Origin of the sequence: Saccharopolyspora sp. 7B, from assembly GCF_020177435.1 — a bacterium.
Lineage (GTDB): Bacteria > Actinomycetota > Actinomycetes > Mycobacteriales > Pseudonocardiaceae > Saccharopolyspora_C > Saccharopolyspora_C gregorii.
Genome location: NZ_JAIUKC010000097.1, coordinates 1 through 44,758 on the forward strand (window position 1 = coordinate 1; position 44,758 = coordinate 44,758).

The window sequence follows — 44,758 nt, forward strand, 5'->3', positions numbered from 1 at the left end:
CGCCCCGGCGCCCGCGCGGGGGGGGGGGGGCGCGGCCCCCCCTGGTCTGTGGGTTGGGGGGCCCCCCCCCCCCCCCCCGCCCGCCGCGCGCGCGGCCCCCCCCCCCCCCCCCCCCTTCTCGGGGTCGTGTCGGGTCAGGCGACGCCGAGGCGCTGCTTGAGGGCGTCGAACTCGTCCTGCACCGAGCTCGGCAGGTCCGCACCGATCGTGGCGAACCACTCCTCGATCAGCGGGATCTCCGCCTTCCACTCCTCCACGTCCACGTGCAGCGCGGTCTCCACGTCCTCGCGCGGCGTGTCCAGGCCGGACAGGTCGATCTGGTCGGCCGACGGCACCCGGCCGATCGCGGTGTCCTCGGCGGCCGCGTTGCCCTCGATGCGGTCCACGACCCACTTGAGCACGCGGGAGTTCTCGCCGAAGCCCGGCCACACGATCTTCTTGCCGGACTCGTCGCGGCGGAACCAGTTCACGTAGAAGATCCGGGGCAGCTTCGTCGCGTCCGCCGACTTGCCCATGTTCACCCAGTGCTGGAAGTAGTCGCCGACGTTGTAGCCGATGAACGGCAGCATCGCCATCGGGTCGCGGCGCACCACGCCGACCTGGCCCGCGGCGGCGGCGGTGGTCTCCGAGGACATGGTGGCGCCCATGAACACGCCGTGCTGCCAGTCGAACGCCTCGTTCACCAGCGGCACCGTCGTCTTGCGGCGGCCGCCGAACAGGATCGCCGAGATCGGCACGCCGTTCGGGTCGTCCCACTCGTCGGCGAGGATCGGGCATTGCGACATCGGCGTGCAGTAGCGGGAGTTCGGGTGCGCGGCCTTCTCGTCCGAGTCCGGCGTCCAGTCCCGCTGCTTCCAGTCGGTGAGGTGCGCGGGCGCCTCGCCCATGCCCTCCCACCAGATGTCCTTGTCATCGGTGAGGGCCACGTTGGTGAACAGCGTGTTGCCCTGCTCGATGGTGCGCATCGCGTTCGGGTTGGTGTTCTCGTCGGTGCCCGGGGCGACGCCGAAGAAACCGGCCTCCGGGTTCACCGCGTACAGCCTGCCGTCCTCGCCGAAGCGCATCCAGGCGATGTCGTCGCCGAGCGTCTCCGCCTTCCAACCGGGGATGGTCGGCTGCAGCATCGCCAGGTTCGTCTTGCCGCACGACGACGGGAACGCGGCGGCCACGTAGTGGACCTTGCCCTCCGGCGAGGTGAGCTTGAGGATCAGCATGTGCTCGGCGAGCCAGCCCTCGTCGCGGCCCATCGCGGAGGCGATCCGCAGCGAGTAGCACTTCTTGCCGAGCAGCGCGTTGCCGCCGTAGCCGGAGCCGAAGCTCCAGATCATCCGCTCCTCGGGGAAGTGGGTGATGTACTTCGTGTCGTTGCAGGGCCAGGCGACGTCCTGCTCGCCGGGCTCCAGGGGGGCGCCCACCGAGTGCAGCGCGGGTACGAACGCGCCGTCGCTGCCCAGCTTCTCCAGGACCTTCGCGCCCATCCGGGTCATGATGTGCATGGAGGTCACCACGTAGGCGCTGTCGGTGATCTCGACGCCCAGCTTCGGCTCGTCGGCCTCCAGCGGACCCATGCAGAACGGGATGACGTACATGGTGCGACCGCGCATCGAGCCCCGGTAGAGCTCGGTCATGATCGCCTTCATCTCGTCGGGCTGCATCCAGTTGTTGGTGACGCCCGCGTCCTTGCGCTCCCGGGAGCAGATGTAGGTCCGCTCCTCGACGCGCGCCACGTCCGTCGGGTCCGAGGCGGCCCAGAACGAGTTGGGCTTCTTCTCCAGCCGGGTGAAGGTGCCCGCCTCGACCAGCTCGTCGGTCAGCCGCGTCCATTCCTCCTGGGAGCCGTCGCACCACACCACCCGCTCGGGCGTGGTCAGCTCGGCGACCTCGCGCACCCACGACAGCAGGCGTGCGTGGTCGGTGGGTGCCTGGTCGAGACCTGGGATGGTCAAGGCGGTCATCGCTTCGTGTCTCCTGACTGGGCGCCACAGCCCGGAATGCTCGTCCGGCGGCGGCGGTGCCACCGGCGTGTTCAGAGAATGCTTCGCCCCACCCGCAGAACGGGAGGAGCTTGGAAAGGGATGCACCGAGGCTAACGGTGCCGGGCGCTCGCAATGGAGATCAGCTGTGTAGGTTCTCTCACAGGAACGATAAGGGGATCGATTCAGTACCCCGGCGAAGCACAGGTCTAGACGAAAATTCAGTCGCCCCCGCGCGTGGATGACCAAGGATTTCCGGCGAAGCGGACAGCCCCGCGAACGGGAGATGACGGCCGGGCGGACATCTCGTGCCGTTCCCGCGCCGAACCGGGATGCGAACAGCGCCCGAACTCCACCGGATAGGAGGAATTCGAGCGCTCGGGACCGTCAGCTCCAGGCGGCGTCCGAATCGGAGCAGGTCGTGGGCCGCTCCTGGGCGACCTGCTGCGCCTCCGGCGGCTCCGGGTCGCCGAACGTCCAGGTCGCGTCGTCGGTCGCACCGGCCGCCGGGTGCGGGGCGGGCACGTACTGGCCGTGCTGGTCGAGGGTGCCCTGCTCGACGACCGTCCACTCCCCGGCGCCGGTGTGGTGGGTGATGGTGACCTCGCCGGAGTTCCCGATCTCCACCAGCTGGTCCGCGGAACCGTCGCCGTCCACGTCGGTCACCAGCATCGTCCCGTGCTCCGTGGTGACCACCGCGGTGTCGGGGCGGCCGTCGTTGTCGGTGTCCTCGGTGGCGGGCCCGATCTGCTGCTCGCCGCCCGGGGTGTCGATGACCAAGGGTGCCCCGCCGCGCTGCCGCGGGTCGGCCGCGCCGGGGTGCTGCTCCGGCTGCTCGGCGACCCAGTCGCCGGTGGCGGCGTCGTAGCGGGCCTGGCCGACGACGGTGCCGTCCGCGTCCACCGTCTGCATCACCTCGGCGGCGCCGTCGGCGTCCTCGTCGAGGTAGGCCACGTGGCCGTCCTCGGTCAGGATCGTGACCGCGTCGTCCACGCCGTCGCCGTCGAGGTCGTAGTTCGCCTCGGCGGTGTACTCCACGCCCTCGACGGTGACCTTGATGTCGCCGTCCCCGGCACCCGTCTCCTCGATGTACATCTCGACCCCCACTTCGGCCTCGGCTCAGCGCTACGACGCAGCGTAGAGCCGTCCGGTTCCCCCGCGTCACCGGATGCGGCGCGGCGGTGGGGAATCCGGGCGGTGCGGGCGGTGTTGCGGCGGACATGGGTGTTCGCATCGTCGCCACCGCCTTCGGTGGCCCGGAAGTCCTGTCCGTCGTCGACGCCGAGGTCGCCCCGCCCGGTCCCGGCCGGGTCCTGGTCGAGGCCCGCGCGATCGGGGTGAACCCGATCGACCACAAGCTCTACAGCGGAGCGTTCGGCTCCGACCCGGCGAGGTTGCCGCTGCCCGTGGGCAACGAGCTCGCCGGCGTGGTCACCGCCGTCGGCGAGGGGGCCACCGGGAAGGCCGGTCCGATCTCGGTCGGCGACGAGGTGGTCGTGCACCCCGCGCCCGGCGCCTCGGCGAGCGAGGTGGACGTGCCCGCGAGCTCCGTCGTCCCGAAACCCGCCGGGCTGTCCTGGGAGGTCGCGTCCGGCCTGCTGCTCGCGGGCGGCACCGCGGTGCACCAGCTGTCGCTGCTCGGCGACGTCGCGGGCCGGACCGTGCTGGTGCACGGCGCATCCGGTGCGGTGGGCGTGCTCGCCGCCCAGCTCGCGATCGCCGCGGGAGCGCGGGTCGTGGGCACCGCGGGCGAATCCCGGCACGAGCGGCTGCGTGGCCTCGGCATCGTGCCGGTGTCCTACGGGGACGGTCTGCTGGAGCGGGTGCGCGCGGCCGCGCCGGACGGCGTCGCCGGCGTGATCGACACCGTCGGCACCGACGAGGCGATCGACGTCTCGCTGGCGCTCGTCGCCCCGGACCGGGTCGTCAGCGCCGCCGCGTTCCACCGCGCCTCGGACGGGATCCGGCTCGTCGGCGGCGGTCCCGACGCGGACCCGGGCACCGAGGTCCGCGCGGCGGCGTGGGAGCGGCTGCTGCCCGCGGCCGCCGCCGGGCGGCTGGAGCTGCCGATCGCGCGGACCTTCCCGCTGGCCGAGGCCGCCGCGGCGCACCGGCTCCTCAGCGAGGGCCACCCGGGCGGGAAGCTGGTGCTGCTGCCCTGATCCGTCATTCGGCGCGGTCGCGGAGCCCGCGGATCGCGCCGAGCAGGTGCTCGGCGCGATCTCGGCCGCTGCGGGCCTCGGCGAGCCGCTGCTCGGCGGTGTGCAACCGGCGGCTGCGCTCGGCGGCGTCCATCTTCAGCGCCTTGTCGACCTCCCGCAGCTCCGCCTCGATCGATTCGATGCGCCTGCCCAGCGCGTCGTCCAGCGCCAGCGACAGCTGCTGCTCCGCCTCGATGAGCTGCTCGGACACCAGCTGGTCCAGGGCGGAGCGCGCGTCCGCGATGGCCTCGGTGAGCCACTGCTTGAGGTGCTGCTTGTCCGCGGCGTGCTTGCGGGTGCGGGCCATCCACCACCCGGCGCCGAGCCCCAGCACGATCGTCACCGGCAGCACCACCGGGTTCAGCACGCCCACGCCGATCCCGGCCAGCGGCATCGCCGCCGCCCGGCCCACCCCGAGGCCGCCGGAGATCCCCATGAACACCAGCAGCTTGTCCTCGGCGGTCGGCGCCCGCTTGTCCGGTGGCCGCAGCGCGATGGGCGACTGCGCGCCGCGGGCGAACTGGGAGCGGATCACGTCCAGCTCCTCCGCGGAGAACAGCTCCGCCAGCGACACCTCGGCGACCTTCGCCAGCCGCGCCGACAGCAGCGCCGACACCCGCGAGGACACCATCTGCAGCGCGGTGTCCACCTGGTGCGGCAGGGCGGTGAGCGCGCCGTGCTCGGCGGTGTCGATGGCGCGGCGGAACCAGCTCTGCACCTCCCGCATCTGCCGGGTCACCTCGTGGCTGACCTCGACGCGGGTGCGCTGGATCTCGCCGCGCAGCTTCAGCTGCCAGCCGCGGGTGGAGGAGCGGCGGGAGGCGCTGAGCTCGTCGCGGCGGGCGCGCAGCGATTCGGCCTCGTCCTCGCCGACGGTGAGCGCGCGCTGCTCGGCGGCCAGCCGCACCGCCAGCTCGCCGAGCACGGTGGACAGCGCGCGCATCGTGTTGGCCTCGCCGAGCATCGCGGCCCGGCCGCCGACGAGCTGCTCCAGCGCGGAGCGCAGCTCGGCCACCCCGGACCGCTCCCGCAGCATGGTGGCGGCCTGCTCGTTCGGCGCCTGCGCGGCGAGTTCCCACAGCCGCGCCGACACCGGGTGGATCGGCACGTCCGCGAACCGCGGCGCGTGCTCGGCCAGCAGCGCGCGGTTCTCCTCCAGCACCCGGCGCCAGCCGCGGTGCTGGTCCGTCTTGGCGAGCGCGAACACCACGGTCTCCACCCGATCCGCCGCGCCGTGCAGGAAATCCAGCTCGCCGCGGGTGAACGGGGCGGAGGCGTCGGCGACGAACAGCAGCGCGGTCGCGGCGGAGGCGGCTTCGGCGGCGAGCTCCCCGTGCACCGAGTCGAGGCCGCCGACTCCGGGGGTGTCCACGACGGTCAGCGCGGCCAGCACGTCCAGCGGTGCTTCGATCCGCAGGTGCCGCGGCGGGAGCGCGCCTTCGGGCGGCGTCGTCCGCGCGGACGCCCAGGCGGGCAGCTCGGCCACCGCGAACTCCACCGGTTCCGCGTCGGCCGGGTAGCAGGCGAGGCCGCGCCACCGCTCGCCGTGCCGGAACTCCAGGTACGTCGACGTCGCCACCGAAGCGTCCACAGGGGACAGTCCGGGGGCGTCGACGAGCGCGTTCACCAAGGAACTCTTGCCGCGGTTCGTCTCCCCGACCACGACGACGCTCGGCACCAGCGGCCGGGAGCGCCGCACCCGGTCCGCCCAGTCCGCGGCGTCCGGGTCGACCTCCCGCAGCAGGGCGAACAACCGGTCCCTGGTCTGCTTGACCTGCTGGGGCAAGGCGGTGGCCGCCACGGGCACCCCGGTCGTCGCCGGACCGGCCGAAGTCATGCGCACTCCCGTCGCTGCGTTCGGGCACCGCGTTGGGCGCGGGCCGGGCCGCCGGCCCGGATCGGCCGCGGCGCGGGCGTGAATGTACCGCCCACCGGCGCGCGCCCGGTCCGCTTCCCGCGCGGTCCACCCGACCCGACCAGCTCGCGGGGCCCGGCGCACCGCCGACGACCACCCGGATCGGGGCGGGCGGACCGTTCGCCCGCGCACCGGGTCCGGAGGCCTCGACCGAACGGCCGGGCGCCCCGGCTCGTCCTTGGCCGGAGGGCTTAGAGCGGCCGAGCCGCACGGCCGATCCGCCGGAGGGGGTGACCAGCGATTCTGGTGTCACCTCGAACTGCGGGGCGAAGTCACCGGCAAGGAGGAACACCATGTTCACCGCACTCACCACTCTCGGCACCGTCATCGGACTCGTCCTCGCGCTCGCCGTCCTGCTGCTGATGTCGGTGAGCTCGGTGCTGCCCGACCTCGCCGAGCGCGCCCCCGACCGCGAGCGGACCCGCAAGATCTCCCGGTCCGCGGAGTTCCGGTTCAGCTCGCCGCTGGTCCCGGGCGCCACTGGTACACGGTGACGACCGGGGTGCGCAGCACCTGATCGCGGTCGGCGAAGCCCGGGACCTCGGTCTCGGCGACGATCCCGTCCAACGCGGGATCGTCGGTGGGCACCGTGCCGCCCGCCTCGTGCCGGGAGGGGTCGAACGGCAGCCCCTCGGGGCGCAGCCGCACCACCCCGATCCCGTCCAGCCCTTCGGTCAGCCGTTCGGCTACGCCGCTGCTGCGAGCCCGGTCGAGCGCGTACAGGCACAGCCTGATCAGCTCGGTGCGTTCGGACAGCGCCTGGTCGAGCGGGTCGATGTGCACGGCGGTCATGTCAGCCCCCAACTCGGCGTCCGGTTCGGCGGGTTCCTCCGCACCCCGTTCCGACGCGGTGGTCGCCCGCTCGGTTCCACGATCAGGTGAAGATCGTCGTCGAAGCCAGTCCCGCACCGCCGCGTCCCCTCCGCTCGCCGCTCGCCGGTGTTCAGCCCGGCGCCGGCACCTGACCGGCCTGCAGCTGCTGCCAGATCAGGAAGTACGCCCGGTGCACCACGAACGCGACGCGGCTCTGCGCGGGCGTCGCGCCGAACGACGCGAACGACCGCCACCAGCTCGCCCGCTCCAGCGCGAACTGCACGAGCTCGTGCCGCGGCCGCCCGGCCATCCCCAGCTGGGAGCCGGGATCCGCGCTGCCACCGATCCGCAGCACCTCCGCCGCCAGATCCTCCGGCAACCGCACCGCGTCCGAGGTCACCAGCGTCAACGCCTCCAACACCCGCAGCTGGTGCGCCTCCCGCCTGCTCAGCAGCACCTCGATCGCGTCGTGCACCCGCTGCCGCTCGCCCGGGTCACCGGATGCCTGCGCCAACGCCGTCACCGAGGCCAGCGCGGCCGCCGCCTTGATCCCGTCGGCGCGCGCACGGAACACCTCGTCCAGTCGCGTCCGCACCCCGGCCAGCCCCGAGCAGTCCAGCAGCACCCGGCGCAGCTTCCCCGCCGTGATCTCCGGATCGTCCGCGAGCACCGCGAGCGCCCGCCGCACCCCGTACAGGTCCAGCCGCTCCAGCAGCCGCTCCCGGTCCCGCTCCGGGACCGCGCACTCCCAGCCGGTGAACAGGTCCGCCGACATGAGCATCGTCAGCCGGTCCGCCTCGTCCAGCTGCGCCAGCGCCCGCAGCGCCTCCGCGTCCGCGGAGCCGAACCCGCCGGTCTCCGCGGTCTCCGCGAGCAGGCCGATCACCGGCAGCACCTCCGCGACCCGCGGCCCGAGCAGCGCGGCCTGCTCCGCGGCCAGCGCCTCCGCCGCCCGCCACACCTCGCCGCCGGAACCCGGCACCGAGTCCGGTTCGACGGTGTCCGCCTTGTTCAGCACGGCGATCGCGTTCGCCGGGCCCGCGTCCCGGCTCGCGGTGGCCGCGGTGAACGCGTCCAGCGCCTGCTGGTCGTCGGCGCGCACCGCCTGCGTCACCACGTACAGCACGGCCTCGGCACCCGCGACGGCGCTGCGCGACACCGGGTCCAGGTCGTCCGCACCCGGCTCGCGGGCGCCCAGCAGCTGTTCGGTCCGCGCCACCGACGCGGCGTCCAGCGAACCCAGGCCCGGGGTGTCGATCACCGTCAGGTCGCGCAGCACCGCGTTCGTCAGGTACGCCTCCAGGTGCGAGACCCGGTCCAGCTCGACTCCCAGCTCCGCCGGGATGCCGCCGTCGGTGTCGAACGGCACCGCCTGCTTCGACCCGTCGTGGAACACCACCTCGACCCGGTCCACCGTGCCGTACTGGAAGCGGGTCACCAGCCGGGTGCACTCGCCGACGTCGGTCGGCGCCACCCGCCTGCCGATCATCGCGTTCACCAGCGTCGACTTGCCCGATTTGATCCGGCCGGCCACCGCCACCTGCAACGGGGCGGACATCCGGTGCAGCACCTCGTCGAAACCGGCCGCAGTGCGCTCGCACACCTGGCCGCGCAACCCCGCGCACATCCGCGCGACCGACGCCGACAGCGGACCCGCCCAGCGCTGCTGCTCGACCGGCGAAGTCACCCCTGCCTCCTTGGACGCGGCCCGTGATCGCGGCCATCCTGCCACGACCCGGCGCCGAGATCGGTTTGCCCGACGATCTGTCCGGGAACCCGGCGAGTGCACGGACATGCGCACAACGCACTCGACAGCGGAATTCGGTGATACCCGTGGGAACCGGCTACACCCTCGCATTCCTGGTCATCGGCACCGTGCTGGTGTTCGTCGACGGGTGGCTGCTGCGCCGCAGCGGCACCACGTACCTCGCCGCGGTCTACCCGGACGGCAAGGTCGCGGACTCGGCGAACCAGCTGATCACGGTGCTGTTCCACTTGGCGACGCTCGGCGTGCTGGCTCTGCTGTCCACCGTCCGGATGGGCGGCGGCGATCCGTTCCACGCCCTGATCACCCGGGTCGGCGTGCTGCTGCTGGTGCTGGCGGTGGCGCACGGCATCACGATCTGGCTGCTCGCCCGGCTGCGCACCAAGCAGCGGGAGAAGGCGCTGCAGGAGGAGATCAGCGCCCGGGCCAGCGGGCACTTCGACGCGGAACCCCGCGCCGGCACCGGCTGACCCGGCCGCGGACCCCGCTCCCGGTGGGGGCTCGACTACGACCCCGGTATGACGGGAACGCGCCGCGAGGATGACGATCCGGCGGTGCTCCGCGCCTACGCTGGGCCGGTGCGGAACTGGAGCGCGTGGGCGCGGGCGCATCCGACGGCCGTGGACGGGTGGACGGCGGCGCTGCTGTTCGTCGCCTTCCTGATCTCCGAACCCGACGCGTACGGCCTGTGGCCGCGCGAACTGCCCCCGTACCTCGAACTGCTCGCCTGCGCGCCGGTCGCGTTGCGCCGCCGCGCCCCGTTGCTCGCCGCGGCCGGAGTCCTCGCCGGGGCGGTCGGGACGCACGTGGTCCTGGCGCTGCGGCCGTTGGTCAACCCGGGGCAGGTAGCGGTGTTCCTGGTGCTGTACGGGCTGGTCGTGGCCGGGCGCCGGTGGGCCGGAGCCGTGCTGGCCGTGGCGTTCAACCTGGTCGTGCTGACCGGACTGGTGGCCGTCGGCCCGCTCCCGCCCGGGTGGCCGGAGCTCGCGGTGGTCAGCGCGACGCTGTTCCACCTGCTGCTCACCGCATTGCTCTGGGCGCTCGGCGAGTTCATCGCCGCCCGCCGCGCGCACCTGCGGGAGGTCGAGGACCGGCTGCGGCGCGCGGAATCCGAGCGGGACCGGCGCGCCCGCCTCGCCGTCGCCGAGGAGCGCAACCGCATCGCCCGCGAGATCCACGACGTGCTCGCGCACTCGCTCAGCGTGATGATCGCGCAGGCCGACGGGGCGAGCTACGCGCTGCGCACCGATCCCGAACTCGCCGAGCGGGCGGCCCGCACGATCGGCGACACGGGCCGGACGGCGCTCGCCGAGCTGCGCGGTCTGCTGGAGGTGCTGCGCGACCCGGCCGAGGGCGGGGCGTGGCCCCCGCCGCCGGGGTCGGTGAGCCTGCGCGAACTGGTCGACCGGGTGCGGCACCCGGACCTGCCGGTGCGGCTCGAACTCTCCGGGGACGTCGAGGACCTGCCGACGGGGCTCGGCCTCGCCGTGTACCGGATCGCGCAGGAGGCGCTGACGAACGTGCTCAAGCACGGCGGCGGAGCGGCGGTCGTGCGGGTGGACAACGACGGCCGCGCCGTCGGGCTGGAGATCAGCGACGACGGGTCGGCCTCGGCCGCCGCGCTCGCGGGAACCGGCTCGGGCGAGGGGAACGGACTGGACGGGATGCGCGAGCGGGCCGCGCTGTACGGCGGCGCGCTGACCGCGGGACCCCGGCCGGAGGGCGGTTGGCGGGTGCACGCGGTGCTGCCGCTGGTGAGCTCCGACGCGGTTGCGCCGAACTGATCGACGGTCCCGGCGCGAACGCCGCACGTCCCACCGGGCCGACCGTCGGCATGTCGCCGGGGATTCGGCCACTCGTCGACGAATCCCCCAGGCCGCCGGCCGGGCGCCCTGCGTCGCCGGGATGACCTGACGTCCTACCCCGGTGGGACGTGCGGCGGTGCCGGGTTCAACGCTCAGGCGGACGCGCGCGCAGCGGTCCGCGCCGGAGTCTGGGCCGGTCCGAGCCCCGAACCGGGAAGTGGTCATGCCGCCCGCACTCGACGAGCGTTCGCGCCTCGTTCCCCCGCCCGCACCGAGTACCGCCGCCGCGCCGTCCGCGCTGCCCGCGCTCGCCACCCGGCCGCTGCTGCTGATCGCCGCCGCCGTGACCGGGGTGCTGCTGCTCACCAGCGGCCGCTACGGGATCTACGCCGACGAGCTGTACTTCCTCGCCGCCGGGCACCACCTGGACTGGGGGTACGTTGACCAGCCCCCGCTGGTGCCGCTGATCGCGCTGCTCGCCGACACCGCGTTCCCCGGTTCGCTGCTCGCGCTGCGGCTGCTGCCTGCGCTCGCGGCCGGCGCCGGGGTCGTGCTGACGGCCCTGCTCGCGCGGGAGCTCGGCGGTGATCGCCGGGCGCAGCTGCTGGCGGGCGGGGCCTGGGCGGTCGCCGGGCAGACGCTGGGGGCGGGCACATGCTCGCCACCGTCTCCTTCGACCCGGTGCTGTGGACCGCGGTGCTGTGGCCGCTGGTCCGCTGGGTGCGGCTGCGCGAGCAGGGCGTGCGGCAGGATCGGCTGCTGCTCGCGGCCTGCGCCTGCACGGCCCTGGCGATGCAGGTCAAGCTGCTGATCCCGGTGCTGTGGCTGGTGCTGGGGCTGGTGCTGCTGTGCACCGGGCCGCGGTCGTTGCTGCGCCGCCCGCTGCTGTGGGCCGGTGCGGCGGGCGCGCTGCTCACCGCGGCGCCGACGCTGTGGTGGCAGGCCACCCACGGCTGGCCGCAGCTGAGCATGGGCGAGGCCGTCGCCGCGGAGAGCTCCTTCGGCGTGCTCCTGCTGCCCGCCGTGGTGCTGTGCGCGGGAATTCCCGGCGGAGTGCTGGTGTGCTTCGGCTGCTGGCGGTTGCTGCGCGCGCCGGAGCTGCGGCCGTACCGCTTCCTCGGCTGGACGGTCCTCGGGGTGGCCGTGCTGGTGGCGCTGACGGAATCGCGGCCGTACTACTTGGCGGGCGCGTACGGGCTGCTGTTCGCGGTCGGTGCCGTGCAGCTCCGGGCGCGGTGGTTCTCCGCGCGGTTGTACGCGGTCTCCGCGCTGGTCGCGGTCGTGGCGACGTTGCCGGTGCTGCCGGTCGCGCTGATCCCGCGGTTCGACCTGGTGGGCACCGGCAGCGTGGGCTGGCCGGAGCTCACCGCGATCGTCGAGCGCAACGCCCGCGAGCACGCGGCACCGGTGATCGCCGAGGACTACTGGGTGGCGAGCGCGGTGCACCACTACGGCCGCACCGAGGTCCACAGCGCGAGCCGGGGGTACTGGGCGTTCGGCAGGCCCGCCGAGCACGTCCGGAGCGCGATCTACGTGGGCGGACGGCGGGACTTCCTCCTGCGCCACTTCGGTTCCGTGCGGCGCGCGGACACGGTGCGCACCGGCCTGCCGTCGCTGTACGAGGGCACTCCCGTGTGGGTGGTGTCGGAGCCCCGGCGGCCGTGGGAGCTGCTCTGGCGCGACCTGTGGCACATCGGGCTCCGGCACGACGGGACGCCGTCCGGCGCGCCGCCCGCGGTCGCCGCGGACGGGTAGGGCCCGCGAGGGTTGTCACGGAGATCATCCGGGAACCGGGTCCCTGCGCCCTCCGGGCGCTTAGGGTTGGTGGCCATGATCCGGGTGCTGCTCGTCGACGACCAGGAACTGATGCGCATGGGGTTCCGCATGGTGCTCGACGCGCACCAGGACATCGAGGTCGTGGGCGATGCCGGGGACGGTGCGGAGGCCGTGCGGCTCGCCCGGCGGCTCGACCCGGACGTGGTGCTGATGGACGTGCGGATGCCGGTGCTGGACGGCATCGAGGCGACCCGGCTGATCACCGCCGACTGCGACGCGAAGGTCCTGGTGCTCACCACGTTCGACCTGGACGAGTACTCCCTGGCCGCGCTCCGCGGTGGCGCGAGCGGATTCCTGCTCAAGGACATCCAGCCGAGCGGCCTGGTCGCGGCGGTGCGGTCCGTCGCGGTCGGCGACGCGGTCGTCGCGCCCAGCGTCACCCGGCGGCTGCTGGAGCGGTTCCTGGACACCTCCACCGCCGGCGCCCGGGACCGCGCCGCGCTCGACGTGCTGACCGAGCGGGAGCGCGAAGTGCTGGCGCTGGTGGGCAAGGGGCTCAACAACCAGGAGCTGGCCGCGACCTTGCACGTCTCCGAAGCCACCGTGAAGACCCACGTCGGCCGGGTGCTGGCGAAGCTCGGCGTCCGGGACCGGGTGCAGGCGGTGATCGTCGCCTACGAGACCGGCCTGGTCCGCCTCGGCGAACGCTGAGGCCCCGCCCTGCGCGGCCCCGCCGCGCGAGATCCGGGCGAGGTGCGCGGCCGTCCGCCGGGTCGGTCCGTTCGCGCTGGTGGACGGCTAGCCTGGGCGGCGTGCCCGATCCCGCATGGAAGCCCAGGCTCGTCGCGCTCGACGTGGACGGAACGCTGCTCGACCCCGACTCGCAGACCATCTCGCCACCGGTGCGGGACGCGGTCCGCCGCGCCGCGGCCGCGGGCGCGCACGTCGTGATCGCCACCGGGCGCAGCATGCTCGGCACGGTGCCGGTGCTGCGCGAACTCGGCCTCACCGGTGGGGTCGCGCTGTGCTCCAACGGCGCGGTGCTGCTCGACGCCGCCACCGGCGACGCGCTGGCCGTGGAGACGTTCGATCCCGCTCCGGTGCACGCGCGCCTCGCGCCGCTGCTGCCCGGGGCGTCCTACGCCGTCGAGCAGGTCGGCACCGGCAGCCTCGTCACCAGCCCGTTCCGCGAGTACCAGCTGCACGGGCCGCAGCGGCTCGCCTCCCTCGACGAACTGGTCTCGGCACCCGTGCCGCGGCTCATCGCGAACTGGGAGGACCACGCGCCGCAGGAGGTCTTCGACGCGCTTGCCGACGCCGAGCTCCCCGGCTGCACCACCACCATCGACCACTACGAACCGTGGGTGACGGTGGTGCCCGCCGGCGTCACCAAGGGCGCCGCGCTGGAGAAGCTGCGCACCGAGCTCGGAGTGTCCACCGAGGACACCTTCGCGGCCGGTGACGGCACCAACGACGTGCAGATGCTGCGCTGGGCCGCGCACAGCGTCGCGATGGGCCAGGCCCCGGACGAGGTGCGCGCCGCCGCCACCGAGGTCACCGGACCCGTCACCGAGGACGGCGTGGTCGCCGCGCTCGCCCGCTGGTTCCCCTGAGCGCGACGGCTGGTCGAACGGCCCGCGGGTAGTACGCAAGAACTACGCGAGCACCTGCCGGAACGGGCCGAACGGCTCAGCCGCCGTGGCCGGACGACCGAGGTGCCGGACCCGCCGCACCGGGCAGAGTTCACCTCGGCGCCCGGACCACCGCCGAGGCGCGCCCAGCACTCGGAGGTCACCATGATCGAGGCGGAAGGCCTCACCAAGCGGTACGGATCGAAGGTCGCGGTCAACGACCTGTCGTTCACCGCGCGACCCGGCACCGTCACCGGCTTCCTCGGCCCCAACGGCGCGGGCAAGTCCACCACGATGCGCATGATCCTCGGCCTGGACCGGCCGACCTCGGGCACCGTGCGCGTCGACGGCAAGCAGTACCGCGAGCTGCGCGAACCGCTGCGCACCGTCGGCGCGCTCATCGACGCCAAGTGGGTGCACCCGAACCGTTCCGCGCACGCCCACCTGCGCTGGCTCGCCCGGTCCAACCGGATCCCGGTCAGCCGCGTCGACGAGGTCCTCGACATGGTCGGGCTCGGCGAGGTCGCGGGGAAGCGCGCCGGCGGGTTCTCCCTCGGCATGTCGCAGCGGCTCGGCATCGCCGCCGCCCTGCTCGGCGACCCGAAGATCCTGCTGTTCGACGAGCCGGTCAACGGGCTCGACCCCGAAGGCATCCACTGGATCCGCCGCTTCATGCGCAGGCTCGCCGACGAGGGCCGCACCGTGTTCGTCTCCAGCCACCTGCTCACCGAGATGTCGCTGACCGCCGAGCAGCTCGTCGTGGTCGGCAAGGGCGAGCTGATCGCCCAGTGCAGCACCGACGAGTTCGTCGCGGGCGCCGGGCTCACCTCGCTGACCGTCCGCTCCCCGCAGGCCGCGCGGCTGCGCGACCTGCTCACCGCCGACGGCGTCCTCGCGAAGCCCGCCGACCCGACGACGCCCGACACGATCGTCGTCACCGGCGCCGAGAGCGACCGGGTCGGCGAGATCGCCGCCAGGCACGGCGTCGTGCTGCACGAGCTGTCCCCGCAGCGCGGCTCGCTCGAAGAGGCGTTCATGCAGATCACCGGGGACGCCGTGGAATACCAGACCGATTTCGGCGACGCGCTCGCCACCGCTGGGAGGGACGCCCGATGACGCTGTTCGCCGTGGAACGCACCAAGCTGTTCTCCACCCGGTCGCCCTGGTGGTGCGCGGCGCTCGCCGTCGGGCTGCCCATCGCCTTCACCGGTGCCATGGCCGCCTCCGCCGACGAGGGACTCTCCGTCAGCGGGGCCATGTCCGGCCACCAGTTCGGGCTGATGGTCGTGCTCGTGATGGCCGTGCTGGCGATCACCACCGAATACCGCTTCGGCACCATCCGCGCCACGTTCCAGGCCGTGCCCGACCGGGCCTCGGTGCTGCTGTCGAAGGCCGCCGTCGTCGGCGTCACCGGCTTCGTGCTGGGCGAGCTGGCCGGTTTCGGTTCCTGGGGGCTCGCCCAGCTGCTCGCCCCCGGGCCCGAGCTGGCGCTGGACAGCGCCGACCGGATCCGCGAGGTCGCGGGCGCCGGCCCGGTGTTCGCGGTGACCGCCGTGCTCGCCCTCGGTGTCGGGACGCTGCTGCGGCAGACCGCGGGCGCGGTGACGCTGCTGATCGTGTGGGTGCTGCTCGGCGAATCGCTCATCGCGCTCATCCCCAACATCGGTTCCGACCTGGTGCAGTGGATGCCGTTCAACGTCGGCAGCCGCTTCCTGACGACCTTCGACGACCCGAGCTCGGTGCCGCTGGGGCCGTGGGCCTCGCTGGCGTACTTCGTGGCGTTCGCGGTGGTCTCGCTCGGCGCGGCGATCTTCGCGGTGCGGCGCCGGGACGCCTGAGCGGCGGATGCGGCGGACGCCACGGCGTTACCCGGCCCGCCCGAGAGGCTGATCACGCCGGAAGATAAGATCTCGGCAAGATCGAGCCGTGATCGCAGTTCCGACCGGAAACCGCTTCGGCCGCACCATCGGCCGTCCTCCGGGGCATCGGAACCCGACCGCGGCGGATCAGGGACCAAGGTGCCGGGCCCGGCTCGACACCTCCGGGGCGGTCCAGCGTTCGCGAGGCGCGAAGACCGTGCGGCACAACAGAATCGACCGACTGCACCAGCGCTCGGGGGCGCCGGCGGTCGGGACGGGGGAGGGCCCGGGCTGTCATTCGGGGGATGGCCCGGGCCCTGTGCTTTTCCCCGTTGATCTTGGTCCGTCCCGCCGCGCCTTCGCCGCGTCCGCCACCGCCTCCGCGCGGGAGGCGCCGTCCGCGCGCGGCAAGTGCCGGAGGACTTCGTCAGATGGCCGGCCGGACCACCAGGACCGGGCAGGCCGCGTGGCGGACGCACTGCTCGGCGACCGAGCCGAGGAGCAGGCCGGCGAAGCCGCCGCGACCGCGGTGGCCCACCACCAGCAGGTCCGCGCCGCGGGAAGCCGACAGCAGCGCCTGTGGTGACGGGGAGTGCGCGATGTGCCGCTGCACCGGGATCCGGGGCTCCGCGCCCAGCCGGTCCCGCACGATCCGCTCCGCCGACTCGTCCACCGATCGCTGGTAGGCGTCCATGCTCGGCACCGCCCCCGGTGGGCAGTCCGCGGGCCGCGGCGCCGTGCGCATGCTCCACGCCCGCACCACGTGCAGCACCGCCGAGCGCAGCTCCGCCTCGTGCGCGGCCACGTCCAGCGCGCGCAGCGAGGACGGCGACCCGTCGAGGCCGACGGCGACCCCGCCGTCCACCTCGACCTGTTGCACGGTGCGTTCCACGTCTCCACTGCACCGCCTTCCGGCCCCGCTGTCGACTCGACCACTCGAACGAGTCCGATATGTGATGGTTCACAACTCGTGGTGGAAACTTCACATGATCGTCTGCCTGTGGTAATGGATAAGGCAGGACGCGTGCCTCCACACCAACGTCGCTGAGGTGCATGCGCCACGTCGGACCGCCACAGCGGTCCGCGTGCTTCCCCCCAACAGCAGAGAGGTGGGCCATGGTGCATTCGACCGAGTGCTCGCCGGAGCGGCGCGACCCGCCGCGCTTCCGGCGCGACCAGACCGACGTGCTCCTCGAACCGGTTCCCCGGCTGGAGTGGTCGCTGGCCACGGAGGCGCACCCCGTGGTGGCCGAAGCCGCCGCTCCCGCCTCGCTGCGCCGGAGCTGGATCCACACCGCCGCGGAGCAGAAGGTCCTCGACCTCTACCGCAAGCTGCACGGCTCGGCGAGCAGGCTGCCCGCCCCGTGGTGGCTGCGGGCGCTGGACCGCGGCGAGCTGTCCTCCCGAGCCGAGGGGTTCGCCTTCGAGGACGACGTGCACCGGCTGCTGACCAGCCGCGACGGCTGGGTGTTCGTGCCGTGGGCGGGCACCGGCGAGACCGGGTACTGGGAGTACGCGCCCTCCGAACGCGGCACCAGGCACGCGCCGACGACCGTCGCGCTCACCGACGACCACCCCGGCTGGGTCGAGGTCGTCGCCGCCCACACCGACGGTCCGCCGCCGCCGCTGCCGCTCAGCGGCACCGGCGGGCTGCTCGCCGCGCTGCCGGTCGTCGAATCCTGGTAGCGGCCCTGCCCGGCGGGTTTGCGATACTCACCTCTCGATGAGCACTTCTGACCAGCAGGTCCAGCACCGGCGCACGATCGTCAGCTACGTCCAGCGCGGCGAGCGGATGACCGTCGGCCAGCAGCGGGCGTGGGACCGGCACTGGCCCTCGATGGGCGACTCGGTGGACGCGCTGCCCGCCGGGCCGCTGGACGCGGCGACCTGGTTCGGGCGCGAGGCCCCGCTGGTGCTGGAGATCGGTTCCGGCATGGGTGAGAGCACCGCGCAGCTCGCGGCCGCCGCGCCCGAGATCGACCACCTCGCCGTGGAGGTCTACAAGCCGGGCCTGGCGCAGCTGCTGCTGCGCGCCGAGCACCTGGAGCTGTCGAACCTGCGGCTGCTGCGCGGCGACGCGGTGGTGCTGCTGCGCGAGCACGTGCCGCCGGGGTCGCTGGCCGGGGTGCGGATCTTCTTCCCGGACCCGTGGCCGAAGAAGCGCCACCACAAGCGGCGGCTGGTGCAGCCGGAGACGATCGCGCTGATCGCCTCCCGGCTCGCGCCCGGCGGGTACGTGCACCTGGCGACGGACTGGGAGAACTACGCCGAGCAGATGATGGAGGTGTGCTCGGCGGAACCGGAGCTGCGCAACCGGTACGCGGCCGAGCCGGGCGGCTGGGCTCCGCGGCCCGAGTGGCGTCCGGTCACCAAGTTCGAGAGCCGCGCCCACGACGAGGGCCGGGAGATCCACGACCTGATCTTCGACCGGGTCTGACCGCGCGGGCCCGGTCGCTCCGCCGCCGACGGGCGGGGTGCGCGGGCGGTGCGGCGGTGGTCAGGCCGCGTCGTGCACCTTCGGGGTGAGCAGGGCGCGGCCGCGGTGCTCGACGACGTCGGGCAGCAGCGAGCTCACGGCCATCAGCAGCAGCACGGCGACCGCTCCGATGGTGCCGAGCGCGGTGGCGGTGATGGTCAGCATGGGTGGTACCTCCGGGTCGGCGATCCCCACCAGCTTCACCGCCCGGCCGGGTCGGCCGGATCGGCCGAACGGCCGGTCCACCTCCTACTTCCGGTCAAGCCGCGACCGCGAGCTCCGGCGCGCGCTCGCCGAGCCGCAGCACCTGCTCGGCGCGGGCGAGCAGCGCGGGGTCCGCGGTCGCCAGCACCACCGCGATGCCGTGGGCGCGGGCCGCGTCCAGCAGCTCGGCGGTGGTGGACGCGGTCAGCTCCGGGGAGTCCGCGAAGATCACGCTGGGCCGGTGGGCCATCGCCCGCGCCACGGTCAGCCGTTCCGCCTGGGCGGCGGAGAGCTGCCCGGGGAAGCGGTCCCGCACCCGCTCCAGGCCGAAGTCGCGCAGCATCCCCGCGGCGCGGTCCATCGCCGCGGCCCGGTCGGCCCCGGCCAGCATCTGCGGCAGCGCGCAGTTCTCCGCGGTGGTCAGCTCGGGGACCAGCATCCCGTCGGCGAACAGGAACCCGAAGCGGCGCTGCCGCACCTCCCGCAGCTCGTGATCGCCGAGCTCGTCGATGCGCACCCCGTCGAACAGCACCGCCCCCGCGTCCGGGCGGCGCAGTCCGGCGAGCACCTGCAGCAACCACGTCTTCGGCTCGCGGGACGGGCCGTCGAGCGCGGCGACCGTTCCGCGGGCCAGTGCGAAGTCCACGCCGAACAGCTGCGGGAACGTGGTCAGGTTCCGCGCCTCCAGCAGGGCCGTCGAGGGGTGTTCCGGTGCAGCCGCCACCGCGATCTCCTTCCGCCGGCCGGTCCGCACCGGCCGCCACTGCGCTTCCGGAGAACACGTTCTCGTGCGGTGGCGGTGCGGCGCGTCGGTCGGGCGGACACCGTTCGATGTCCGATCGGGCGAGGTTTCGGACCATTCGGCCGGGCCCTCCCGCGGGTACCGGGGATTAGGGTCGCGTCGTGAGTTCCAGCCCGACGCCCGAGATGTCGGCGCAGCGACTCGGTCGTCTCCTGCGGGCGCCGTGGTTCCTCGCCGCGCTGATGACGTTGTCGTGTTCCGCGGACGTGGTGCTGCTGATCCAGCACGGCGGCACCGCGCCGATCGCGTTGCCCGGTGCCGCGCTGCTCGCGCTGCTGGCGGTGCGGGGGCGCCGGCATCCGGTGGTGTGCTCGGCCGCCGCCGCGGCCGTGCTGGTGCTGTCCAGCGCGGTGATCCGGATCGCCGGCGCCGCACCGCCCTCGGTGGGGCTGGACGCGATCCTGGCCACCGAGAACCTGGCGTTGATGCTGCTGGTGCTGTTCGCGCACCGCCGGTTGCCGCCGATGAAGGCGCTGCCGGTCACCGCCGGGCTCGTGCTGGCGTGCATCGGTTCGGTGTACCTGCGCGGGAACATGCCCTCCGCGGGCGGGCAGTTCGTCGCCCTCGGGGTGCTGCAGCTGATGCTGGCGGTGGGCACCGGGACGTACGTGCGCGGCTGGCAGCTCAGCACGACCTCGACGCCGCTGCGGGAGCTGCTGCGCCGCCAGTGGCCGATGATCGCCGCGCTGTCGGTGCTGCTGTTCCTGGACACCGGGACCGCGTTCGAGGGGACGGCGGAAAGCCTGGTGCCGTTGCTGGGGTCGCTGGTGCTGGCCGCGCTGTCGGTGCTGACGCCGCTGCGACCGGTGGAGATCACGCTGCTGGGCGCGACCGGGGCGCTGTGCATGGGCGGCGCGGCCCGGGTGGTCGGGAACTGGCCGACGCACGCCGGGCTGATGGACGACGTTCCGGTGACGGCGGTCGCGGCCGGGATGCTGATGATGGCGTACCTGGTCCGCTACGCCCCCAGGCGGCGGGCGGTGCTCGGCGGTTCGGTGCTGGTCGGCGCGGTGCTGGTGGCGGCGGCGGTGGTCCCCGACAGCCCGTTCTTCTGGGGCCGCGGCTACGCGCTGGACCTGCTGATGCTGGGTGGCCTGCTGCTGGTGCTGGCCGTCGGTTCCGGGCTGTACTTCCGGGCCAGGGATGGGGAGAGGACTCGCACGGTGGAGAGCGCGGTGGAGCAGGCGCAGCAGGCGGAACGGCTGGCGCTGGCCAGGGAGCTGCACGACGTGGTCGCCCACCACGTCACCGGGATCGTGGTGCAGGCGCAGGCCGCGCAGATGGTGGCCGCGCAGAAACCGGAGGCGGCCGTGGAGGCGATGGAGCGCATCGCGGGCAGCGGCACCGAAGCGCTGGTGGCGATGCGCAGGCTGGTGGCGAGCATGCGCGGCGCGGAACCCGCGGGGACCAGCGGCGCCACCGAGCAGGCCACCACCGACCTCGCCGCCGACCTCACCGCGCTCGCCGAGGGCGCTGGCCCGAAGGTGTCGCTGCGGGTCGAACTGGACCAGGAGGTGCCGCAGGAGGTCGCCCGCTCCGCGCTGCGCCTGGTGCAGGAGTCGGTGACGAACGCGGGCAAGCACGCCCCGGACGCCACCGAGATCCAGGTGGTGGTGCGGTCTCCGCAGGAGCACGTGCACATCCGCGTCACCGACAACGGTTCCGGCAGCCGCGCCGCACCGGCGGGTGGCTCCGGAGGATACGGTCTCGTCGGCATGCGCGAGCGGATCGAACTGCTCGGCGGCCGCTTCAGCGCAGGACCGGTGCCGGACGCCGGCTGGCGGGTCGAGGCGTGGCTCCCGCTGGCCGAACGCGACGCCGGCTGAGCGCGCGGTGCACGACGAGGAGGGGAAACCGATGATCCGGGTGCTGATCGCGGACGACCAGGAGATGGTGCGGGCCGGTTTTCGGATGATCCTGGAGTCGCAGGACGGCATCGAGGTCGTCGCCGACGTCTCCAACGGGCTCGACGCGGTGAAGAAGGCGCGGGAGCTGCGCCCGGACGTGTGTCTGATGGACATCCGGATGCCCGGGCTGGACGGCCTGGAGGCCACCAAGCAGCTCGCGGGCCCGGACGCCACCGACCCGATCAAGGTGGTCGTGGTGACCACCTTCGACCTGGACGAGTACGTGGCCTCGGCGCTGGCGAACGGGGCGAGCGGCTTCCTGCTCAAGGACGCGGGTCCGGCGCTGCTGATCGAGGCGATCAACGCGGCCTCGCGCGGGGACGCGCTGGTGTCGCCGCAGATCACGGTGCGGCTGCTGCAGCACTTCTCGAAGCCGCCGGAGCGGCCGCGGCGCGGGGTGCAACCGCTGCGGGAGGAGCTGACCGAGCGGGAGCTGGACGTGGTGCGGGCCACCGCGCGCGGCCTGACGAACGTGGAGATCGGCGGCGAGCTGTTCATGTCGCTGTCCACGGTGAAGACCCACCTCGCGGCGGCGCAGACGAAGATCGGCGCGCGGAACCGGGTGGAGACGGCGTCGTGGGCGTGGCGCAGCGGTCTCATGGAGGACTGATCACCCGCGGGTGAGCGGGCCGGTCGCACCGCACCGGTATGTCCACAGTGGACTTCGTGCGACCGGCTTGCCCCGGCGGTGCGCCGCTGCGGCAGAATGCGCGCATGCCGACCGCCTTGCGCCTGCACGCCCCGATCGCCGTTCCCTGCGACGCCGACTGCTCGGTGATCCGCGACGCCGTCGTGGACGTCGACGAGCACGGCCGCATCGGCTACTGCGGCCCGCGCGAGGGCGCACCGCCGCGCGCGCAGGAGACCGCGGTGCGCGAATGCGGCGGGATCCTGCTGCCCGGCCTCATCAACGCGCACGCGCACAGCCCGATGACGCTGCTGCGCGGCATGGGCGGCGACCTGCCGCTGCTGCGCTGGCTGCGCGAGGTGATCTGGCCCGCGGAGGCGCGGCTGCGGCCCGCCGACGTCCGCGCCGGCATGGAGCTCGGTTCGGTGGAGATGCTGCGCGCCGGGGTGACCACCAGCGCCGAGATGTACTTCTCCGGCGAGTCCGTGGCCGAAGCGGTGCTGGCCGTCGGCTCCCGGGTGGTGCTCGGCCCGGCCGTGATCTCCGCGCCCGGCCTGGAGGGCATGGGTTCCTGGCAGGGCATGGTCGAGGCCGTCGACCGCTGGATCGACGCGGACGGCCTGCGGTTCGGGCCCGCCGACCGGATCGAGCTCGGCTACGGCGCGCACTCCGCCTACACGCTGCCGCCGGAAGCGCTGCGCCGCATCGGGGAATCCGCGCAGCAGCGCGGAGCCCTGGTGCAGACGCACGTCGCCGAAGCCGCCGACGAGGACCGGGAGCAGCGGGAGCGCTACGGCTCGGTGCCCGCGCTGCTGGACTCGCTGGGCGTGCTGGACGGCCGGGTGCTGGCCGCGCACTGCGTGCACCTGTCCGACGCGGACATCGAGCTGTTCGCCGACCGCGGGACGGGCATCGCGCACTGCCCCGGTTCGAACGCGAAGCTCGCCTCCGGCACCGCGCGGCTGGTCGACCTGCTCGCCGCGGGCATCCCGGTCGGCCTGGGCACCGACGGCCCGTCCAGCAACGACGACCTGGACCTGTGGGAAGAGGTCCAGCTGTCGGTGATGCTGGCCCGGCTGTCCACGGGGGACGCGATGGCGCTGACCGCACCGGGCGCGCTGCTCGCCGCGACCAGGGGCGGGGCGGCCGCGCTGCACCGCGACGACATCGGCGCGCTGGAACCGGGGCGCTGGGCCGACGTCGTGCACCTGGACGTGGACGACCCGGCGTTCGCGACCGGCATCGACACCCCTGACGAGCAGCTGCTGTCGAACCTGGTGTGGGCGGCCGGTTCCCGCTGCGTGCGCGACGTCTGGGTGGCGGGCGAGGAGGTGCTGCGCGACCGGGAACCGACGCGCGTGGACCGGCGGGCCGTGCAGGCCGCCGCCCGCACCGCCGCCCAGCACGTGCGCGGCTGAACCGGGTTCCCCGGGAACCTTCCGCACCGCCGGAGCGACTCCTCCAGCAGCGGCGCCGCGCGGCGGTCGGCGCGCGGGGCCGGAGCGGTCGCGGGCACGAGGTGAGGAGCACGGCATGGCGAAGCAGATCGGGATCCTGCTGTTCCCGGACGTGGAGGAGCTCGACGCGCTCGGGCCGTGGGAAGTCCTGTCGTTCTGGACGCGGACGTTCCCCGCGGACGGCTACGAGGTGCGCACGTTCTCCCGCGACGGCGGCGAGATCGCGTGCGCCAAGGGCTTGACCGTCCGATCAGGACACTCGTTCGCGGATGTGCCGGAGCTCGACGTGCTGCTGCACCCCGGCGGCCAGGGCACCCGGCCGATGCTGCGCGACGCGGAACACCTCGCGTGGGTGCGGGAGCAGCGCGCCGCGGTCCCGCTGCTGACCAGCGTGTGCACCGGTTCGCTGGTGTTCGCCGCGGCGGGGCTGCTGGCGGGGCGTCCCGCGACGACGCACTGGCGCTCGCTGGAGCTGCTGGCGGAACTGGAGCCGACCGCGCGGGTGCGCCCGGACGACCGCTTCGTCGACGACGGCGACCTGGTCACCGCGGCGGGGATCTCGGCGGGCATCGACATGGCGCTGCACCTGGTGTCCCGGCTCGCCGGGGTGGAGCGGGCCCGCGACGTGCGCCGCGGCATCCAGTACGACCCGCGGCCGCCGATCTGATCGGACCGGCGCGCGGGGCGGCGGCGTCGGCGATGATGGCGGCATGATCGACACGACGCGCACCTTGGCCCTGATCGGCTCGGCCGCGGGCGGGGTGGAGCACATCCGCGCCGAGCTGGTCGAACCCGCGCTGTCCCGCGGCTGGCGGGTCGCGGTGACGCTCACCCCGACCGCGGGCGCGTGGCTCGCGGCTTCCGGGGAACTCGACCGGATCGCGGAGCTCACCGGCCTGCCGTGCCGGGTGGCGTCGCGGATGCCGTCCGAACCCAGCCCGCACCCGCCGATCGACTGCTACCTGGTGTGCCCGGCGACGGCGAACACGGTCAGCAAGCTCGCGCTCGGCCTCGGCGACAGCCAAGCGCTGACCACCGCGGTCGAAGCGGTCGGCGCGGGCACGGCACCGGTGGTCGTGTTCCCCACGGTCAACGCCGCGCACCACCGCCACCCGGCGTGGAAGTGGCACACCTCGGCGCTGCAGGACGCGGGCGTGCACCTGTTGACCGGCGAGCGGTGGTGGGCCGCGCACGAACCGCGCAGCGGGCTCGGCCAGCAGATCCCGTGGCGCCGCGTCCTCGACGAGCTCGACCGCCTCGTGCCGCCCCGCTGAACCGGGACGACCGCAGGTACGACGAAGGCCCAGCTCCGATGTGGACATCGTGTGAGCTGGGCCTTCGTGTTCTGAGCGGATGACGGGAATCGAACCCGCGTATTCAGCTTGGGAAGCTGATGTTCTACCATTGAACTACATCCGCATTCGCCGTTCCCGGCGCGGCCAACTCTAGCACGGCAGGCGGCCGAAGATCGCCAGGGGGCCTCCGGATACGCTTGCCCACGTGCTGCTGAGCGACCGGGACCTGCGTGCAGAGCTGGACCAAGGACGACTCGAACTCGAACCGTTCGACGTCGCCATGATCCAGCCGTCCAGCATCGACGTCCGGTTGGACCGCTTCTTCCGGGTCTTCGACAATTCGAAGTACACCCACATCGATCCTTCGCAGCAGCAGGACGAGCTGACCTCGCCCGTGGAGGTCACCGGCGAAGATCCGTTCGTGCTGCACCCCGGCGAGTTCGTGCTCGGCTCCACCTTCGAAGCGGTGCGGCTGCCGGACGACCTGGCCGGGCGGTTGGAGGGCAAGTCCTCGCTGGGCCGGCTCGGGTTGCTCACGCACTCCACCGCCGGGTTCATCGACCCCGGGTTCACCGGGCACATCACCCTCGAACTGTCGAACGTGGCGAACCTGCCGATCACGCTGTGGCCGGGCATGAAGATCGGGCAGCTGTGCCTGTTCCGGCTCTCCAGCCCCGCGGAGCACCCGTACGGCACGACCCGCGCGGGTTCCCGGTACCAGGGCCAGCGCGGGCCCACGCCGTCGCGCGCGCACCTGAACTTCCAGCGGGTCGACACCCGCCGCGACTGACGCCTCCGCACGCCGTGCCGCCGAGGGCGGGCCGTTCGCCGAACGGCCCGCCCTTCGCGTGGAATGTCCTGTTCTCGCAGGCAGGAGGGCTCGTGCGGCAACGTTGCGTGCGCACGTGACTACCACGTGACCGATTCAGTCGCCACGGTGAGCATCCTCACCCTGAATCGAGGAAGAAAAGAGGTGGTTCAGACCCTAAAGTCCCCAGAGCCCGGCGCTCTCCCCAGGTGTGCAGCGAGGCAGACCGGCGAGCGGGCACAGGAGAACTCGATGTCGGTTACGCAGTCGCGCGACCCCGGTGCCTCGACCGGGCACCTGGGGCACGTCGTGATGATCGCGAGCGCGGCGGCGCTCGGCGGTTTCCTCTTCGGCTACGACACCTCGGTGATCAACGGTGGGGTCGACGCCATCCAGAGCTACTTCCAGGTTGGTTCCGCGATGACGGGGCTGGTCGTCTCCTCGGCGCTGCTGGGGTCGGCGGTCGGTGCCGGCATCGCCGGTGGACTGGCCGACCGGATCGGCCGGATCCGGGTCATGCAGATCGCCGCGGTGCTGTTCGTGATCAGCGCGATCGCCTCCGCCGTCCCGTTCGCCATCTGGGACCTGGCGATCTGGCGCATCGTCGGCGGCATCGCCATCGGCATCGCGTCGGTGATCGCGCCCGCCTACATCGCGGAGGTCGCGCCCGCCGCGTACCGCGGCCGGTTGACCTCGTTGCAGCAGCTGGCGATCGTGCTCGGCATCGCGCTGTCCCAGCTGGTCAACTACGGGCTGGCCGAGGCCGCGGGCGGCAGCGCCTCCAACGAGCTGGGGCCGCTGCAGGCCTGGCAGTGGATGCTCGGCGTCGCGGCGGTGCCTGCGCTGGTGTACCTGGTGCTGGCCTCGATGATCCCGGAGTCGCCGCGCTACCTGGTGGCCGCCGGCCGGGACGACAAGGCCCGCGAGGTCCTCAGCGGGATCGAGCCGGGCGACGTGGACGGCAAGATCGCCGAGATCCGGCGGGTGCTCGGCGAGCGCAAGCCGCGGTTCTCGGACCTGCGCGGCGGGTTCGGCGTGCTGCCGATCGTCTGGGTCGGCATGGCCATCGCCGCGCTGCAGCAGTTCGTCGGCATCAACGTGATCTTCTACTACTCGTCCTCGCTGTGGCAGTCCGTCGGCATCGAGGAGAGCAGCTCGCTGCTGCTGAGCCTGTTCACCTCGATCGTGAACATCGTCGGCACGTTCATCGCGATCGCGCTGGTCGACAAGATCGGGCGGAAGCCGCTGCTGGTGATCGGTTCGATCGGCATGGCCGTCTCGCTGGCGGTCACCGGCTGGGCGTTCAGCTTCGCGCAGGTCGTCGGCGAGGACGCGGTGCTGCCGCCGAGCTGGGGCGTGGTCGCGCTGATCTCGGCGAGCGCGTTCGTGCTGTTCTTCGCCGCCTCGTGGGGCGTGGTGCTGTGGGTGCTGCTCGGCGAGATGTTCCCGCCGCGCATCCGCGCCGCGGCGCTGGCCGTCGGCACCATGACGAACTGGGTGGCGAACTGGCTGGTCACGGTGAGCTTCCCGAGCCTGCGGGACTGGAACCTGCCCGCGACGTACTTCATGTACGCGGCGTTCGCGCTGATCTCGTTGGTGTTCGTGCTCCGCTACCTCAAGGAGACCAACGGCCGCTCCCTGGAGGAGATGGGCAGCTGACCGCTCCCCTCCACCGTGGGGAAGGCGCCCCGGGTATCTCCGGGGCGCCTTCCCGCGTGCGGTGTCCGCCGCTCAGCGCCGCGGTGAGCTCGAGTCGATCGCGGTCGCGGCCACCCGGCCGGGGGCTGATCACCGCTCGTGGCCAGCGGCGTCGAAATCCCCCCGTTCTCGCGATTAGGACCACTGGGACGGGTGGAAGATCGAGGTAAAGCGCGCTGAGTCGACCTTCACCCCGTAGGACTGGATGCGGCGATCGACACAGCTCGGCGCCACACCCACAGGACGACGGAGAGGTAGTCATGCAGCTCTCGAAGTTCGCGAAGACCGCAGCCACCGCCGGAATCGTGCTCGGCCTGAGCGCCCTCGCCGCCCCCGCGGCGCTCGCCGACGGGTACGTCACCAACAACCAGGACGGCACCAACGTGGGCGTGCACGAAGGCGGCTTGAACGGCAACGGTGCTGACAACGACAACGGGAACGGCAGCGGCAACGGGAACGGCAGCGGCAACGGCAGCAACATCCTCAAGCCTGGTGGTCACCACAAGGGGATGCCGGTGAGCGAGTACGTCGCCGGAAAGCTGGCAGGCTGAGCACGGTCGGCTAGTGATCCGGTCCGCGCAGCGAAGCGGACCGGGGCTGGATGACAGGAGGGGCGGCCCCACGGTGGGCTTGCCCCTCCTGCGCGTCCGGGGTCAGTTCTCGGACTTGTCCTGGTCCGGGAGGGGGGTGCCGGTCGGCTCGGCGTCGGTGGGGACGTCGGCCTTGCCGTTGGCTTCGGCCTCGCCACCGGTCTCGGCACCGCCGGTCTCCGCGGAGCCGTCGGCGACCGGGGCGGAGGCGCCGTCGCCGCCGCGCTTGACCGAGGAGAGCAGCAGCTGCGCGACGTCGATGATCTCGACGCTCTCCGAAGCCGCCCCTTCGTTCTGGCGGGCGGTGAGGCCGTCGTTGAGCATCACGCGGCAGAACGGGCAGCCCGTCGCGATCTTCTGGGGCGCGGTGCCCAGCGCCTCGTCGACGCGCTCCACGTTGATGCGCTTGCCGGTCTTCTCCTCCATCCACATCCGGGCGCCGCCGGCGCCGCAGCACATCGAGCGGTCGCCGTGCCGCGGCATCTCGCGGAAGTTCGCGCCGGAGGCGCCGACCAGGTCGCGCGGCGGCGTGTAGACCTTGTTGTGGCGGCCCAGGTAGCAGGGGTCGTGGTAGGTGACGTCCTCGGCGATCGGGGCGACCGGGACGAGGCGCTTCTCCCGCACCAGCTTGTTCAGCAGCTGGGTGTGGTGCACGACCTCGAAGTTCCCGCCGAGCTGCGAGTACTCGTTGGCGAGGCTGTTGAAGCAGTGCGCGCAGGTCGCGACGATCTTGCGCTTGCCGGGCTCGCGGCCCTCGAACACCGAGTTCAGCACCTCGACGTTCTGCTGGGCGAGCATCTGGAACAGGAACTCGTTGCCCGCGCGCCGCGCCGGGTCGCCGGTGCAGGTCTCCTCGCCGCCGAGCACGGTGTACTTGACCCCGGCCATGTGCAGCAGTTCGGCGACCGCGCGGGTGGTCTTCTTCGCGCGGTCCTCGAAGGCGCCCGCGCAGCCGACCCAGAACACGTACTCGGTGTCGTCTTCGAGCTCACCGTCGAAGACGGGGACCTCGAAGTCCAGGTCCTCGGTCCAGTTCAGCCGGTCCTTGGCGTTCTGGCCCCACGGGTTGCCCTTGTTCTCCAGGTTCTTGAACATCCCGCCGAGCTCGGTGGGGAAGTTCGACTCGATCAGCACCTGGTAGCGGCGCATGTCGACGATGTGGTCGACGTGCTCGATGTCCACCGGGCACTGCTCGACGCAGGCGCCGCAGGAGGTGCAGGCCCACAGCACCTCGGGGTCGATGACGCCCATCTCGTCGGGGCCGCCGACCAGCGGGCGCTCCGCCTCGGCCAGCGCCAGCGCGTTGATTCCCGCGAGCTTCTCCTCGGCGCCCTCACCGGTGATGCCGACCTCGTCGCCTGCCATGTCCTTGCTGCCACCGGCGAGCAGGTACGGGGCCTTGGCGTAGGCGTGGTCGCGCAGCGAGGTGATCAGCAGCTTCGGCGACAGCGGCTTCGCGGTGTTCCAGGCGGGGCACTGGGACTGGCAGCGACCGCACTCGGTGCAGGTCGTGAAGTCCAGCCAGCCCTTCCACTTGAAGTCCTCGACCTTGCCGACGCCGAAGACGTCCTCGTCCGGGTCGGCCTCTTCGAAGTCGAGCTCCTTGCCGCCGGACATCATCGGCTGCAACGCGCCCAGCGCCCGGCCGTCGCCGGCCTCGCGCTTGAAGTAGATGTTGAAGAACGCGGTGAAGCGGTGCCAGGCCACGCCCATCGTGATGTTCGAGGCGATCACGATCACCCAGATCATCGCGGACAGGATCTTGAACCCGGCGAAGATCGAGATGGCGGCGGTGCTCGACGGGAGGATGCCGCCCAGCGCGTAGGTCAGCGGCGAGGACCAGAACGGTGCCTCGAACAGCCCGGAGGCCTGCTTGAACGCCCGCAGGCCCATGATCCCGAAGCCTTCGAGGACCACGACGGCCTCGACGAAGTACGCCTGGCCGAAGTTCGAGCCCTCGAACCGGGACACCCGGTCCGCGCGGCGCGGGTGGTTCAGCTGGCGCACCCCGATCAGCCAGAACCCGCCGAGCACCGTGGTGATGCCCAGCAGTTCGACGATCAGGTTCCACGGGCCGAACCAGCTCAGCAGCGGGGTCTCGAAGGTCGGCACGAAGACCTCGAAGTAGGCCTCCAGCACGCTCAGGCTCAGGCCGCCGAAACCGACCATCACGAACCAGTGCGCGACGCCGACGTGGCCGAACTTGAGCATCTTGGTGTGGCCCAAGATCTCCTTGACCATGTTGCCGAACCTCGCCCCGAACGGGCCGCGCCTGGTCGGGTCGGGTTGTCCGAGGCGGATGGACGAGATCATCCGCCGCACGGTCCTGACGACCATGACCACCGCGACGGCCGTCACGGCCAGGCAGATCAGGCCCAGGACCAGCTGCAGCGCACCCATGCTCGCGGCCTCCATGTTCGGGGGTTGTCCGTTTGAGGAGCGTACGCCTTATTACCGATCGGTAACCAGCGGGGCTCCGGCGTGGTGGGAACGGGGTGATTCTGCGCAACGCCCTGCCGAAAAACTAGTTGGGCGATCGTGCAGCTTTGCGCGTGGGGGGATGTTCGCCGTGGTGGCGGCCACCGCGCAGTGGCACCGAGTGCCGCGTTCTCGCTGCTGGGCGCGACATCCCGGCCCGCTCCGCGCCACCGCCGGGCGGCCGACCCCCCCGTGCGCCGCCGGGCGGGGGCGGGTGCGACGTTCGCCACTTATCGCCCGCACCGGCCGCCACCTGATCGACGCGGCCTCCCGCGGAGGTGCCGCGGCGTATCCTCGAGGCCTCTCGGATGAGCGGCGACCGCCCTGGTCGCGACGTCATCGGGATCATGGGGGAAAGACGATGGACGACGCCGAGCAGCCCGCCGTGCGCGCCTCCGACGCCGACCGCGAGCAGGTCGCCGAGCGGCTGCGGACGGCCTTCGACGAAGGTCGGCTGGGCCTGGCCGAGTACGACGAGCGGGTCCGCGACGCCTACGCGGCCGTCACCCGGGCCGACCTGGTGCCGCTCACCGCGGACCTGCCCGCCGCCGCGGAGGCCGCCGCACCGCCCGCGAAGCGGTCCCGCGCGCCCCGGCTCCGCAAGGAGTGGCGGGACTGGGCGCAGACCGGGTTCCTGCTGGTCGGGATCTGGGCGGTGATCTCGTTGGCCGGCGGCGGCCCGATCTTCTTCTTCCCGATCTTCCCGCTGGGCATCTGGGCCGTCGTGCTCGTCTCGCAAGCGCTGTTCGGGCACGGCGACTCCGACGGCTCCGGGTGCGACGAGGACGGGGACGACGAGAACGGGGACGACGAGCCGGATGCGCGTCGGCTGGAGCGCTGACCGGTCCTGCCCCGCCCGCCGGGAGCAGGCGTAACCTTCGGGAGAAAGAACTAGGGCGACTGTTCAACTTTCTCCGAGGGGGACCGGGTGGCGTACCTGCTGCTGGCGATGGCGATCTGCTCCGAGGTGGTCGGCACCGTCTCGCTGAAGCTCTCCGAGGGGTTCAGCCGGCCGCTGCCCTCGGTGCTGGTCGTGCTCGGCTACGGCGCCGCGTTCGCCGCGCTCGGGCTGGTGCTCAAGGCCGGGCTGCCGGTCGGCGTGGTGTACGCGATCTGGTCGGGGGCCGGCGTCGCGCTGATCGCGCTCATCGGCGTCGCCTTCCTCGGCGAGAGCATCACCGCGGTGCAGCTCGGCGGCCTCGCGCTGATCATCGGCGGTGTGGTGGCGCTGGAGCTGGGCGGCGCGCATTGACCGCCGGGACCGACGGCCGCCGCGCCAAGGGCGAACGCCGCAGGCGCGCGATCCTCGACGCCACCCTCCGCGTCGTCGAGCGCGACGGGATCGCCGGGACCAGCCATCGCGCCATCGCCCGCGAGGCGGGCGTGCCCGCCGCGTCGATCTCCTACTACTTCACCGGGATCGACGAGCTGCTGGTCGCGACGCTGCTGGAGAGCGTCGACCTGCTCGTCGCCGACATCGGGCGGATGCGCGCCCGCACCCCGGCGGACGCGGGCGCGTGGGCGCGGACCATCGCGGAGAACCTCGCGCTGCTCGTCGACGGCAGGCGGGCGCGGACCATCGCCGAGTACGAGCTGTACCTGCTGGCCGCCCGCAGGCCCGCGCTGCGCCCGGCCGCCCGCCGGTGGATCGAGGTCGCCGCGGGGCAGGTGGACCGCGGGCTCGACGTACCCCCCGAGGTGGTCACCGCCTTCTTCGCCGCGGTGGACGGGCTGCTGATGCAGGCGCTGATCGCCGACGAACCGCCGGGTGCCGCGGACTTCGAGCCGGTGCTGCGCTTCCTGCTCCGGCCGCTGGGCGCCGAGGTCGGCTGACCCGGTCGGGCGACGCACCCGCGATCATCCGGTCGGGGGCGGCTCGCGGTCGTTACCGTGCGGGCCGAGCTGGAGGTGCGTGGTGCGAACGGGACTCGCGGCCGCGGGTGCGGCCTGCCTGCTGGTGGCCGGGCTGGTCATCGGGTGCGACCGGGCCGAGCACGACGAGGTCGGCTGGCGCTGGAACGGCGGCGAGGTGCGCTGGGGCGGCGGGCGCGCGGACCGGGGCGAGCGGTCCGAGGTCATCGCGGAGCTGCCCGGCATCAGCTCGGTGCGCCTCGACCGCACCGACGGGGACGTGGTGGTCCGGCACGTGCCGGGCGGGCGCGGCGAGGTGCGCGAACGGGCCCGCGACCGGCCGCCGGACGCGGCGGTGCTGCACCGCGTCGAAGGCGGCGTGCTCGTGCTGCCCGGCTGCCCGGACGACTGCTCGGTGGACTACGAGGTGGACCTGCCCGCCGCGGTCCCGGTCGAGGGCGGCGGCGCCGCGGGAGCCCTGGAGGTCGACGGCATGGCCTCCGCCCGGCTCGAAGCGGGCGCGGGCGAGGTGCGGATCTCCGAGGTCGCCGGACCGGTGCGGGTGCGCAGCGGCGCGGGCGGCGTCGAGCTGCGCGAGCTCGGCGGCGACGTGGCGGTGTCCACCGGGACCGGCCGGATCGACGGCGAAGGGCTCGCCGGCGCGAACGTCGTGGCCGAGGCGCGCACCGGCTCCATCGACCTGGAGCTCACCGCGCCGCGCAGCGTGCGGGCCGAGACCGGGACGGGCACCGTCGCGGTAGTCGTGCCCGACGGCGCGTACCGGGTGGACGCGGCGGCGGGCCTCGGTTCGCAGGACGTCGAGGTGGCCACCGATCCGGGCTCGCCGCGACGGCTCGACCTGCGGACCGGGACCGGTTCGGTCCGCGTCTCCGCCGCCTGACGGCCGCGCGCCGGGTGCGTGACCCGGATCTCGACGGCTTCCCGGGAACTTCCGCCGCAGCTCAGGCGTTGTCCAGGCAGAAACGTTGAGCGAAGTGCGCTCAACCCGGTTTGACGACCGGAGCGGGCCGGGGGTAAAACTTGAGTCGGCAAGGCTCAACGGACTACCCGGTCCGGGGCGCAAGATCAGGGAAGCAGGAGGAACCATCCATGGCGCGAGCGGTCGGCATCGACCTGGGGACGACCAACTCCGTCGTTTCCGTCCTCGAAGGCGGTGAATCGACGGTCATCGCCAACTCCGAGGGCTCGCGGACGACGCCGTCCATCGTCGCCTTCGCGAAGAACGGCGAGATCCTCACGGGTCAGCCAGCGAAGAACCAAGCGGTCACGAACGTGGACCGCACCATCCGGTCGGTCAAGCGCCACATGGGCACCGACTGGAAGACGGACATCGACGACAAGGCGTACACGCCGCAGGAGATCAGCGCGCGAGTGCTGATGAAGCTCAAGCGCGACGCCGAGGCCTACCTGGGCGACGACGTCACCGACGCGGTGATCACCGTCCCGGCCTACTTCGAGGACGCCCAGCGCCAGGCCACCAAGGAGGCCGGCCAGATCGCGGGCCTCAACGTGCTGCGCATCGTCAACGAGCCGACGGCCGCCGCGCTGGCCTACGGCCTCGACAAGGGCGAGAAGGAGCAGACGATCCTCGTCTTCGACCTCGGTGGCGGCACGTTCGACGTGTCCCTGCTGGAGATCGGCGAGGGCGTCGTCGAGGTCCGCGCCACCAGCGGTGACAACCACCTCGGTGGCGACGACTGGGACGAGCGCATCGTCGACTGGCTGGTCGAGAAGTTCAAGACCTCCAACGGCATCGATCTGACCAAGGACAAGATGGCCTTGCAGCGGATCAAGGAAGCCGCGGAGAAGGCCAAGATCGAGCTGTCCAGCTCCTCCACGGCCAACATCAACCTGCCGTACATCACGGTGGACTCCGAGAAGAACCCGATGTTCCTCGACGAGACCCTGAGCCGTGCGGAGTTCCAGCGCATCACCTCCGACCTCCTGGAGCGCACCCGCAAGCCGTTCGAGGCCGTGGTGCGCGACGCGGGCGTGAAGGTCGCCGACGTCGACCACGTCGTGCTCGTCGGCGGCTCCACCCGGATGCCCGCGGTCACCGAGCTCGTCAAGGAGCTCACCGGTGGTCGCGAGCCGAACAAGGGCGTGAACCCGGACGAGGTCGTCGCCGTCGGCGCCGCCCTGCAGGCCGGTGTGCTGCGCGGTGAGGTCAAGGACGTCCTGCTGCTGGACGTCACCCCGCTGTCCCTGGGCATCGAGACCAAGGGCGGCATCATGACCAAGCTGATCGAGCGCAACACCACGATTCCGACCAAGCGCTCCGAGACCTTCACGACCGCGGACGACAACCAGCCGTCGGTGCAGATCCAGGTCTTCCAGGGCGAGCGCGAGATCGCGGCGCACAACAAGAAGCTCGGCATGTTCGAGCTCACCGGGCTGCCGCCGTCGCCGCGGGGCGTGCCGCAGATCGAGGTCTCCTTCGACATCGACGCCAACGGCATCGTGCACGTCAACGCGAAGGACCTCGGCACCGGCAAGGAGCAGTCGATGACCATCACCGGCGGCTCCGCGCTGCCGAAGGAGGACATCGACCGGATGGTCTCCGACGCCGAGGCGCACGCCGAGGAGGACAAGAACCGCCGCGAGGAGGCGGAGGCCCGCAACCAGGCGGAGACCCTCGTCTACCAGACGGAGAAGGTCCTCACCGACAACGACGAGAAGCTGCCCGAGGAGACCAAGACCAAGGTCAAGTCGGCCGTCGACGAGGTCAAGGAAGCCCTGAAGGGCGAGGACGTCGCCGCCATCAAGGCCGGGGTCGAGAAGCTGGCCACCGAGTCCCAGGCGCTGGGCCAGGCCCTCTACGCCGACGCGGGTGCCGACGCCGCGGCCGGTGCCGCCGGTGCGGCCGGTGCGGCCGGTGACGCGGCGGGTGCGACCGCCGGCGCCGGTGCGACCAGCGGTGGCGCCGAGGACGTGGTGGACGCCGAGATCGTGGACGACGAGGACGAAAAGAAGAAGAAGTGACCACCGAGAGCTCAGGCGACTCCGACCGGCAGCAGTCGCCGCAGGACGAACAGGAGCCGGTGGTGGTCCGGGACCGCAGGCGGATCGATCCGCAGACCGGTGAACCCCGGGCCGCCACCGAGCAGGGGCAGGTGGCGGAGAGCATGTCCGGCACGCTGGACGAGGAACTTGCCAAGGTCGGTGAAGGCGCCGCCGCCGAGGAGGCGCCCGAGGCCGAGGACGGTGCGGACGCCGAGCTGCGCAAGCAGGTCGACGAGCTCACCGAGGACCTCAAGCGGGTCACCGCCGAGTACGCCAACTACCGCAGGCGCACCGAGCGCGACCGCGAATCGGTCGTCAACGCGGCCAAGGCGTCGGTGGCCGGTGACCTGCTCACCGTGCTCGACGACCTGGAGCGGGCCGATTCGCACGGTGACCTCACCGGCGCGTTCAAGGCGGTGGCCGACAAGCTCGTCGGTTCGCTGAACAACGCGGGCCTGGTGGCCTTCGGCGCCGAGGGCGACGAGTTCGACCCGTCGGTGCACGAGGCCGTGCAGCACACGACCTCCTCGGAGGTGTCCGGACCGACCGTCACGACCGTCATGCGGCGTGGCTACCGGTTCGGCGACCGGGTGCTGCGGCCCGCCATGGTCGCCGTCACCGATCACGAGCCGGAAGCGGCGGCACCACCGGAGAGCGGTGCCGAGACCGGCGAGGACACGGCACAGTGAGATCACGACCCCGCTCGGCGGAACGCGGCACGACCGATACGGGAGGCCGCGTCCCGCGTGGCCTCGCCTGGCCATCGCGGCCGGGCGGGGTCGGGTTCGCGCCGACGGCGACGACCATGCCGGCCGAGGCCGGTGCAGTGCGACAGCGAAGCGGAAGGAGGGGCGCCCGGTGAGTGCCAGGGAATGGCTCGACAAGGACTTCTACGGCGAGCTGGGCGTCTCGTCCGACGCGAGCGCTGACGAGATCAAGAAGGCGTACCGGAAGCTGGCGCGGGAGAACCACCCCGACGCCAACCCCGGCAACAGCGCCGCCGAATCCAAGTTCAAAGCGGTCTCCGAGGCCTACGGCGTGCTCTCCGACCCGGAGAAGCGCAAGCAGTACGACGAGGCGCGCCGGCTGTTCGGCAGCGGTTTCGGCGGTGGCCAGGGCGGTTTCGGCGGTTTCGGCGGCGGCGCGGGCACCGGTGGCGCGGGCGGGTTCGACCTGGGCGACCTGTTCGGCGGTGGCGCCGGGCCGCGACCCGGCGGCGGTGGCGCCGGCGGGCTCGGCGCCCTGTTCGGCGGGTTGTTCGGCGGCGGTGGCGCCGGTCGCCGCGGCGGTACCGCCGGCGCGAGCAGGCCGCAGCGCGGCTCCGACGTGGAGACCGAGGTCCGCATCGACTTCGCCGAGGCGGTCCGCGGCGCGACCGTGCCGCTGCGGCTGTCCAGCCCGGCCACCTGCCTGACCTGCCACGGGTCCGGCTCGAAGCCGGGAACCCGGGCGCGCACCTGCAGCACCTGCTCCGGTGCGGGCCTGGTGACCCGGAACCAGGGCGCGTTCGCGTTCAGCGAGCCCTGCCCGGACTGCCGCGGCCGCGGGCAGATCATCGACGACCCGTGCCCGGACTGCCGGGGCGAAGGAGTCGCGACCCGCACCCGCACGTTGACCGTGCGGATCCCGTCCGGGGTCAACGACGGACAGCGGATCCGGCTGGCCGGTCAGGGCGAACCCGGGCGCAACGGCGCGGCGGCGGGTGACCTGTTCGTGGTCGTCCACGTCAACCCGCACCGGGTGTTCGGACGATCCGGTGATGATCTCACCGTCACCTGTCCGGTGACCTTCCCCGAGCTGGCGCTGGGCACTACGTTGACCGTGCCGACGCTCGACGGGAAGGTCTCGCTGAAGGTGCAGCCGGGCACCGCGAGCGGCCGGACGCTGCGGGTGCGCGGCAAGGGCGTCGGCCGGAAGGCGGGTGGCAGCGGTGACCTGCTGGTCACGCTGCAGGTCGCGGTGCCGTCCAAGTTGGACGACGCGGCGGCGGAGGCGCTGCGGTCCTACGCGGAGGCCACGGCGGACCACGATCCGCGTGCGGAGTGGGACGAGCTGCTCGGGAGGTAGTCATGGGTGACGGTCCACGAAGCTCGCGGCTGAACGTCACGATCGGATTCCCGCCGGGGGCCAACGAGGACACGCCGATGTTCGTGATCTCGGTGGCCGCGGAGCTCTCCGGGCTGCACGCCCAGACGCTGCGCAGCTACGACCGGCTCGGGCTGGTCTCGCCGGGGCGCACCCCGGCCGGCGGGCGGCGCTACTCGGCGCGGGACATCGCGCTGCTGCGCGAGGTGCAGCGGCTCTCCCAGGAGGAAGGCGTCAACCTCGCCGGCGTGAAGCGGATCATCGAGCTGGAGAACGAGGTGGACGCCCTGCGCGACAAGGTGCAGGGCCTGCTGGAGGAGCTCACCGCCGCGCACGCCGCGGCCGAGCAGACCGCGGCGCGGGTGCACGCCTCCTACCGCCGGGACCTCGTGCCCGTGCACCAGGAGACCGCCCTGGTCGTCTGGAAACCGGACTCCCGCCGCTGATCGTCCGCCCGGCCCCGCCGCGACGAGCTCGGACGGCGGAACCCCGGCGACCTCTGCGCGACCCGCCGCGGGCGCGCGGAGATCAGTCCAAGGAGAACGGGTCGTAGTGGATCTGGTCCAGCGGGACTCCCGTGACCAGCAGCTTCGACACCGTGGCGCGGACCATCGCCGGGGAGCCGCTGATCAGCACTTCCCGCTGCGACCAGTCGTGGCGGGCGACGGCGTCGGCCAGCGATCCCTGCTCGGCGCCGGTCGCGCTCGGGTCCTGCTCCAGGACCGGGACGACGGTGAACCACGGGTTGGTCATCGCCACCCGCTGCAGGTTCGCCAGGTCGTAGAGGTCTTCGCGGGTGCGGCCCCCGTAGTACAGCCGGACCTGCGGGTTCTCGCCGTACTGGGCGAGGTCCTCCACGATGGCGCGCATCGGGGCGAGCCCGGTGCCACCCGCGATCATCAGCACGTCCCGCGGGTTCTCCCGGTCCACGTGCAGCTGGCCCATCGGTGAGCCGATCCGCCACCGGTCGCCGCGCTGGGCGTGGCCGACGAGCGCGCGGCTGACCCAGCCGCCGTCGACGGCGCGGACGTGGAATTCGAGGACGCCGTCCTCGCCGGGCATGTTGGCCGGGCTCAGGTACCGCCACAGCCGCGGCCGCTGCGGGACTTCGACGCTGACGTACTGGCCGGGGTGGTAGGGCACCGGGTGATCGGTCTCGACCCGGATCACCGCGAGTTCGCGGTTGAGGCGGGTGTGGCCGATGACTTCGCCGTCGTACCAGGCGGGCCCGTCGTCCTCGTTCGCCGCGCTGATCATGGCGGTGGCCATCACGGTGTACGCCTCGGCCCAGGCGCGTTCGACCTCCTGGGTCCAGGCGGGCCCGGAGTGCTTCTTGATGGCGGCGAGCAGGGCGGTGCCGACGGCTTCGTAGTGCTGGGAGACGACGCCGAACTTCCGGTGGTCCCGGCCGAGCTGGTGCAGGAACGGCAGCAGGTCGTCGGGCCGGTCGATCATCTGGATGATGTGCACGAGCGCCCGCATCAGCCGGTCGCGGACGGTCTCCATGTTGGCGGAGAACAGCTCGCGGGTGTTCGGCGCGATGCTGAACAGCATGGCGTAGAAGAACCTGGCGACTTCGTCGGAACGAGCGTCGATGCCGGCCCAGCTCTCCCGGATCAGGTGGACCATCTGGCTCGCGCGTTCCGGTGTCGGCCGGTTCGGACGGGGGCCCGGGCTCAGTACGGCGTTCGCTGACATGGTTCGGTCGCGGTCTCCACGAAGTCGGTGGGCATCCGGTCAGGTGCACACTGCTGCATTGCGTGATGTCCCCCGACGTCGAGGACCATAACGCTTCGTCGTGTCCTCACACTATTGATGCCACGTTTGAGGGCGTTTCGACTACTCAACGTCGAGAAAGTCGGATATGTAGCGGGGAAACCTGCGTCTGATGGTGTGGGTCGTGTCGGTCACATGTCACTCTGTGCGCGTGCGTCCCGAAACTCAGACCGCCGAGCCCACCAGCGGCGGCCGCGCCGACCACGCGAACCGGCGGCCGACCGCGCCGAGCACCGCGCCCGGCCCCGACACGCCTCGCCGATCGCGCCGGAGCACCGAGGTCGACGAGCGCCCCGCGGCGGAACTGCCCGGCTCCACCGGCGAGCACCTGCTGCAGGAGGCCCACGGCACCGAGAAGCGGGCCCGGCGGTTCTACGACGACCAGGTCCTCGACCACCTCAACACCCGGATGCGCGAGTTCATCGCGCGGATGGAGATGGCGTTCGTGGCGACCGCCGACGGCGGCGGCGAGTGCGACGCCAGCCTCCGCGCGGGTCCGCCCGGATTCATCGAGGTCCTCGACGACCACCACCTCGCCTACCCCGAGTACCGCGGCAACGGCGTGATGGCCAGCCTCGGCAACATCAGCGAGAACCCGCACCTCGGCATGCTGATGGTCGACTTCACCGAGGACCTGATCGGCCTGCACGTCAACGGCACCGCGGAGATCGTCGAGGACTCCGACCTGCGCGCCCGGCACCCCGAGCTGCCCGTCGAGTTCGACCGCGGTCGCACTCCGGAGCGCTGGGTGGTCGTCGAGGTGGAGGAGGCCTACATCCACTGCCGCAAGCACATCCCGCGCATGGTCCCGATGTTGCGCAAGCGCAGCTGGGGGACCGACGACGCGAAGCGCAAGGGAGGCAGCTACTTCACCGACTGAGCCCCGGCGGAGCGGGCCGCGACCACCCCTGCAGTGGGAGGACACTGGGCGAAAGGGACACTGGTGCCGCGCGGAGCGACGCGCCAGTGCACGACGGCGGGCGGAGAACACAGCCGTGATCGAGCGGATCGAAACGCCGGCGAACGGCCCGGCCACCGGTGCGGGCGCGCCGGACCGGGAGCGCAGGGGCGCGGCCGAAGCGGTCGAGCGCGAACTCGTCATGATGTTCCGGCGCGCCCGCAACTTCTCGATGACCGTGGCCTCGCAGGTCCACCCGGACCTCGACCCGGCGTCCTACAGCCTGCTGCTGATGGTGGACGACGCGGGTTCGCTGCGCGGCATGGACGTCGCCGACCGGACCGGGCTGGACAAGTCGACGGTCAGCAGGCAGATCGCGACGCTCGTCGAGCTGGACCTGCTGGAGCGGGTGCCGGATCCGGACGACGGCCGGGCGCGCCGCATCCAGCTGTCCGCGTCGGGCCGGTCCCGGCTGGCGCAGGTCCGCAAGCAGCGGCGCAAGCACCTGCACGGCGAGTTCGCGCACTGGAGCACCGAGGACCTGCAGGACCTCTCCCGCCTCCTGGCAAAACTCAACCGCATGTTCTGATCTGCTCCTCTATGGGCTCGCCTTGCGTGGGGGTGGGGTGGCGGAACCTCAGCGGTCCCCTCGCTGCGGGATCTTTTTCCCGAGTGGCTCCGCCACGAGGGAAAAAGCTGTCCTCGCGAGGGAACCGCTGAGAACCCGCGGGTGGTCTTGTCGGTCAGGTGGTCGGCGGCTCAGCGGCTTCGCCGCTGACGGGAAAGAGGCACGACGCCGCCGGGCGGGGTCGAAGGCAGGTGGGGTTCGCGCGGCTCGTCGTCCGGCTGCGGTATTCCCGGCGGCGGGCGTGGGGCGTCCCACTCCTGGATAAGTTGCCTTCTGCAACTAACCTCTTTATAGTTGCGTGCAGCAACTAAAGGAGTGGCTCGTGGGACCGACACCGGAAACGTGCAGCGAACTGCTGCGGCCCCTCCGCGCGTTGATGGGGCTCAAGCAGACCGCGGTGCAGATCCTCAACCAGCAAGCCCGGACCGACCTGCCGTACGCGGCCAGCGGACTCCTCGGCGAGCTCGTGCACTGCGGGGAATCGCGGGCCTCCGAGCTCGCCGCGCACCGCTTCGTCGACGCGTCCGTGGTCAGCAGGCAGGTGTCCCAGCTCGAAAGCGCCGGGCTGATCACCCGCCGCGCCGACCCGCAGGACCGCCGGGTGTCCCTGTTGCGCGCCACCGAGGAAGGCGAGCAGGCGCTGGCCCGCATCGAGCGGCACCGCGCCGAATGGCTCAGCCACGCGCTCAGCGACTGGGACGACTCCCGCGTGCGCGACCTGGCCGAACTGCTCGACACCGCCGCCGCCGACCTCCGCCGCGCCGTGCTCCCCGAGCACCTCGCGGCCCACGAAGGAACCTCGCACCCGGCCCAGCCGCAGGTGCCCGCCGACGACCGACGCCCCGCCGCGTCGTCCCAGGAAGGAACTCGATGACCCGCTCGACCATCGGCGAAGCCCCGTCGACGAGCTCGCCGCCGACCGGCCGGCCCGCTGACGGCGAGTCCGCCGCGCACCGGGACGGCGGCCGCCACCAGGTCGCCGCCGACTCGCCCATGACGCACCGCCAGATCCTGGAAGCGATGTCCGGGCTGATGCTCGCGCTGCTGGTCGCGATCCTCAGCTCGACGATCGTGTCCAACGCCCTGCCGCGCATCCTGTCCGACCTCGGCGGCAGCCAGAGCCAGTACACCTGGGTGGTCACGGCGATGCTGCTGACCTCCACCGCCTCCACCCCGATCTGGGGCAAGCTCTCCGACCTGTTCAGCAAGAAGCTGCTGTACCAGATCGCGATCACCGTGTTCACCCTCGGCTCGGTGCTCGGCGGGTTCGCCCAGACGATGCCGCAGCTCATCGCGTTCCGCGCCGTGCAGGGCATCGGCATGGGCGGGTTGCAGGCCCTGATCCAGGTCGTGATCGCCGCGATGGTCTCGCCGCGGGAACGCGGTCGCTACAGCGGTTACATCGGCGCCACCTTCGCGGTCGCCACGGTCAGCGGGCCGCTCGTCGGCGGACTCATCGTGGACACCTCGTGGCTCGGCTGGCGCTGGTGCTTCTGGGTGACCGTGCCGATCGCGGTGATCGCGTTCATCGTCCTCGGCCGCACGCTGAAGCTGCCGGTCATCAAGCGGCCGGTGCGCATCGACTGGTTCGGCGCGCTGTTCCTCGTCGGCGGCGTGAGCCTGCTGCTGGTGTGGGTCTCGATGGCGGGCAAGCAGTTCGACTGGGCCTCGCCGGAGACCGCCGCCTACGTCGGTGGTGGCGTGGTCGCGCTGATCATCGCGATGATCATCGAATCGCGGTTCCCGGAACCGATCGTGCCGTTGAGCATGTTCCGCAACCCCACGGTGACGCTGGCGACCATCGGCACCGTCGCGGTCGGCACCGCCATGTTCGGCGGGTCGGTGTTCCTCGGGCAGTACTTCCAGATCGCCCGCAGCTTCAGCCCCACGCACGCCGGGTTGATGACGCTGCCGATGGTGCTCGGGCTGTTCCTGTCCTCCACCATCTCCGGGCAGATCATCTCCCGGGGCAGCGGCAAGGTGAAGCCGTTCCTGATCTTCGGCTCGATCGTGCTCGTGGTCGGCATGGGCCTGCTGGCGACCATGGACCACACCACGAACCTCGTGCTGATCGGGTTCTACCTGGCGCTGATGGGCATCGGCGTCGGCTCGCTGATGCAGAACCTGGTGCTGACGGTGCAGAACGTCACCACCGGCAAGAACGTCGGTTCGGTGACCTCGGTCGTCACGTTCTTCCGGACGCTCGGCGGTTCCGCCGGGGTGTCGGTGCTGGGCGCGGTGCTGGCCTCGCGGGTCACCGACTACGTCAACGACGGCCTGGCGCGGATGGGCATCCCGGTCGGCGCGGGCGGAGCGGGCGGCGGTTCGCTGAACGTGGACGCGCTGCCCGGCCCGATGCAGGAGATCGTGCGCTCCGCCTACGGCGACGCGATCGGCGACATCTTCCTGGTCTCCGCCTGCATCTCGGTGATCACGCTGCTGGCGGTGGTGTTCATCAAGGAGGTCCCGCTGCGGCGGACCATCGAATCCCAAGACGAAGTCCGGGTGGAAACTGTGGACAACCAACCGCTTCCTGTGGACAACTCGGTCGGCGCGGAGACGACGCCGCTCACTCGCCAGAGTGGTTCCGCGCAGCTTGCAGGGGGGTCGCACGCGGCGGCACCGCACTTCGGCGAGCCTGTGGACAACTCTGTGGGCAACCACTCCCGTTCCTGGTCAACGACGCAAGCGAGCGCCGGGAGCAACGGGAACGGGCGGCACCTGGCCGGCGATCTCGCCGGAGCCGGGACGAGCGGCGGCGGGCTGTACGTGCAGGGGTCCGCGCAGGACTCCACCGGCAACCCGGTCGCCGGGGTGGTGCTGACCCTCACCGACTCGCTCGGCAGGCAGGTCGAGCGCGCCCGCACCGACGCCGACGGCGGCTACCGGCTCGACGTCCCCCGCGGCGGCACCTACGTGCTGATCGCGGCCGCCGGGACCTACCAGCCGACCGCCTCGATGGTCGTGGTCAGCGACAAGCCGGTCCGCCACGACGTGCGGATGTTCGGGTCCGGCGGGGTCGGCGGCGTCGTGCACTGCGGCGACCGCGAGATCTCCGGGGCCACCGTGGTGCTGACCGACCTGCGCGGCGAGGTCGTCGGCTCCCTGGCCAGCGGGCCGGACGGGAGCTTCGCGTTCACCGACCTCGTCGGCGGCTCCTACGCGCTGACCGCCACCGCCGAGGGCTTCCGCCCGGTCGCCACCCCGGTGGCCGTCGCGGACGGCGAGCGGGTCGCGCTGGACGTGGAGCTGGAAGCGGGGGCCGCACTGACCGGCGTGGTGCGTTCGGCGAACCTGGGGCTGCCGGTCCCGGACGCCCGGGTCACCCTGCTCGACGCCGCCGGTGAGGTCGTCAGCGCCGTCACCACCGACGCCGAGGGCGGCTACGCGTTCACCGACCTGCCCGACGGGGACTACACGGTCATCGCCACCGGCTACCCGCCGGTCGCGGCACCGCTGCGGCTCGCCGGGGCGCGCACCACGCACGACGTCGAATTGGGGCACTGAGCATGACCGCGGTGCGGAGCGGAAGGAGCGGTACGCAGGTGAGCGGAGCCGGATCGGTGACGGCGCAGGTGCGCACCGGGGACGGGTGGCCGGTGCCGGGAGCTGCGTTGACCCTCATCGACGGGGCGGGCGCGCAGGCCGCGCGGGTGCAGACCGCGGAGGACGGCGCCGCCGTCGCCGACGGGCTCGCACCCGGCACGTACACGGCGATCGTCACCAACCTCGGCTACGAGCCGCTGGCCCGGACCACGCTGGTCCGGGACGGGCAGGAGGCGGCGCTGGGCGTGCTGGAGCTGAGCCGGGCGGGCGGCAACGAGCTGCCCGCGCCGGGGACCTGGGTGATCGATCCGGCGCACTCGTCGATCCGGGTCAGCGCCCGCCACCTCGGCATCACCAGCATCCACGGGCGCTTCACCGAGTTCAGCGGGGAGGTGCGGGTCGGCGACCCGATCGAGTCCACGGGCGTGGCGGTGCGGATCACCGCGGCCAGCGTGGACACCGCCAACGAGCAGCGGGACGCGCACCTGCGCACCGCCGACTTCCTCGACGTGGAGCAGCACCCGGAGATCACGTTCACCGCGACCGGGCTGCGGCCCGCGGGCGGTGAGCGCTGGGAGCTCGCCGGTGAGCTGACGCTGTGCGGCGTCACGCGGCCGGTGGTGCTGGACACGCACTACGCGGGCGTCGGGCCGGACCCGTGGGGCGGTTCGCGCGCCTCCGCGTCGGCCACCGCGGAGCTGCGGCGCGAGGACTTCGCGATCACCTTCAACCAGGCGCTGCGCACCGGCATCGCCGCGATCGGCACCACCCTGCGGGTGGACATCGACGTGCAGGCGGTGCGGCAGGACTGAGCCGGAGACCTCGCGGCGCTCCCGATCCCGGACGGGGCCGGGCCGGAGCGGCCGCGC

Annotated in this window: 42 protein-coding genes and 1 tRNA gene; 32 read left to right on the plus strand and 11 right to left on the minus strand. The window is 72.5% G+C overall.

Features of this window, described 5'->3' with window-relative positions; translation table 11 throughout:
- Positions 1–134 precede the first annotated feature (134 nt).
- Positions 135–1,955: a phosphoenolpyruvate carboxykinase (GTP) gene (locus LCD33_RS16165; protein ID WP_224961283.1), complete on the minus strand. Its 1,821-nt coding sequence runs from the start codon at positions 1,953–1,955 to the stop codon at positions 135–137.
- Between the two features lie 405 nt (positions 1,956–2,360).
- Positions 2,361–3,068 (minus strand): DUF6802 family protein, encoded by a 708-nt coding sequence (locus LCD33_RS16170; RefSeq protein ID WP_224961285.1) that lies wholly within the window; start codon positions 3,066–3,068, stop codon positions 2,361–2,363.
- 125 nt (positions 3,069–3,193) lie between these two features.
- On the opposite strand from LCD33_RS16170, the gene LCD33_RS16175 reads away from it, so the two are divergent.
- Positions 3,194–4,135, plus strand: coding sequence for an NADP-dependent oxidoreductase (locus LCD33_RS16175; RefSeq protein WP_224967340.1), 942 nt, complete (start codon positions 3,194–3,196; stop codon positions 4,133–4,135).
- 4 nt (positions 4,136–4,139) lie between these two features.
- On the opposite strand, the gene LCD33_RS16180 is transcribed toward LCD33_RS16175, so the two are convergent.
- Positions 4,140–6,011 (minus strand): dynamin family protein, encoded by a 1,872-nt coding sequence (locus LCD33_RS16180; protein WP_224961289.1) that lies wholly within the window; start codon positions 6,009–6,011, stop codon positions 4,140–4,142.
- A gap of 371 nt (positions 6,012–6,382) precedes the next feature.
- Between LCD33_RS16180 and LCD33_RS16185 the strand changes: the two genes are divergently transcribed.
- A complete protein-coding gene (locus LCD33_RS16185; protein WP_224961291.1) occupies positions 6,383–6,583 on the plus strand; it encodes a hypothetical protein in 201 nt (66 codons plus the stop codon).
- Here the strand turns inward: LCD33_RS16185 and LCD33_RS16190 are convergent.
- The gene (locus tag LCD33_RS16190) at positions 6,543–6,881 is read right to left on the minus strand and encodes a nucleotide exchange factor GrpE (protein ID WP_224961293.1); all 339 of its coding nucleotides are present in this window, start codon (positions 6,879–6,881) and stop codon (positions 6,543–6,545) included. The two genes, LCD33_RS16185 and LCD33_RS16190, sit on opposite strands and share 41 nt — an antisense overlap.
- A 151-nt stretch (positions 6,882–7,032) precedes the next feature.
- Entirely contained in the window at positions 7,033–8,529 is a 1,497-nt protein-coding gene (locus LCD33_RS16195; RefSeq protein ID WP_224961307.1) for a dynamin family protein, read from the minus strand.
- A gap of 197 nt (positions 8,530–8,726) precedes the next feature.
- On the opposite strand from LCD33_RS16195, the gene LCD33_RS16200 reads away from it, so the two are divergent.
- The 7 genes from LCD33_RS16200 to LCD33_RS16230 all read left to right on the plus strand — a co-directional run bounded on the left by LCD33_RS16200 (position 8,727) and on the right by LCD33_RS16230 (position 15,717).
- On the plus strand, positions 8,727–9,137 hold the full coding sequence (locus LCD33_RS16200) for a hypothetical protein (protein ID WP_224961295.1): 411 nt from the start codon (positions 8,727–8,729) through the stop codon (positions 9,135–9,137).
- Between the two features lie 108 nt (positions 9,138–9,245).
- The gene (locus LCD33_RS16205; RefSeq protein ID WP_224978010.1) at positions 9,246–10,451 is read left to right on the plus strand and encodes a histidine kinase; all 1,206 of its coding nucleotides are present in this window, start codon (positions 9,246–9,248) and stop codon (positions 10,449–10,451) included.
- A 675-nt stretch (positions 10,452–11,126) separates the two neighbouring features.
- On the plus strand, positions 11,127–12,227 hold the full coding sequence (locus LCD33_RS16210) for a glycosyl transferase, family 39 (RefSeq protein WP_224967338.1): 1,101 nt from the start codon (positions 11,127–11,129) through the stop codon (positions 12,225–12,227).
- 75 nt (positions 12,228–12,302) lie between these two features.
- Positions 12,303–12,959 carry a response regulator transcription factor gene (locus LCD33_RS16215; protein WP_224961300.1) on the plus strand — a complete coding sequence of 219 codons (657 nt, stop codon included), beginning with the start codon at positions 12,303–12,305 and terminating at the stop codon, positions 12,957–12,959.
- 101 nt (positions 12,960–13,060) lie between these two features.
- The gene (locus tag LCD33_RS16220) at positions 13,061–13,861 is read left to right on the plus strand and encodes an HAD family hydrolase (protein WP_224961302.1); all 801 of its coding nucleotides are present in this window, start codon (positions 13,061–13,063) and stop codon (positions 13,859–13,861) included.
- Positions 13,862–14,044: 183 nt separating this feature from the next.
- Entirely contained in the window at positions 14,045–14,995 is a 951-nt protein-coding gene (locus LCD33_RS16225; protein ID WP_224967337.1) for an ABC transporter ATP-binding protein, read from the plus strand.
- Positions 14,992–15,717, plus strand: a complete 726-nt coding sequence (locus LCD33_RS16230) for a hypothetical protein (protein WP_224967336.1) — start codon at positions 14,992–14,994, stop codon at positions 15,715–15,717. The genes LCD33_RS16225 and LCD33_RS16230 overlap by 4 nt, the downstream gene beginning before the upstream one ends.
- Positions 15,718–16,165: 448 nt before the next feature.
- Here the strand turns inward: LCD33_RS16230 and LCD33_RS16235 are convergent, their stop codons facing one another.
- A complete protein-coding gene (locus LCD33_RS16235; protein WP_224960085.1) occupies positions 16,166–16,630 on the minus strand; it encodes a universal stress protein in 465 nt (154 codons plus the stop codon).
- A gap of 224 nt (positions 16,631–16,854) precedes the next feature.
- Here LCD33_RS16235 and LCD33_RS16240 point away from each other — a divergent pair, with 224 nt between their 5' ends.
- Positions 16,855–17,424: a hypothetical protein gene (locus LCD33_RS16240; protein WP_224960084.1), complete on the plus strand. Its 570-nt coding sequence runs from the start codon at positions 16,855–16,857 to the stop codon at positions 17,422–17,424.
- A gap of 37 nt (positions 17,425–17,461) precedes the next feature.
- A complete protein-coding gene (trmB, locus tag LCD33_RS16245) occupies positions 17,462–18,175 on the plus strand; it encodes a tRNA (guanosine(46)-N7)-methyltransferase TrmB (protein WP_224967335.1) in 714 nt (237 codons plus the stop codon).
- Between the two features lie 60 nt (positions 18,176–18,235).
- Here the strand turns inward: trmB and LCD33_RS16250 are convergent, their stop codons facing one another.
- Both LCD33_RS16250 and LCD33_RS16255 read right to left on the minus strand, forming a co-directional pair.
- Complete coding sequence (locus LCD33_RS16250; protein ID WP_224967334.1) at positions 18,236–18,379, minus strand: hypothetical protein; 144 nt, start codon at positions 18,377–18,379, stop codon at positions 18,236–18,238.
- Between the two features lie 94 nt (positions 18,380–18,473).
- Positions 18,474–19,142 carry an ABC transporter ATP-binding protein gene (locus tag LCD33_RS16255; RefSeq protein WP_224967333.1) on the minus strand — a complete coding sequence of 223 codons (669 nt, stop codon included), beginning with the start codon at positions 19,140–19,142 and terminating at the stop codon, positions 18,474–18,476.
- 179 nt (positions 19,143–19,321) lie between these two features.
- Between LCD33_RS16255 and LCD33_RS16260 the strand changes: the two genes are divergently transcribed.
- From LCD33_RS16260 to LCD33_RS16280, 5 genes are all read left to right on the plus strand, one after another.
- Positions 19,322–21,046, plus strand: coding sequence for a histidine kinase (locus tag LCD33_RS16260; RefSeq protein WP_224967332.1), 1,725 nt, complete (start codon positions 19,322–19,324; stop codon positions 21,044–21,046).
- Between the two features lie 31 nt (positions 21,047–21,077).
- On the plus strand, positions 21,078–21,737 hold the full coding sequence (locus LCD33_RS16265; protein WP_224960076.1) for a response regulator transcription factor: 660 nt from the start codon (positions 21,078–21,080) through the stop codon (positions 21,735–21,737).
- A 104-nt stretch (positions 21,738–21,841) separates the two neighbouring features.
- On the plus strand, positions 21,842–23,173 hold the full coding sequence (locus LCD33_RS16270) for an amidohydrolase family protein (RefSeq protein WP_224967331.1): 1,332 nt from the start codon (positions 21,842–21,844) through the stop codon (positions 23,171–23,173).
- Positions 23,174–23,288: 115 nt separating this feature from the next.
- Complete coding sequence (locus LCD33_RS16275; protein WP_224967330.1) at positions 23,289–23,879, plus strand: DJ-1/PfpI family protein; 591 nt, start codon at positions 23,289–23,291, stop codon at positions 23,877–23,879.
- Between the two features lie 43 nt (positions 23,880–23,922).
- Complete coding sequence (locus LCD33_RS16280) at positions 23,923–24,486, plus strand: flavoprotein (protein WP_224960070.1); 564 nt, start codon at positions 23,923–23,925, stop codon at positions 24,484–24,486.
- A 74-nt stretch (positions 24,487–24,560) separates the two neighbouring features.
- Here LCD33_RS16280 and LCD33_RS16285 read toward each other — a convergent pair.
- A tRNA-Gly gene (locus LCD33_RS16285) sits at positions 24,561–24,631 on the minus strand.
- An 81-nt stretch (positions 24,632–24,712) separates the two neighbouring features.
- On the opposite strand from LCD33_RS16285, the gene dcd reads away from it, so the two are divergent.
- The 3 genes from dcd to LCD33_RS16300 all read left to right on the plus strand — a co-directional run bounded on the left by dcd (position 24,713) and on the right by LCD33_RS16300 (position 27,564).
- Positions 24,713–25,297: a dCTP deaminase gene (gene dcd / locus LCD33_RS16290; RefSeq protein ID WP_224960069.1), complete on the plus strand. Its 585-nt coding sequence runs from the start codon at positions 24,713–24,715 to the stop codon at positions 25,295–25,297.
- 270 nt (positions 25,298–25,567) lie between these two features.
- Positions 25,568–26,974 (plus strand): sugar porter family MFS transporter, encoded by a 1,407-nt coding sequence (locus LCD33_RS16295; RefSeq protein ID WP_224960068.1) that lies wholly within the window; start codon positions 25,568–25,570, stop codon positions 26,972–26,974.
- A gap of 299 nt (positions 26,975–27,273) precedes the next feature.
- Positions 27,274–27,564, plus strand: coding sequence for a hypothetical protein (locus LCD33_RS16300; protein WP_224960067.1), 291 nt, complete (start codon positions 27,274–27,276; stop codon positions 27,562–27,564).
- Positions 27,565–27,666: 102 nt separating this feature from the next.
- Here the strand turns inward: LCD33_RS16300 and LCD33_RS16305 are convergent, their stop codons facing one another.
- Positions 27,667–30,003: a (Fe-S)-binding protein gene (locus LCD33_RS16305; RefSeq protein WP_224960066.1), complete on the minus strand. Its 2,337-nt coding sequence runs from the start codon at positions 30,001–30,003 to the stop codon at positions 27,667–27,669.
- A gap of 439 nt (positions 30,004–30,442) precedes the next feature.
- Between LCD33_RS16305 and LCD33_RS16310 the strand changes: the two genes are divergently transcribed.
- From LCD33_RS16310 to LCD33_RS16345, 8 genes are all read left to right on the plus strand, one after another.
- The gene (locus LCD33_RS16310; RefSeq protein ID WP_224960065.1) at positions 30,443–30,922 is read left to right on the plus strand and encodes a DUF1707 domain-containing protein; all 480 of its coding nucleotides are present in this window, start codon (positions 30,443–30,445) and stop codon (positions 30,920–30,922) included.
- An 87-nt stretch (positions 30,923–31,009) separates the two neighbouring features.
- On the plus strand, positions 31,010–31,333 hold the full coding sequence (locus LCD33_RS16315; protein ID WP_224960064.1) for a multidrug efflux SMR transporter: 324 nt from the start codon (positions 31,010–31,012) through the stop codon (positions 31,331–31,333).
- Entirely contained in the window at positions 31,330–31,914 is a 585-nt protein-coding gene (locus tag LCD33_RS16320; protein WP_224960063.1) for a TetR/AcrR family transcriptional regulator, read from the plus strand. Before LCD33_RS16315 ends, LCD33_RS16320 begins: the two co-directional genes overlap by 4 nt.
- Before the next feature lie 82 nt (positions 31,915–31,996).
- On the plus strand, positions 31,997–32,833 hold the full coding sequence (locus tag LCD33_RS16325; protein WP_224960061.1) for a hypothetical protein: 837 nt from the start codon (positions 31,997–31,999) through the stop codon (positions 32,831–32,833).
- Between the two features lie 209 nt (positions 32,834–33,042).
- Positions 33,043–34,935 carry a molecular chaperone DnaK gene (dnaK, locus tag LCD33_RS16330; RefSeq protein ID WP_224967329.1) on the plus strand — a complete coding sequence of 631 codons (1,893 nt, stop codon included), beginning with the start codon at positions 33,043–33,045 and terminating at the stop codon, positions 34,933–34,935.
- Positions 34,932–35,645, plus strand: a complete 714-nt coding sequence (grpE, locus tag LCD33_RS16335) for a nucleotide exchange factor GrpE (RefSeq protein WP_224960059.1) — start codon at positions 34,932–34,934, stop codon at positions 35,643–35,645. Before dnaK ends, grpE begins: the two co-directional genes overlap by 4 nt.
- Positions 35,646–35,814: 169 nt before the next feature.
- Entirely contained in the window at positions 35,815–37,023 is a 1,209-nt protein-coding gene (dnaJ, locus tag LCD33_RS16340; RefSeq protein ID WP_224960058.1) for a molecular chaperone DnaJ, read from the plus strand.
- A 2-nt stretch (positions 37,024–37,025) separates the two neighbouring features.
- A complete protein-coding gene (locus LCD33_RS16345) occupies positions 37,026–37,487 on the plus strand; it encodes a heat shock protein transcriptional repressor HspR (protein WP_304612897.1) in 462 nt (153 codons plus the stop codon).
- A gap of 82 nt (positions 37,488–37,569) precedes the next feature.
- On the opposite strand, the gene LCD33_RS16350 is transcribed toward LCD33_RS16345, so the two are convergent.
- Complete coding sequence (locus LCD33_RS16350) at positions 37,570–38,670, minus strand: globin domain-containing protein (protein WP_224960057.1); 1,101 nt, start codon at positions 38,668–38,670, stop codon at positions 37,570–37,572.
- A gap of 298 nt (positions 38,671–38,968) precedes the next feature.
- Here LCD33_RS16350 and LCD33_RS16355 point away from each other — a divergent pair, with 298 nt between their 5' ends.
- From LCD33_RS16355 to LCD33_RS16375, 5 genes are all read left to right on the plus strand, one after another.
- Complete coding sequence (locus LCD33_RS16355; RefSeq protein ID WP_224960056.1) at positions 38,969–39,697, plus strand: pyridoxamine 5'-phosphate oxidase family protein; 729 nt, start codon at positions 38,969–38,971, stop codon at positions 39,695–39,697.
- 115 nt (positions 39,698–39,812) lie between these two features.
- Positions 39,813–40,304: a MarR family winged helix-turn-helix transcriptional regulator gene (locus tag LCD33_RS16360; protein ID WP_224960055.1), complete on the plus strand. Its 492-nt coding sequence runs from the start codon at positions 39,813–39,815 to the stop codon at positions 40,302–40,304.
- A gap of 361 nt (positions 40,305–40,665) precedes the next feature.
- Positions 40,666–41,217: a MarR family winged helix-turn-helix transcriptional regulator gene (locus LCD33_RS16365; protein WP_224960053.1), complete on the plus strand. Its 552-nt coding sequence runs from the start codon at positions 40,666–40,668 to the stop codon at positions 41,215–41,217.
- Positions 41,218–41,336: 119 nt separating this feature from the next.
- Positions 41,337–43,850 carry an MFS transporter gene (locus LCD33_RS16370; RefSeq protein WP_224960086.1) on the plus strand — a complete coding sequence of 838 codons (2,514 nt, stop codon included), beginning with the start codon at positions 41,337–41,339 and terminating at the stop codon, positions 43,848–43,850.
- Between the two features lie 38 nt (positions 43,851–43,888).
- Positions 43,889–44,701: a YceI family protein gene (locus LCD33_RS16375; RefSeq protein WP_224960051.1), complete on the plus strand. Its 813-nt coding sequence runs from the start codon at positions 43,889–43,891 to the stop codon at positions 44,699–44,701.
- Positions 44,702–44,758 lie beyond the last annotated feature (57 nt).

Coding starts and splice junctions, on each gene's coding strand:
- LCD33_RS16165 (WP_224961283.1), bottom strand. CDS start 1,955: ATGACCGCCTTGACCATCCCAGGTCTCGACCAGGCACCCACCGACCAC.
- LCD33_RS16170 (WP_224961285.1), bottom strand. CDS start 3,068: ATGTACATCGAGGAGACGGGTGCCGGGGACGGCGACATCAAGGTCACC.
- LCD33_RS16175 (WP_224967340.1), top strand. CDS start 3,194: ATGGGTGTTCGCATCGTCGCCACCGCCTTCGGTGGCCCGGAAGTCCTG.
- LCD33_RS16180 (WP_224961289.1), bottom strand. CDS start 6,011: ATGACTTCGGCCGGTCCGGCGACGACCGGGGTGCCCGTGGCGGCCACC.
- LCD33_RS16185 (WP_224961291.1), top strand. CDS start 6,383: ATGTTCACCGCACTCACCACTCTCGGCACCGTCATCGGACTCGTCCTC.
- LCD33_RS16190 (WP_224961293.1), bottom strand. CDS start 6,881: ATGACCGCCGTGCACATCGACCCGCTCGACCAGGCGCTGTCCGAACGC.
- LCD33_RS16195 (WP_224961307.1), bottom strand. CDS start 8,529: ATGTGCGCGGGGTTGCGCGGCCAGGTGTGCGAGCGCACTGCGGCCGGT.
- LCD33_RS16210 (WP_224967338.1), top strand. CDS start 11,127: ATGCTCGCCACCGTCTCCTTCGACCCGGTGCTGTGGACCGCGGTGCTG.
- LCD33_RS16215 (WP_224961300.1), top strand. CDS start 12,303: ATGATCCGGGTGCTGCTCGTCGACGACCAGGAACTGATGCGCATGGGG.
- LCD33_RS16225 (WP_224967337.1), top strand. CDS start 14,045: ATGATCGAGGCGGAAGGCCTCACCAAGCGGTACGGATCGAAGGTCGCG.
- LCD33_RS16230 (WP_224967336.1), top strand. CDS start 14,992: ATGACGCTGTTCGCCGTGGAACGCACCAAGCTGTTCTCCACCCGGTCG.
- LCD33_RS16240 (WP_224960084.1), top strand. CDS start 16,855: ATGGTGCATTCGACCGAGTGCTCGCCGGAGCGGCGCGACCCGCCGCGC.
- trmB (WP_224967335.1), top strand. CDS start 17,462: ATGAGCACTTCTGACCAGCAGGTCCAGCACCGGCGCACGATCGTCAGC.
- LCD33_RS16250 (WP_224967334.1), bottom strand. CDS start 18,379: ATGCTGACCATCACCGCCACCGCGCTCGGCACCATCGGAGCGGTCGCC.
- LCD33_RS16265 (WP_224960076.1), top strand. CDS start 21,078: ATGATCCGGGTGCTGATCGCGGACGACCAGGAGATGGTGCGGGCCGGT.
- LCD33_RS16270 (WP_224967331.1), top strand. CDS start 21,842: ATGCCGACCGCCTTGCGCCTGCACGCCCCGATCGCCGTTCCCTGCGAC.
- LCD33_RS16275 (WP_224967330.1), top strand. CDS start 23,289: ATGGCGAAGCAGATCGGGATCCTGCTGTTCCCGGACGTGGAGGAGCTC.
- LCD33_RS16280 (WP_224960070.1), top strand. CDS start 23,923: ATGATCGACACGACGCGCACCTTGGCCCTGATCGGCTCGGCCGCGGGC.
- LCD33_RS16295 (WP_224960068.1), top strand. CDS start 25,568: ATGTCGGTTACGCAGTCGCGCGACCCCGGTGCCTCGACCGGGCACCTG.
- LCD33_RS16300 (WP_224960067.1), top strand. CDS start 27,274: ATGCAGCTCTCGAAGTTCGCGAAGACCGCAGCCACCGCCGGAATCGTG.
- LCD33_RS16305 (WP_224960066.1), bottom strand. CDS start 30,003: ATGGGTGCGCTGCAGCTGGTCCTGGGCCTGATCTGCCTGGCCGTGACG.
- LCD33_RS16310 (WP_224960065.1), top strand. CDS start 30,443: ATGGACGACGCCGAGCAGCCCGCCGTGCGCGCCTCCGACGCCGACCGC.
- dnaK (WP_224967329.1), top strand. CDS start 33,043: ATGGCGCGAGCGGTCGGCATCGACCTGGGGACGACCAACTCCGTCGTT.
- LCD33_RS16345 (WP_304612897.1), top strand. CDS start 37,026: ATGGGTGACGGTCCACGAAGCTCGCGGCTGAACGTCACGATCGGATTC.
- LCD33_RS16350 (WP_224960057.1), bottom strand. CDS start 38,670: ATGGTCCACCTGATCCGGGAGAGCTGGGCCGGCATCGACGCTCGTTCC.
- LCD33_RS16370 (WP_224960086.1), top strand. CDS start 41,337: ATGACGCACCGCCAGATCCTGGAAGCGATGTCCGGGCTGATGCTCGCG.